The sequence below is a fragment of the Bradyrhizobium sp. AUGA SZCCT0283 genome (genome assembly GCF_018130385.1).
In the GTDB taxonomy this organism is placed as follows: Bacteria; Pseudomonadota; Alphaproteobacteria; order Rhizobiales; family Xanthobacteraceae; genus Bradyrhizobium.
Genome location: NZ_JAFCLU010000022.1, coordinates 56,286 through 113,781, shown reverse-complemented (window position 1 = coordinate 113,781; position 57,496 = coordinate 56,286). Strand labels below are relative to the sequence as shown.

Here is a 57,496-nt window from a genome sequence, read left to right as displayed (position 1 = left end):
TGCCGCCGATCGCCATCGCGACCGAGGCCACATCAGGGTCGGCCTGCACGATCTTGCCGAGTTCCTCCTGATGCCGCTTCATATCAGCAAAGGAAATGTCCTGGCTGGCCTCCGAGGTGGCCGTGATCAGGCCGTTGTCCTGCTGCGGAAAGAAGCCTTTTGGGATGATGACGAACAGATAGACTGACAACCCCAGGGTGGCAAAGAAGATCATCAGTGTCGTGAGTTTCCAGCGCAATGCGAGGTCGAGGCCGCGCTCGTAGGCGCGCAGCATCGCATCGAAAGCGCTTTCGCTCCATCGGTAGAATCGGCCATGCCGGGTCTCGCCATGCGCGCGCAGAAAACGCGAGGCCATCATCGGCGTCAGCGTCAGCGATACGATCATGGAGACGAAAATGGTCATCGCCAGCGTCACCGCGAATTCGCGGAACAGCCGCCCGATGATGCCGCCCATCAGCAATAGCGGGATCAGCACGGCGACCAGCGAAATACTGATCGACACGATGGTGAAGCCGATCTCGCTGGCGCCCTTGAAGGCCGCGGCCATCGGCCTCTCGCCTTCCTCGATATAGCGTGTGATGTTTTCCAGCATCACGATGGCGTCGTCAACCACGAAACCGACGGCGATGGTGAGCGCCATCAGCGAGAGATTGTCGAGCGTATAGCCGAACACCCACATCAGCGCGCAGGCGCCGAGCAGCGCCAGCGGCACCGTGATGGTCGGGATCACGGTTGCCCAGAAGCTGCGCAGGAAGATGAAGATCACCATGACGACCAGCGCAATCGTCAGGAGCAGGGTGAATTGCACGTCCTCGACTGCCGCTCGGATGGTCTGGGTGCGGTCGCTGATCACCTCGATCTTGATCGCCGGTGGAATCGCCGCGACCAGCCGCGGCAGCGTCGCCTTGATCTTGTCGACGGTCTCGATGACGTTGGCGCCGGGCTGCTTGAATATCACGAGGAACACGCCGCGCTTGCCATTGGCCCAGGCCGCCTGCTTGGCGTCCTCGGGCCCGGTGACGGCCTGGCCGATATCGCGGATTCGCAACGGGCCGCCGTTGCGGTAGGCAATGATGACGTCGTTCCAGTCCTTTGAGTTCGGCAACTGGTCGTTGGCGTAAATGGTGTAGGCGCGGCGCTCGCCATCGATATTGCCCTTCGGGCTGTCGACGGTCGTGATCGCGATCTGACTCCGCACATCTTCAAGCGACAGGCCCTTGGCGACGAGTTTCGCCGGGTCGATCTGGATGCGGATAGCGGGTTTCTGCTGGCCGCCGATGATGACCTGGGCGACGCCGGAAATCTGGCTGATCTGCTGCGCGAGCTGGGCGTCGACGGCGTCGCTCACGGTCGTCAGCGGCAGCGTGTCCGAGGTCGCCGACAACAGCAGGATCGGCGAGTCCGCCGGGTTGACCTTGCGATAGGTCGGCGGCGAGGGGAGGCTCTTCGGCAACTGGCCGCTGGCGGCATTGATCGCGGCCTGCACGTCGTTGGCCGCAGCATCAATCGGACGGTTCAGATCGAACTGGATCGTGATCGCGGCCGTGCCGAGGTAGCTGGTCGAGGTCATCTGCGCGACGCCGGGAATCTGCGCAAGCTGGCGCTCCAGCGGCTGGGCCACCGACGAGGCCATGGTTTCCGGGCTGCCGCCGGGCAGCGAGGCGGAGACCTGGATGGTCGGGAAGTCGACCTGCGGCAGGGGGGCGACCGGCAGCAGCGGATAGGCGACGAGGCCGACGAACAGGATGCCGGCCATCATCAGCGAGGTGCCGATCGGATAGCGAATGAAGGGTGCGGAGATTCCTTCGCTCATTCGCTGGTGACCTTGGCCAGAGTTTGATCCGAACTGGCGACCGCGGTCGTCACCAGCGTGCCCGGCTGAACCTTGAACTGGCCCGCCGTGATCACCTGCTCGCCGGGCGACAACCCTTCGTCGACCACGGAGCGGCCATCGATCGCGCGCGTCACCCTGATCCTGCGGAGTTCGGCCTTGCTCTCCTTGTTGACCGTGTAGGCGTAAAGGCCATTGGGGCCATGCTGAACGGCGTCGTCGGGAACAACGGTGGCGTCCTTCAGCGTCGCAATCAGCAGCCGGGTTGAAACCGACTGGCCCGGCCACAGCGCATGATCCTTGTTATCGAACACGGCCTTGAGCCTGACGGTGCCGCTCGACGTGTCGACCTGGTTGTTGATCAGCGAAAGCGTGCCGGTCGAAAGCACCCGCTTGCCGTCGGTGGAGAGCGCGATCGTCTTGGGAGAACCGGCGGCCAGCGCGGCCTTGATATCCGGCAGCCGGTCTTCCGGCGCGGTGAAGATCACCGCGATCGGCTCGATCTGGGCGATGGTCACGATCCCGGTCTGCGTCACGGCGTTGACGATATTGCCGACATCGACCTGGCGGAGCCCGACGATACCGGAGATCGGCGCCTTGACGGTGGCGTAATCGAGCTGGGTCTGGGCGTTTTCGATCAGCGCCGTATCAGCCTGAATTTGTGCCGTCAGTTGCGCGACGGTCGAGCGTTGCGTATCGGTCTGTTGCCGGGTCGCGAATTCGCCGAGCTTGGTAAAGCGCTGCAGGTCGAGGCTGGCGTTGGCAAGGTTGGCTTCGTCCTGGGCTTTCTTGGCCTTGGCTTGATCGAGGGCTGCCTGGAACGGCCGAGGATCAATCTCGACCAGCGTGTCGCCTTCGCGAACGAACTGGCCCTCCTGAAACGCGATCCGGTTGATCTGACCGTCGACGCGGGTGCGGACTACGACGGTGTTGAAGCCTTGCACGGTGCCGAGGCCGGTCAGGAAGACAGGAAAATCAGCCTTTTCGACCACGGTGGTCCGCACCGGGACGGCGGCGCGGGCAGGCACGCGCTTTTGGGCTTCAGCTTGCGCCTGATGATCCTCGCCCTGGAATCGCTGCCAGCCCAAATAGCCCAGCGCAGCGATCGCTACGGTGAGCAAAACCCAACGGATGGCGCGCGATCTCGACATGGCAGCTCATGAATTGAAGGAAGTCCCCAGCATTGCCGATATAATGTCGGCGCGCTTGCGCTGTACAAACACTAAGGCTTGAGAATCCTAAACAATTGGAAAGGTTTGACGCCGCGGTGGGCACGGTTCGGCGCCAGCGCCAATGGCGCGCGATCGGCGGCGAAACTTTCAAGCAGGGTTGAATGCGGGATCGATGTCGTCCATATCGCGCGCGTCGAGCGGCAAACGATCGGGGGCGCAGGATGGATGAACTGAACGGACGCATGATGGCGTGCCAGATTCTGATCACGGGACTGATTGCGCGTGTCGCGAACGATTCGCCCGACCCCTTGCGATTCCTCACCGACTTCCGCGATGAGATCAAAGCTGTCGTGAAGGGCGTCAACATCGCGGGCATGGACAACACCGATCGCGTTCGTCAGATCGCGCAATCGACCGTCGATGAATTGTTTTCACTGATGAAGCCGCCGAGCACCGATTGATTGTCGAAGGCGATGATGCAGCTAATGCTTAATTTTGTAGCGTTTCCTGCATCTCTTTAGAACGCTTACAAAGTAGCTTTAGAATCATTCAAACAGCAATTTAGAATCGTTGTGATTTAGAATCGCTGTGATCTGGATCGATTCAACCGAACTGTTGCCCCGATCGCGTTGACCCCAAAATTTCCGCTCGGTACCTACCGTGCGGGACCATTCGCTGCATGTCGATTTGCCGCGAATTGAAATTGATCAGGGGCACGTAATGAATCTTCAGAAGGCACCGAGGTCGCTTCGGTTTGAAGCGGCAGTCAACTCGCTCGGTCAGACGGTTGAAAACAATTCCGGCAAGAAGGTTTCCGCGGTCGCGGGCCTCATGGCGGTGGCGTCGTTTTCCGGCGCCGAAGCGCAGCAATCCAACCTCCCGCCGGTGACGGTCGATGCCCCGGTCGCTCGCCCGCGTCCTGCTGCGTCAAAACCTTCGCCGGACCAGCTTCGCGCCCGCAGCGCGCTACGCCGTGCCGCCCGTCGCGCGCAGCCGGCGCAAGTCGCCGCCGTGCCGTTCCCGAATGCGGGGGGACTCAACGCCGACCGCGATCCCTACGCAAACCCGTCGGCGCCCTATATGGCCACCCGGGTGCAGGCGTCAGGCAAATTTCCCGAGCCGATCCTCAACACGCCAAAATCGATCACAGTGCTGACAAAGGATGTCCTGGCGGACCAGAACTCGACCACCCTGAAGTCGGCCGTGCTGAACACAGCCGGTGTGACGCTCGGCACCGGCGAAGGCGGAAACGCCTTCGGCGACCGTTTCTTTATTCGCGGCTTCGATGCCCGCAACGACATTTTCCTCGATGGCATACGCGATGCTGGCGTCAGCGTTCGTGAGAACTTCTTTACCGAGCAGGTTGAGATTCTGCGTGGACCGGCCTCGTCCTTTGCCGGCCGCGGCACCACCGGCGGCGCGATCAACATCGTGACCAAGCAGGCGTCGACCGAGAAAAGCTTCTATAATATGGACACCACGTTCGGTACCGACCACACCAAACGGGTCGTGCTCGACGTCAACCAGGTGATCAGCCCGACGCTGGCAGTTCGCGCGGGCGGCTTGTTCCAGGATGCCGGCGTCGCCGGCCGCGACTATATCAAGGACGACCGCGACGGCGGTTTCGTTGCGGTGAAATGGACGCCGCTCGATACCGTCAAGCTGTACGCGAACTACATTCACACCAACCTGCACGGCTTGCCCGATTTCGGCGTGCCGTATTACCGTCCCGGCGCGCCCAAGACCCAGTACACCGCCACCGCGGGCGGCCCGTACCCGGACTTTGGAGTCAACCGCAACACTTTCTACGGTCTCGTCAATCGCGACTATTACAGCATCAAGCAGGACATCGGGTCGTTCGGCGGCGAGGTCGCGATTACCCCGGACCTGACGTTGAGCAACAGGAGCAGGGTTCAACGCTCGGTGCTCGACTACATCGGAACGCTTCCGGAAGGGCCGAACACCACCACAAATACGCTTAACGTCAATCCGCAAAGCCGCTATCAGGTTACCGAGAATATCGCCAACCAGACCGAGGCGACCTACAAGTTTGGTCTGGCCGGATGGAAGCATACGGCGCTCGGCGGCCTGGAAGTCTCCCGCGAAATCGCAAGTATCGACAGATATGCCGGCCTGAGCTCGGAACAGCTTCCGGGCGGCACCACGACTGGGGCAATAACCGGCGCAAGCATCTATGCGCCTCAGTACACTTTCGCAAACGTCGGCGCCAATCCGACCTGGGCCGGACTGCCGACCAAGATCGCGATCGATACCAAGAGCGTCTACCTGCTCGACACCGCCAACTACAACGATCTCGTCATCCTGAACGGCGGCATTCGCTACGACGATTACAACATCAAAGCCAGCGGGTTCGGCACGGTGAACGGCGTCGCGAACGTCTTCAACGCGCAGGAACAGCAGCATGGCTTGCCGAACTTCAACCTCGGCATGGTGCTCAAACCGCTGCCGATCGCGAGCGTCTACGCTGCTTATGCGACGTCTTCCAACCCTGTCGGCGCAGAGTTCGACGGCACCAGCTCCGCGTATGGCGGCTTGTCGCCCTCGCTCAACGGCAATCCGAATCAGATTTTCGGGCCGGAAAAAAACAAGGCCATCGAGGTCGGTACCAAGTGGGAGCTGTTCGACCGGCATCTACTGGTGACGGCGGCGCTGTTCCAGACCGAGAAGGAAAATGCGCGGGAGTCGCGCAATATCGCCAACGCTGCGGCCGCAGCCGCGGTTCCCGGATGTGTCTATCCTGCCGGAACGACCGGCAATGTATCCTGCATCACCGCGGGCGCGGCCTATCGCATCCAAGGCATCGATCTTGGCGTCGGCGGCAAGATCACCGACAAGTGGAGCGTGTTCGGCGGGCTCGTGCTGATGAAGTCGGAAGTGACGAAGTCGCTCGCTCCATCGGCGCAACCGCTGCTCTTTCCCACCAATGTCGGGCTTAAGCTGGCCAACGTTGCGCACCAGTCGTTCAGCCTGCTCACGAAATACCAGCTCACGGATGTCTGGGAGATCGGTGGCCAGGCAGTGTACCGCTCGAAAATGTACGGCGGCACGTTGCTCGCCGCCAACCAGGGCACCGAACTGCCGAGCTACTGGCGCTTCGATACGTTCGTTGAAGCGAAGCTCAACGAAAACTGGAAGGCAAAGCTGTTCGTCGCCAACCTCACCAACAAGCTCTACTACGATGCGCTGTATCAGAGCGCGACCCCGTTCGTGTTCGTGGCGCCGGGACGTAGTGTGAGCATGGTGCTTTCGGCACGCTTCTAGGGGTACAGGTGGAATGCTGATTTGCGTCCCCGAGGTGCTGAGCAAGGATGATGTGGCGGATTTCCGCCGCATCATGGACGCCTCCGCCTGGGAGGACGGCCGCTCCACCGCCGGGGCGCAATCGGCGATGGTCAAGCGCAACGAACAGCTGCCGCCGGACAGCGAGGCCGCGCGCGCGCTCGGCAATCGCGTGCTGTCGGCGCTGACCGCCAGTCCGAGATTCATCTCGGCGGCGATCCCGCTGCAGATCTTTCCGCCGCTATTTAATCGCTACGCGGCCTCCGGCGGGCACCATTTCGGTCTCCATGTCGACAACGCAGTGAGGGGAGATCGTCTCACCGGCCAGCGGATCCGGACCGACCTGTCGGTGACGCTGTTTCTGTCGGAGCCGGAGGAGTATGACGGGGGCGAGCTGGTGGTCGAGGATCTCTATGGTTCCCACGAAATCAAGCTCGCGGCCGGGGACCTCGTGCTTTATCCTGCGTCTAGTTTGCATCTGGTCACGCCCGTCACACGAGGTATGCGGGTGGCGTCTTTTTTCTGGCTGCAGAGCATGGTACGGGATGCCCACGCCCGCAGCCTGATCTTCGATCTCGATACGTCGATCCAGGCCCTGGTGGGGCGGCTTGGGCGAGACGACCCTGAAACGGTCAAATTGACCGGTATCTATCACAACCTGATCCGCTGCTGGGCCGAAGTATGAAGAACATGTCTCTTTCTCGCGTCACGACATTTGCGGTGATTTCGGCGCTGGCGATGCTGTCGCTGGCGGCACCGTCGTCGGCCCAGCAGGGCGCGGCTCCCACAGCACCAGCCGTGGTCCAGCAGGCGCCCGCCGTTTCGCAAGCCCCAGCCGCGCCCGCCCAGGCAGCGCAGCCGGCCCAGCCGACGGCGACCGCTGCGCCTGCGGATACGACCGCGGCACCGCCCGAGCGCGAGGGCAAATTGCTGAAGGTGGCAGCCGCCGAGCTGCGCGAATTGTCGCCGTGGTCGATGTTCAAATCGGCCGACGTGCTGGTCAAGGCTGTCATGATCGGACTCGCCTTTGCCTCGCTGGTGACCTGGACCATCTTCATCGCCAAGATGATCGAGTTGACCGTGGTTCAGCGGAAGCTGCGTTCGGCGCTGGCCAAGATCGCCGACGCGCGGTCGCTGGCGGAAGCGCAATTCGCGCTCGGCGCCAAGGGCAGCGTGCTGGCGTCCCTTCTTGCGGCGGCGATGCGCGAAGCGCGGCTGTCGGCGGGCATTTCCAGCGACGCCGGCATCAAGGAGCGCGCCGCTTCGAGTTTTGCCGAAATCGTGCGCGCCGAGGCACGGCGGATCCGGCTCGGCATGGGCCTCTTGGCGACCATCGGCGCGACATCGCCCTTCGTCGGACTGTTCGGCACGGTCTGGGGCATCATGAACAGCTTCATCGGCATTTCGAAATCGCAGACCACGAACCTCGCCGTGGTGGCGCCCGGCATCGCCGAAGCGCTGCTGGCCACCGCGTTCGGCCTGGTCGCGGCCATCCCCGCCGTCATCATCTACAATCACTTCGCGCGGGTTACGAAAGGCTACCTGGAACTGGTCGGTCGTGCGTCAGGCGCTGCAGGGCGGTTATTGTCGCGCGATCTCGACCGCACGCACGTCAGCGGCGGGCAGCGCGCCCGTGGGGCAGCGGAGTAGGCCATGGGTGCGTCGATCGCAGAGCACGACCTCGATGACGACAGCGATTTTGCGGAATCGCACGAGATCAACGTCACGCCCTTCATCGACGTCATTCTCGTCCTCCTGATCATCTTCATGGTGGCGGCGCCGCTGTCGACCGTCGACCTGCCGATTGATCTGCCGACCTCGACCGCGACCCCGCAGAAGAAGCCGGACAAGCCCACTTATGTGAGCATCAAACCGGATCTCTCGGTTGCGATCGGGGAAAACATGGTCAAGCGCGTCGACCTCGTGCGCTCGCTCGATGCGATGGCCGATGCCAGCAAGGAACGCCATATCTTCCTGCGCGCCGACCGCGCCGTGCCCTACGGCGAATTGATGGACGTTCTCGAAATCCTGCGCGCCGGCGGTTATTCGAAGATCAAGCTGGTGGCGCTCGAAGGCGTTCCGGATGCGGCGGCGCAAGCGGCGCCGGCAAAGCCTTGATCGGCCTCGACGAGCAAAAGCCCTCCCGGCGGCTCTGGATCTTTGCCGCGGTGACCGCGCTCGTGCTTCACGTCGGCGGCGCGGCGCTGGCGATTGCGCATTTGCAGACCGAAGAAGCCGACGATGCGCTTGGCGCGTCGGCGATCGAGGTTGGCCTCGAACTGGCGTCGGTGCGCCGTGAAGTGACCGACCTGCCGCCGGGCCCGGACACCGATGCTTCCGCGGCTTCGCCTCAGCTCTCCGAACAGAAGGCCGAGGTCAAGGAAACCGAACTGCCGCAGGACAGGCCGACCGAGACCGAAGAAGCCGACCGGGTGGTGACGGAGAACGAGTCGAAGAAGCCGAAAGAAGACGATCCGAAGATCGCGGCGGTGCAGACCGCGGCTTCGACCGAGTCGGTTGCCGCCGAAGCCACCGCGACGCCGAGTTCGGAGGCGATTCCGGAAGGGCAGCGTTCCGTCGCGCCGGTGATCGGCACCGGCGAGAGCGCGCGGCGTGCACGCGCAACCTGGCAGAAGGAGCTGGTCGCGCATCTCGACAAGCACAAGCGGTACCCGAAGGAACGGCAGCAAAAATCCGCCGAGATCCAGGTTCGCTTCACGCTCGACCGCATGGGCCACGTACTCTCGACCGATATCGAAAAAGGCTCGGGCGATACGGCCTTCGACGAGGCGGCGCTGGCGATGGTGCGGCGCTCCGATCCGGTGCCGGTGCCACCGCCATTGATCGCGGACGAAGGCCTGACTTTCACCTTGCCGGTGATCTTCCGCGTCAAGAACAAGAGCTGACGCCGGCGCCTTGCTGGGAAGCCGTAGCCCGGAGCGCAGCGACATCCGGGGGGCGCTGCTAGCTAGGGGCTCGAGTGAGGGCGCCCCGGCTTCACGTCGTGTCTTTCTTCCAGAAGTCGCGCGGCGATCTGATCGATGCGTGTCCCGAAGTCGCGTACGTTCCTGAACGCGCTACGTCGCTCGGTGCCCGGAGGCAGGCGGACCGCCACCTCGACCAGGGCAAAGAACTGCTCGAACAAGTTGTCTAGCTCGCCGAAGCCCACCTTCGATCCTTTCTTGAGCTATGGGAACGGCGAGAGGTGCGGACGATTTCTGCACCTCACATTTTGGCAGCTTACAAGAAGCCGATGGAAATCCATGGCACTGCGGCTACGACAAGTGTGCCGAGGAGCAAGGCCACTATGTACGCGACGATCGGACCCATACCTTCGTCAGGGTGAATGCGACTGATGGCGCATGCTGCGTAGTAACCGACCCCAAAGGGTGGAGCGAAAAGACCAATTCCCATCGCCAGAACGACGACCATTGCGTAGTGGACCTCATGCACGCCAACTTGGCGCGCTATGGGGAAAAGGAGGGGGCCGAAGAGCACGATAGCGGGAATGCCTTCGAGTACGCTCCCTAGGATAACGAATGCGATGATGGTGACGATCAGAAATACTGGCACGCCACCCGGCAAGGAAGTCATGAACTTTGCAAGCGATGCCGAGAAACCTGACTGAGTCAGCGCCCAGGCCATTCCTGTAGCCGCACCAATAATGAAGAGAATCGCGCCGGACAAAGCCGCGGTCTCAACCAACATCGGATAAAGGCGACGCCAGTCAAATTGGCGATAGATGAGGAGTCCAGCCAGTATCGAATAGACGATGCCTATCGTTGAGACCTCGGTAGCGGTCGCAACCCCTTCGACAACCGCGGCGCGGATCACAAAAGGAAGGGCAATGGCAGGAATCGCAATCAGGAACGCACGACCAATTTCTCGGCCCGTCGCTCGCTGAACGTGCGATAGGTCCTCCCTACGGTATCGCCACCACACGACCGCACACAGCCCGATTGCGAGCACGATGGCTGGTAGTAACCCGCCGGTGAACAGAGCCGCGATCGACACGCCGGTCACGGATCCGATCGTGATCAACACCAAGGACGGCGGGATTGTCTCGGTCTGAGCGCCAGTAGCCGCCAAGAGTGCGACGAGGTCACCGCGCTTTGCGCCGCGCTTGGTCATTTCGGGGAAAAGCACAGGCGCTACCGCCGCCATGTCGGCCGCCTTGGATCCCGAAATACCTGAGACCAGGTACATCGCACCGACCAGCACATACTGGAGACCGCCGCGGACGTGACCAAGCAGACTGGCAAGGAATCCGACCATGGCCCGAGCCATGCCGGTCATTTCAATCAGTAAGCCCAGGAACACGAACAGAGGTACCGCGAGCAAGATGAGGTGGCTCATGCCTTCATCCATTCGGCCGATGATAACCACGTCGGGTGTGCTGGTTGTCAGCGTGATATAGCCGAGGGTCGCAAGTCCAAACGCGAAGGCAATCGGTACCGCCGCAAAGACCATCGCGCCGACGATGAACACAAAGAAGATCAGCAAATTGAGGTTGCCGAGCGGTTTGAGTACTGGCGCTAGTGCCGCCAGAACCGCGACCAGCGCTCCCACGGTAACGACGGCCGCCACGAGTTGTTTGACGTCGGCCGTGGCTACCAACCTCAGGGTTGCGACGATCAGCATCAACCCAATGCCGACGGGAAGGGCCGCGGCGCGCCAAGTGTTTACTATTCCCAGTGCGGGAGTCGTCACGAAAACTTCGTCGGCCGCGAATTCGTACGCTGGATGAATGACCAAGAGCAGGAATGCGAACGACGCGGCCGTAGCGAAGACGTCAAGGAACAATCTGGCTTCCGGACGGATCATACCGACGATCGCCGTCATCCGCATATGTTCAGCTCGCTGGAAAGCCACCACAGACCCCAGCATCGCGAGCCAAAGGAACAAAATGCCGGCGAGTTCGTCGGACCAGACGATCGGCGCGTGGAGAACGTAGCGGGACACGATACCAACGAAAAGGACGATCACCTCCGCGACGACCAATAGCGCGGCAGGAATGGCAACAACGGGCTTTAGCGCTCTGTTTAGGTCAACGATAACTTTGCGCCACCCGGACGTTGGGCGTGGAAGGACGAGTTCAGTGCCATTTATGTGTGCGTGTTCCATGGCGGTCACCCCAGCTTTCCGGCAGCTTTTTCGAGCTGCACCCAGGCTTCTTCACCGAATTTGGCTTTCCAGTCGGAATAGAAGGTCGTCTTCGTCAGCGCCTGGCGGAAGATCGACCGGTCTACTTCGAGGAATTGCATCCCTTTGGCGGTCAGATCGGTGCGCAGCGAATCGCTCAGCTTCGCGATGTCATTCCGCTCGTCATTGGCCGAACGGTCGAACTCGCGCGTGACGATTGCCTGCACGTTTTGCGGAAGCTTCTGGAACGCGCGCTTGTTCCCGAGGATCCAGTAGTTGTCCCAGACGTGACCCGTCAGGCTGCAGGTCTTCTGCACCTCATACAGGCGCGCCGTCGCGATAATCGGAAGGGGATTTTCCTGGCCATCGACCACCTTGGTCTGTAGTGCGGAATAGACTTCGTTGAAGTTGATCGGAGCCGGTCCTGCTCCGAGAGCAAGGAACAGCGAGGTCAGATTGGGCGCGGCAGGTACCCTGAGCTTGAAACCCTTGAGGTCCTCCGGCGTCTTGATCTCTCGACCAGACGACGTGATGTGGCGGAAGCCGTTGTCCCAGGGCTTGGAGACCGTCATGATCGGCGTCTTGGCGATCTGCGCGCGGATATACGTGCCAAGATCGCCGTCCATCGCCTTCCACACGGCATCGTAGTTGGGGAAGAGGAAGCCCAGATTCACGATACCGGCGACCGGCACGAGGGTGGCGAGGATCAGAGAGGACAGGTTGAAGAACTCAACGCTACCGTTGCGGACCTGCGTCAGGAGATCGGTATCCGAGCCGAGCTGATTGGCCGGAAAGAGATTGATCTCAAAGCGCCCGCTTGTCGCTTCCTTGATGCGATCGGCAGCCTCTTTGGCTCGAACATTCACCGGATGCGTGGGGTCCTGCCCGGTTGCGAGCTTGTAAGTAAACTCGGCCGCCGCAGCGGGTCGGCTGAGTACGGCGCATAACGGAACGGCCGCGCCGGCCAGGAGCAACTTGCGACGAGTTATGGCAGTCGGTTTACGTTGGGTCATTGCATCCTCCTTGTTGAGACGAATCGGTTCATCGGCAGCGGCTCTTGTCTGCAGCTCCGGCCGGTTCTCGGGCGCCGGCCGTGAGGCAGCAGCCATCGTTCCCCGCGGCGATGCCGCGTAAGCGATGTTTCCTCAGTCGAACTTGACGATTGGCGCTGCGCGCTTAGCGCAGCCACCCCTTGATCTGCCGTGCAACTTCGGCAGTGGAAATACCGTAGCGATCATGCAGCGTGGGAAGCGCACCAGCGGCAAGAAACTCGTCGGGCAACGCGATCTGGCGGAAGGCCGGATGGACGCCGGAGCGCATCAGCAATGCCGCAACCGCCTCTCCAAGGCCGCCGATGACGGTATGGTTCTCTGCGACGACGACGAGACGGCCGGGCTTGCCGGCTTCGCGCAAGATCGCTTCGTTGTCGAGCGGCTTGATCGTCGGTACGTGCAGTACGGCCGCATCCACGCCGTCGCCGGCGAGTTCCTTTGCGGCTTCCAGCGCCCGCATGGTCATGATCCCAGAGGAGATGATCAGGACTTCCCGACCGTCGCGAATGAGCGATGCCTTGCCGAGCTTGAATTGGTAGTTGTACTCGTCCAGTACAAGCGGCACCTGACCACGCAACAGCCGCATGTATACCGGCCCATGGTGGGCCGCGATGGCCGGAACGATCTGCTCGATTTCATGAGCGTCGCAGGGATCGATCACGGTCATGTTTGGCATTGCGCGGAACAGGGCGAGATCTTCCGCCGCCTGGTGGCTTGGGCCGTAGCCGGAGGTGAGACCGGGCAGGGCGCAGACGATTTTAACATTGCGGTCTTCTTCCGCGATCGTCTGATGGATGAAATCGTACGCGCGGCGCGAAGCGAACACCGCATAGGTCGTAGCAAAGGGCATAAATCCTTCAACCGCCATGCCCGAAGCCGCACCGTAAAGCAGCTGCTCCGCCATACCCATCTGATAGTAGCGTTCGGGGAACTCCCTCGCAAAAATATGCAGATCAGTGTACTTACCGAGGTCGGCGGTGAGTCCCACGACCTCGGGGCGGCTTCGGGCCAGCTCGACGAGTGCATGACCGAACGGTGCCGGCTTCGTCTTTTGGCCCTCGGCAGCGATCGACGCGATCATCGCAGAGGTGGTGAGCTTCGGTTTCCCGGGCATAGTTGAGATTGCCGACTTCATGACCTGTCTCCCGCATCAAGTTCTGCCAGCGCCAGTTTCCACTCGTGCGCCTCGACCCGAATGAAATGATTCTTCTCTCGCTGCTCCAGGAAGGGAACTCCCTTTCCCATGAGGGTGTCAGCGACAATCACGCGCGGTTGCGGTTCGGTATGCAAACTCGCTGCGTCAAAGGCGGCCACGACGGCGTCGATGTCATTACCGTCTACCCGGCGTACGAACCAGCCAAAAGCCTCTAGCTTGTCGACCAACGGCTCGAACCCCATCATCTGCTTCGAGGGGCCGTCAGCCTGCTGGTTGTTTACGTCGATGATCGCGACCAGATTGTCGAGCTTGTGGTGGGCAGCCGACATCATCGCTTCCCACTTTGAACCCTCGTCGAGTTCTCCGTCAGAGAACAACGTGAAGACGCGGCTTTTGGAGCCCTTCTGCTTCAACCCGAGGCCCATGCCGACCGCGATACTCAGCCCAAGTCCCAAGGACCCGCCGGACATTTCCATGCCGGGCGTGTACGAGGCCATGCCGGACATCGGAAGACGGCTTTCGTCGAAGCCGTACGTCTCGAGTTCGGCTTCGGGGATAATGCCAGCCTCGATAAGTGCGGCATAAAGGGCGATAGCGTAATGGCCGTTAGAAAGAAGGAATCGGTCGCGATCTTCCCAAGTGGGCTCCTCCGGCCGGTAGCGCATCGCGTGAAAGTATGCGACCGCCAGCACGTCGGAGATATCGAGCGCCTGCGCGATGTAACCCTGGCCTTGAACCTCGCCCATGCGCAGGGCGTTACGGCGAATGTTTCGGGCGCGCTGCGCGAGGGTCGGCGTGTTAACAAGCGTATTCGTGGACATCCTTCTCTCCATCGCTCCCTTAGTGAATGAGCATCCCGCCATTGACGTCGATCACGGCGCCGGTGACGTAGGCCGAAAGGTCCGAAGCGAGGAACGTGTAAATTCCGGCGACATCCTTCGCTTCCCCGAGCCTTCCGAGCGGAATGCCTTCCAGGATCTTTGTCCTCATTTCGTCTGTAAGCTTGCCGGACGTGATGTCGGTGCCGATCAATCCCGGCGTGACGCAGTTGACGCGAATTCCATCGGCGCCAAATTCCCGCGCCATTGCCTTGGCAAGTCCAAGGACGCCTGCCTTCGCTGCCGAGTAGTGTGGTCCGCCGAAAATGCCACCACCGCGCTGGGCTGATACCGACGACATGCACGCGATCGATCCGGCCTTGCGCTTCTGCATGTGCGGAATCACCGCCTGGGACAGGAACAATATGCCCTTGAGATTGACGTCCTGGATCCGGTCCCAGTCGCCCGGCGTGATGTCGAGGAATTTCACCGGCTGGGTAATGCCGGCGTTGTTGATCAAGATGTCGATCTGACCGAAGGCGCCGGCGACGGTTTCGACCGCCTTCAGGCAAGACGCCTGGTCGGCGACGTTGCAAGCAACTCCGATATGATTGTCGCCAAGGCCTTGCGCGGCGGCTTGGGCGGCGGGCCCATCGATATCGAGGATGGCTACCCGAGCGCCTTCTTCGACAAACCGCCTGGCCGTTGCGAGGCCAATCCCGCGGGGCGAAGCTGCACCTGTAATAATCGCTGTTTTGCCGCGAAGCAGCATTCGATCCTCCCTGTGTCTAGTTTTCCGGGCGCGGCGGTAGGCAGCCGGCCCTCTTGACCCCATTCCTAGGTCCGGGGCGCTTCCGGGACAAACGCGCTGTTGTCTTGGATATGTGAATCTGGTTCACTTATGGGCATGCTGCTGTCGAGTATCCCGATCTCGGCTATCCGGGCCTTCGAAGCGGCTGCGCGCACCGGCTCCTTCAGCGACGCGGCCGACGAATTGCATTTGACTCCGAGCGCAGTCAGCCACGCCATCCGCAAGCTCGAAACCACGATGAGCACCACTTTGTTCGAGCGGAGTGCTCGTTCGGTCCGTCTAACGCCAGCGGGCGAAAACCTGATGCGTCACGCCGGCGCGGCATTTGACAATCTGCGGCGTGGTATCGAAGAGGTAGCCGGTCGCGGGCCGCAACTCCTGAGGGTGCACTGTGCACCAAGTTTCGCAGCGCAATGGTTGGCCCCGCGCCTGACCAGGTTTCTCGTTGCCGAACCGAAACTGGAGGTCCGGCTCGCCGCCAACACCGAGTACGCCCGCTTCACCAACGACGATTTTGATCTGGACATCGTTTACGGTTCACCCCGTGGCGAAGGTCTCGAAGTGATCCCACTTGGTGAGGAGACCGTCACCCCGCTGTGTGTTCCTCAGATTGCGAAGAGAATTCGCCAGCCAAAGGACCTTTTGAGCCAGGTGCTAATCCGCTCGGACGTGAAGCAGGTTCAGTGGCATCAATGGTTCACTGCGAACGGACTAGAGGCTCCAGCGATCCACGGAATGCGGTTTGACCGCAGCTTCCTCGCAATAGCCATGGCGTGCGGCGGCGTTGGCGTGACCTTGGAATCAACTCGTTTGGCCGAACGCGAAATAGAATCGCGGCGCCTGATCGCGCCGCTGGCTGGTCGCTCCACCGACATCCGCTATGTCGGCCATCATCTCGTCTTTCCTCGCGCGAGCCGTCAGCGCCGCGCCCTGCGAACCTTTGTGGAATGGATCACGTCCGAACTCGCGCAGACCGATAAGAAAACCTAGGCGTGCACGGAGACTCGTTGGTCAGGCGGCGGCAAAAAGTGCTGCGAATTCAAGCTCTCTCTACTTTGCATGGGGTTGTTTTCGATATTTTGTATGCGGGCCTGCAGTGAAGGGCATCCGCACAGGGGCCGGCACCCCCATGCAAAAGCCCTCTCCCGGACGGGAGAGGGCTTCGTGACGTCATCCGATGATCGCGACCCTCAGGTCTTCTTCAGCATCGGGCAGACGCTCTTCTCCAGCGGGATGAAGGCTTCGTTCGCCGGGATGGTGGCAATGAGGTTGTAGTAGTCCCACGGATACTTCGAATCCTGTGGCTTCTTCACCTCGAACAGATAGGCCGGGTGGATCTTGCGGCCGTCGGCGCGGACCGAGCCCTTGCCGAACAGCGGGTCGTCGGTCGGCATTTCCTTCATCTTGGCAACGACGGCGCGTCCGTCATGCGGATTGCCGCCGAGCGCTTCCAGCGCCTTGAAATAGTGGATCAGCGAGGAGTAGACGCCGGCCTGGACCATGGTCGGCGGGTTCTTCTTGTACTTTTCGTTGAAGCGCTTGGTGAAGGCGCGGGTCTGGTCGTTCATGTCCCAGTAGAAGGTCTCGGTGAAGTTCAGGCCCTGCGCGACCTTCAATCCAAGCGAATGGAGCCATTATGTCCGGCCTTGTTTTAACCGCCTAGCCGTTGCGATCAAACGTCATCATTCGCGAATATTCCGCTGCGCTGCGAATTCGCGAGAGGCAGGCTCAGCAATGTGAGGAGGGCGTCAGCGCCAGTAGTAGCGGATGCCGACATAGACCACGGCGAGGCACGCAAAGATCAGCGCCACCGGGAGCCTTGGTTTTGTCGCCGGGCCGGATGCGGCTGGCTTCGGCCGCGGGGGCGGCCGTCGGAACGCGGTAACGTTGCCGGTATCGGTGGCGGGCTCGCTCGCGCGCGAGGGAATCTCGGGGGGCGTACCGGAGCCGCCCATCTCGGCATAATAGCTCTTGTACATGAGCTGGATGGTGGCCTCGGAGGCGTCCGCCTCGGTCATCCTCGCCAGCAACTGCCGGTAGCTTTCCAGAAAGTTCTGCGCCTCGGCGGGCAGGGCGGAGAAGCCGTTGAGCTTGGCCAGCATTTTCCAGGTTGCAAAATCTGCCCTCGCACGGGTATCGGCGCGGCGTGCAATCAACATATCGGCAGCTTTTATCGCCATGGCCCGGGTCGATTCTTCCCTGTCCTCTGTTTTCTGTTTGAAGTTTAGGCGTTGCCGGTGATGAAGAGAAGCGCGCTCATCACATATCCGGTCAGTGTCCGCAGTATCGTCGAAATAACATCAAGATTTAGGCCGAGCTGCGCGCCGATGACGGGAAGCAGGATCAAAAGGCCGAGCAAAATCAGCATCCCGTAGGGTTCCAGCCGCGACAGCGGGTAAGCCAGCACCCGCGGCAGCAGCCCGACGGCGACCCGGCCGCCGTCCAGCGGCGGGATCGGCATCATGTTGAAGATCGCCAGCACGATATTGATCAGGAAAGCATTTTTGAGGTTGTCCGCCGTCCATTTGGCGGCGTCTGCCGGCACCAAAGGCAGGGCATGGAAGGCAAACGCCACGATCGTCGCCAGGACGATGTTGATGGCGGGACCGGCCAGCGCCACCCAGACCATGTCGAGCCGGGGATGGTTCAGGTTCCGGAAATTCACCGGGACCGGCTTGGCGTAGCCGAACAGGAACGGCGAATGCGACAGCAGCAGCAGACCCGGAAGAATCACGGTCCCGAACGGATCGATATGCTTGAGAGGGTTGAAGCTGACTCGGCCGAGTTGCCAGGCGGTATTGTCGCCGAGCTTGTATGCCACAAAGGCGTGCGCGGCCTCGTGGAAGGTGATGGCGATGAGGAGAGGGAGAACCCAGACCGAGATGCTGTAGAGTGAGATGTTCAAGCGGTCTGCCCTGGTTTGCGCATCGAGGCCGGCAACCTAGCACGCCCGCGTCACTGGGGAACCGTCTCCTGATATTGCGGTAAACCGTCGTCGAGCCGCACCCAGGCCATCTTTTCCGAGACCCAGATGTGCTCGGTCGGCGCAAAGGCGTTGCGGTCGTCGAAGGCGGCGAGCGCGACGCCGACCGCGGTGCCGTTGGTCCGCCGCGAAAACAGCCGCGTCCCGCATACCCTGCAGAACACCCGGTCGAGCGCCTCCGATGACGGATAGCACGCCGTTTCACCCTCGACGATAAGCGCCCGCTGGTCGAACAGCGCGCGGGCAAAGAACGGCGAGCCCATCGCCTTCTGGCAGTTGCGGCAGTGGCAGATGCGGATATTGAGGGGCTCGCCCTCGGTCTTGAACCGGACCGCGCCGCAGAAACATCCGCCTTCCCGGATCGTGCCCATCTCAATAGGTCGCCCGGCCGCCGGAAATGTCGAACACCGCACCGGTCGAGAACGCGCAATCTTCTGAGGCCAGCCATGCCACCATTGCCGCGAGTTCTTCCACCAGCACAAAGCGACCCTTCGGAATTTTCGACAGCATGAAGTCGATGTGCTGCTGCGTCAGCTGGTCGAAGATTGCGGTTTTCGCCGCCGCTGGTGTCACCGCGTTGACGAGGATGTCGTGCTGGGCGAGTTCCTTGCCGAGCGACTTGGTCAGGGCGATCAGGCCGGCCTTCGAGGCCGAATAATGCGCGGCGTTGGGGTTGCCTTCCTTGCCGGCGATGGACGCAATGTTGACGATGCGGCCGTATTTCTGCTGCAGCATCGCCGGCACCACCGCCTTGCAGCAGATGAACGGACCGTCGAGATTGATGCGCAGCACCTTGCGCCATTCGTCGAGGTCGGTTTCCCACACCGTCTTGTTGACGCCGGCGATGCCGGCATTGTTGACGAGGATGTCGATCTTGCCGAGCACCTTCAGTGTCTCGTCGCGGGTGTTCTCGACCGCGGCGAGGTCGGAGACGTCGACCTTGAACGCCGAGACGGCCGGGCCGATTTCCCTGGCGGTCTTTTCCGCAAACGGCAGGTCATGATCCCAGATCGCGACTTTCGCCCCGGAAGCCACGAAGCGCTCGGCGATCGCACGCCCGAAGCCCTGGGCGCCACCGGTGACGACGGCACAACGGCCGTTCAGGTCGATCTTGTTCATGAAGGTGGTCCTTTCCCTCGATGTTCCTCATGGTGAGGAGCGCTCTTGCGCGTCTCGTACCATGAGGCCCGTGGCCCATCCTTCGAGACGCCGCTTCGCGGCTCCTCAGGATGAGGATTGCGTTTACAGCGTCCAGCCGCCGTCGATGACGTGCGCGACGCCCGTGGTGAACGCGCTTTCGTCACTGGCGAGATAGACAGCGAGCGAGGCGATCTCCTCGGCGGTGCCGAGCCGTCCCATCGGTTGCCGCGCGATGAACATCTCGCGTCCGTTGGGGCCGGCGGCGGCGGCGCGATCCAGCATCGAAGGGGTTTCAATGGTGCCGGGGCAGATGCAATTGCACCGCACGCCCTTGCTGATGAAGTCGACGGCAACCGAACGCGTCAGCGCGGCGACGGCGGCCTTGGTTGCGCCGTAGACGTAGCGGTTCGGCGCGGCCTTGAAGACACCCGCAGCCGACGAGATGTTCACGATCGCGCCGCGGCCACTTTCCAGCATGCCCGGCAGGAACGCGCGGATCGTGCGGTGCATCGATTTGACGTTGAGGTCGAAGGAAAAATCCCAGTCCTCGTCGGAGCAATCCAGCACAGTGCCATGATGCACGAAGCCTGCGGCGTTGAGCAGGATGTCGGTCTTGCCGGCGCGCTTGGCCATGGCGGCGACGGCCGCGCTGTCCCGTACGTCGAGCCTTGCCACTTCGGCGATGCCTTCGCTCTTGAGCACGGCGAGCTTGGCCTCGTCGATGTCGGTGGCGAACACCGTTGCCCCTTCACGCGCAAAGGCCACCGCGCAGGCGCGACCAATTCCGACGGCGGCAGCGGTGACGAAGGCGCGCTTGCCCTTCAGGCGGTCTGACATTTTTTCTTCTCCTTGTTTCCTCTTTCGTCATTGCGAGGAGCCAACGGGTCCGGCCTCCGGCCGGCCCGATGATAAACTCCGCGACAAAGCAATCCAGACTTCTTCCACGGGTGGAATTTTCTGGATTGCTTCGCTGCGCTCGCAATGACGGTGGCTGCTTGATGAGCGGTTGCCTAATGATTATCCCGCGCCACGCCGACTGTGCCCGCAATATTTTGATAGCGTGTGGCGAGCTCCATGCAGGCGCCGGTGGCCTGCTGCCCGACGGTCGAACGATAGACCTCCTGCCACGGCGTCTGGTTGGCCGGGTAGGGGAAGCCGCCCTTGTCCTTGAGCTCAGCGCGACGCCTCTTCAACTCGTCGCTCGTGATCAGGATGTTGGCGTCGCCCTTGTTGAGGTCGATGCGGACCTTGTCGCCGGTCCGCAGGATCGCGAGCCCGCCGTCGGCGGCAGCCTCCGGCGAGGCGTTGAGGATCGACGGCGAGCCCGAAGTGCCGGACTGCCTTCCGTCGCCGATGCAGGGCAGCGACAGGATACCGCGTTTGATCAGCGCCGCCGGCGGCTGCATGTTGACGACCTCGGCGCCGCCGGGATAGCCGATCGGCCCGGCGCCGCGGATGAACAGCACGCAGTGCTCGTCGATGTTGAGCGAGGGATCGTCGATACGGTGATGATAATCCTCAGGCCCCTCGAACACGATGGCGCGGCCTTCGAACGCATTCGGGTCTTTGGGATTGATCAAATAGCGGTCGCGGAATTCCTTCGAGATCACGCTGGTCTTCATGATCGCTGAATCGAACAGGTTGCCGCGCAGCACCAGGAAGCCCGCATCCTTCACCAGCGGCTTGTCGTAGCTCCAGATCACGTCGCCGTCGGGCTTGGCCGCGTCGCGGCAGTTCTCGCCCATGGTGCGGCCGTTGACCGTCACGGCGTCCTCATGGATGCGCTTGTGCGCCATCAATTCGCGCACCACCGCCGGCACGCCGCCGGCGCGATGATACTCCTCGCCGAGATAGAAGCCGGCCGGCTGCATGTTCACCAAGAGCGGGATGTCATGGCCGTGTTTCTGCCAGTCGTCGATCGAGAGCTCGACGCCGATATGCCGCGCCAGCGCGTTGATATGGATCGGCGCATTGGTCGAGCCGCCGATCGCCGAATTCACCACGATGCAGTTCTCGAACGCCTTGCGGGTCAGGATGTCAGAAGGCTTGAGGTCCTCCCAGACCATCTCAACGATCCGTTTTCCGGTCTCATAGGCGATCTGGCCGCGTTCGCGGTAGGGCGCGGGGATCGCCGCACATCCGGGCAACGACATGCCGAGCGCTTCCGCAAGCGAGTTCATGGTCGAGGCGGTGCCCATGGTGTTGCAGTGGCCGACCGACGGCGCCGAGGACGCCACGATTTCGATAAATTCGTTGTAGTCGATCTCGCCGGCGGCAAGCCGTTCGCGTTGCTTCCAGACGATGGTGCCGGATCCGGTGCGCTCTCCGTTGAACCAGCCGTTCAGCATCGGACCACCCGAAAGCACGATCGCGGGCAGATTGACGGTCGCCGCCGCCATCAGGCAGGCCGGCGTGGTCTTGTCGCAGCCGGTGGTCAGCACCACGCCGTCGAGCGGATAGCCGAACAGGATCTCGACCAGGCCGAGATAGGCGAGGTTGCGGTCGAGCGCCGCGGTCGGCCGCTTGCCGGTTTCCTGGATCGGATGCGTCGGAAATTCCATCGCGATGCCGCCGGCCGCCCGGATGCCCTCGCGCACCCGGTGCGCCAGTTCGAGATGGTGCCGGTTGCATGGCGACAGGTCATTGCCGGTCTGGGCGATGCCGATGATCGGCTTGCCGGACTGCAATTCCTCGCGGGTCAGGCCGTAGTTGAGGTAACGCTCGAGATAGAGCGCGGTCATTCCCGGGTTATGCGGGTTGTCGAACCACTCGAGGGAACGTAGTCTTCGGCCCTTGCCATTGGCAGCTTTGTTGTCGTTGTTTTTCATTGGTTCCTCCCGCACTGCAAACTCGTGGACGGCTTAAGTCACGGCAGCGATGCACCATGCCAAGAATTTCATCCGCTGCAACGCGCTTGCCTTCTCCCGTCTGAGCCATTCGATCTTAATTCGGCTCAAAAGATAGCGCTACCATTTTCTGTCCACGCGTAACCGCTTCCGGAGATGGCCATCATCACGCGGATTGCGGCATCGAGCTTTCGCGGACCATCAACTGGAAACCAAGGTCGAGAACCGGCTCTTGCGGTCGACGGCCCTCGATCGCGTCGATCACCATTGTGACGGCGTGCCGACCCATTTCATAGCGATTGGTGCGCACGCTGGTGAGCGAGGGGACGGCGGAAGCCATGAACTCCAGGTCGTTGAAGCCGACAATGGACAGGTCACCGGGAACCGATATCTGGCGGCGCTGGCATTCAAACAGAACGCCGAGAGCAAGGTCATCGTTGACGCAGAAGACCGCGTCGATGTCGGGGGCTTGGGCGAGAAGATCGGCGAACAGTGTGCCGCCAAGCGTGACGGTGGTTGGTACGGAGGTGGTGACAACGAGGTTCGGATCGAACAGGGAGGCCGCTTTCATGGCATCACGATACCCTTCGAACCGCCGCTGTACGCGAGGATCCATTCGTGCACCGAGAAATCCGATGCGCCGGCACCCTTGCTCGAGAATGTGAGAGATGGCCGCAAAACCTGCATCGTAGTGCGAGAAACCAACCATCATGTCGACCGGACTGTCGCCAATCTCCATGATCTGAGTGACCGGGCAATTCATGGACTCCAGAATCGCGCGCGATTCCGCGGTCTGGTTGATGCCGGTCACGATCAGTCCCGCCGGCTTCTGCGCGCGGAACAGACGCAGGAGTTTCTCTTCCTGCAATATACTGTAGCGGGTGTTGGCAAGCTGGATGCTGTAGCGGCTGCCTTCGGAAGAATCGTAGACGCCGCGCAATACATCTGCGAACACGTTGTTGGTGAGGGAAGGGATCACGACGCCGATGACTTCGGTGCGATGCGAGGCCAGCGCACGCGCGGCGAGATTGGGTACATAACCCAGTTCCTTCACGGCGCTATCGACGCGTTCCCGCTTGCTCAACGACAGCGCCTCTGGATTCCTGAAGAAGCGCGATGCCGTGATCGGGCTGACGCCAGCAAGCTTGGCGACCTCGGTGAGGCGGATTTTGCCAGACTTTGTCTGTTTTCGTCCCATCTTGCGCTCATATCACAACAGATCAGACGTTTGAACAATTATTGACAGCGCTACCATCGGATTGCTAAAAACCGCCAAACTGCGGATGATGATGACGGTTGAATTCGGCTTCCGGCATCAGAGTCGAAAAGACAGCAGGGCGCCGCCGTCCACCCGCGGCGCCACAAAACAGAAATGAGGGGAGAGAGTTCGATGTCGTCGGTACAGATTCGCGACGTGCGAAAGTCGTTCGGCAATTTTGAAGTTTTGCACGGCGTGTCGATTCCGATCGAGGATGGCGAGTTCGTCGTGCTCGTCGGCCCCTCCGGCTGCGGCAAATCGACCTTGTTGCGGATGCTCGCCGGCCTCGAAAACATCACCTCAGGCACCATTTCGATCGGCGATCGCGTCGTCAACAATGTCCAGCCCAAAGAGCGCGACATTGCGATGGTGTTCCAGAACTACGCGCTCTATCCGCACATGACGGTCGCCGACAATATGGGCTTCTCGCTCAAGCTGCGCGGCGCGCGTGCCGATGAAATCTCGAACGGCGTCAAGCGCGCCGCGGAAATCCTGGCGCTGACGCCGCTGCTCGATCGCTATCCCCGGCAATTGTCCGGCGGTCAGCGCCAGCGTGTCGCCATGGGCCGCGCCATCGTGCGCGATCCGCAGGTGTTTTTGTTCGACGAGCCGCTTTCCAACCTCGACGCCAAGCTGCGCGTTGCGATGCGGACCGAGATAAAGGAACTGCACCAGCGCCTGCGCACCACGACGGTCTACGTTACCCACGACCAGATCGAGGCCATGACCATGGCCGACAAGATCGTGGTGATGCATGACGGCGTCGTCGAGCAGATGGGCACCCCGCTCGAACTCTACGATACCCCGGCCAACCAGTTCGTCGCGGGCTTCATCGGCTCGCCGGCGATGAATTTCCTCAAGGGCAAGGTGAAGTCGAACGGCAGCGCCGGGTTCGAAGGTCCGAACGGCGTCAAGCTGCCGCTGGCATCGGCGCCCGCCAATTCCGACGGCCAGCCGGCCGTCTACGGCGTGCGGCCCGAACATTTCACGATCGCCGACGACGGCGCCGAGGCCGAGATCGTGGTGGTCGAGCCGACCGGATCGGAAACCCAGGTCTTCGCCAAGCTCGGCGGTGAACAGGTAGTTGCCGTGTTCCGCGAGCGTCATCAATTCAACCCGGGCGACAAGATCCGGTTGAAGCCGGATCCGACGCTCGTGCATCTTTTCGACGAGACGACGGGGAAACGACTAAACGCCTAAAAAATATATAATCAAATTTCAAAGGGAGGATCGACTATGCAAGACTTTACTCGCCGCACTCTGCTTCAGGGCGGCACCGCGCTGGCGGCGGCCGGCGCGCTTACGGGGCCGGCACTACTCGACTTCGCCAAGGCCTGGGCGCAAGCGGCGCCGTGGAAGCCGGAGAAGGGCGCCAAGCTCACGGTGATGCGCTGGAAACGCTTCGTTCCTGCCGAGGACGACGCCTTCAACGCCATGGTCGCGGCGTTCAAGACCGCCACCGGCGTCGAGATGAACGTCTTCAGCGAATCCTTCGAGGACGTGCAGCCGAAGGCTTCGGTCGCCGCCAACACCGGCTCGGGCCTCGATGTCGTCTGGGGTCTGCATACGTTGCCGCAGCTTTTCCCGACCCAGGTGCTGCAGATGAACGACGTCGCCGATTACCTCGGCAAGAAGTATGGCGGGTGGACCGATGCGGCAGCCATCACATGCAAGCAGGGCAACAACTGGCTCGGCATTCCCGTCGCCACCATCGGCGGCTACATGACCTACCGCAAATCGGCCGTCGAAAAAGCCGGTTTCAATGAATTCCCGAAGGACTTCCCGGGCTTCCTCGAACTCTGCAAGGCGCTCAAGAAGAATAACACGCCGGCCGGCATGGCGCTCGGTCACGCCTCGGGCGACGCCAACGGTTGGCTGCACTGGATGCTGTGGGGCCACGGCGCCTACACGGTCGACAAGAGCGACAAGGTCATCATCAATTCGCCGGAGACCTTGAAGGCGCTGGAATACACCAAGGCGCTTACCGACACCTTCATTCCCGGTGTCGCTTCCTGGAACGACGGCTCCAACAACAAGGCATTCCTGTCGGGTGAACTCTATTGTACCGCCAACGGCATTTCGATCTATGTCGCGGCCAAGGACGATCCGACCAAGAAGGAACTCACCGAGGACACCTATCACGCGCTGTATCCAGTCGGTCCGATCGGCAAGCCGACCGAGCTGCAGCTCACGGTTCCGATCCTGGCGTTCAAGTTCACCAAATACCCGAACGCGGCGAAAGCCTTTATCGCCTTCATGCTGGAGAAGGAAAACTACGACAAGTGGCTGACGGGTGCGCGGGGCTATCTGACCCACACGCTCAACGCCTACGATAACTCGCCGGTCTGGACCGCCGACCCGAAGAACCAGGTGTTCAGCCAGGCCAGCAAGCGGGCGCTGCCTGCTTCCGGCATCGGTACGCCCGGCGAGAAGGCGGCGACCGCGATCGCCGACTTCCTGGTGGTCGACATGTTCGCCAACTACTGCACCGGCCGCGAAGACGCCAAGGGCGCGATCGCGATTGCCGAGCGGCAGTTGAAGCGCATCTATCGCTGACGACGACGGGGCGAGCCGCAGGCGACTGCGGCCCGCCTCTTCCAAACAGATACGGAAGAGGCGGCAGCGCCGCCGATGACATTTCGGGATTTCGCCAATGGTTGACATCGCACTCGAACCCAAGGCCGCCAGGCGGCCGATCCGCGAGGCCACCAGGTGGGATCTGCTCAGGGCTAATCGCAACTGGCTCGGCTTCTGGTTCATGCTTCCGGCGATGGCATTCCTGATCCTGTTCCTGGCTTATCCGTTGGGTTTGGGGGTCTGGATTTCGTTCACCGACGCGCGCATCGGGCGGCCGGGCCATTTCATCGGGACCGAGAATTACGAGTGGTTGTGGGACGACTCGATTTTCTGGTTGTCGGTGTTCAATACGCTGCTCTACACGACGATCGCGAGCGCCATCAAATTTGCGATCGGTCTCTATCTAGCGCTGCTGTTGAACGAGAACATGCCATTCAAGGCCATGCTGCGCGCACTGGTACTGATCCCGTTCATCGTGCCGACCGTGCTATCCGCGCTGGCGTTCTGGTGGATCTTCGATTCGCAATTCTCGATCATCTCGTGGTCGCTGAAGCAGATGGGATTGATCACCGAGAATATCAATTTCCTCGGCGATGTTACCTGGGCGCGGATCTGCGTGATCTTCGCCAATATCTGGCGCGGTGTTCCCTTCGTCGCGATCACGCTGCTGGCGGGCCTGCAGACGGTGTCGCCATCGCTTTACGAAGCCGCGACGCTCGATGGCGCGACCAGCTGGCAACGATTCCGCTTCATCACCTATCCGCTGCTGACGCCCATCATCGCTGTCGTGATGACGTTTTCGGTGCTGTTCACCTTCACCGACTTCCAGCTGATCTGGGCGATGACGCGCGGCGGCCCGGTCAATGCCACACATTTGATGGCGACGCTGTCCTATCAGCGCGCGATCATCGGCGGCACCCTTGGCGAGGGCGCGGCGATATCGAATGCGATGATTCCGTTCCTGCTGGCGGCGATCATGGTTTCCTGGTTCGGTCTGCAGCGCCGCAAGTGGCAGCAGGGAGAAAACAATGACTGAGCCCCGGCGCTGCGTTTTGTTTGCGCGAACCGGGCAAGCCCCGCGCGCGCTGCCGCAAGTGGCAGCAGGGAGAGAACAATGACTGATCTTCCCACCTCGCGGATCGATCTCAAAGCCGTGCTGTCCGGCTCGTCCGCGGCTGCGGCGAAGGACGATCACAGCGAGGGCATGAGCTACCTGGAGTCGGTGCCTCGCCGTCTGGTCACGCTCTATCTGCCGCTGTCGATCATCGTGATCGTGCTGCTGTTCCCGTTCTATTGGATGGCGCTCACCGCCATCAAACCGGACGAGCAGTTGCTCGATCTCAATACCTATAATCCGTTCTGGACCTGGAATCCGACGTTCAAGCACATCCACAAGCTGCTGTTCGAAAGCTACTATCCGCTGTGGCTGTGGAACACGATGTATGTGGCGGTTGCCTCGACCATATTGTCGATCATCGCCAGCGTGCTGGCGGCCTACGCCATCGTGCGGCTGCGCTATCGCGGCGCGCAGTGGGTCGGCGGGCTGATCTTTCTGTCCTATCTGGTCCCGCCGTCGATCCTTTTCATTCCGCTCGCCACCGTGGTGTTTCAGTACGGTCTCTTCGACACCCCGTTCGCGCTGATCCTGACCTATCCGACCATATTGATCCCGTTCTCCACCTGGCTGCTGATGGGCTATTTCAAGACCATCCCGTTCGAGCTGGAAGAGTGCGCGCTGATCGACGGCGCCAGCCGTTGGCAGATCCTGACAAAGATCGTGCTTCCGCTGGCAATCCCGGGGCTGATCTCGGCGTTCATCTTCTGCTTCACGCTGTGCTGGAACGAATTCATCTACGCGCTGACCTTCCTCACTTCGGTGCAGAACAAGACGGTGCCGGTCGCCATCGTCAACGAATTCGTCGATGGCGACGTCTACCGGTGGGGCTCGCTGATGGCGGGTGCGCTGTCGGGCTCGCTGCCGCTGGTCATCCTTTACGCCTTCTTCGTCGAGCATTATGTGTCGGCCATGACGGGAGCCGTGAAAGAGTGAGCGCTTGAGGCCCGTGTCGGACATTATCTCTTGACGCGTTTTCTTCACGCGAACCGATTCCCACTTCGCTTGAAAACGCTATAGAAGGGTTCAAAAAGGAGACGGGTCTTGCACATTCTGATTCTCGGCGCCGCCGGCATGGTCGGCCGCAAGCTGACCGAACGGCTTTTGCGCGACGGCCGCCTCGGCAAGCACGACATCACCCGCATGACGTTGCAGGACGTGGTGGCGCCCACCAAGCCCGCCAACGCCTCGATCCCGATAAGCGTCGTGGCTTCCGATTTTGCCGATCCCGGCGCGGCGGTACCGCTGATCGCCCATCGGCCGGACGTGATCTTCCATCTCGCTGCGATCGTCTCCGGCGAGGCCGAAGCCGAGTTCGACAAGGGCTACCGGATCAATCTCGACGGCACGCGATATCTGATCGACGCCATCCGCCATGCCGGCGGCGGCTACAAGCCGCGGCTGGTATTCACGTCCTCGATCGCGGTGTTCGGCGCGCCGTTCCCGGAAAAGATCGGCGACGAATTCTTCCATACGCCGTTGACGAGTTACGGCACGCAGAAATCGATCTGCGAACTCCTGATCAATGACTACACCCGCAAGGGCCTGCTCGACGGCATCTCGATCCGCCTGCCGACGATCTGCGTGCGGCCGGGCAAGCCGAACAAGGCCGCTTCCGGCTTCTTTTCCAACATCATCCGCGAGCCGCTGGCGGGCGAGGAGGCGGTGCTGCCGGTGTCCGAGGACGTGCGCCACTGGCACGCCTCGCCGAAATCGGCGGTGGGCTTTCTGGTCCATGCCGGCACCATGGACCTCAACGCGATGGGGCCGCGGCGCAACCTCAGCATGCCCGGCATGTCGGTGACCGTCGGCGATCAGATCGCGGCGCTCGATCGCGTCGCCGGCAAGAACGTCACCGCGCGCATCAAGCGGGTGCCCGATCCGACCATCATCGGCATCGTCTCTGGCTGGCCGCGCGACTTCGTCACCGACCGCGCGCTCAAGCTCGGCTTCACCACCGCCGAGAAGACGTTCGACGACATCATCCGGATCCACATCGAGGATGAGCTGGGCGGCAAGTTCGCTGCCTAGCGTGACTTCACGTAGCTTCACGCGGATGCGGTCATGACCAGGGTAGCCTGCATCGGCGAATGCATGGTCGAGCTGAAGCAGGCTGACGGGGGCCTGTTTTCGCGTGGCTATGGCGGCGACACGCTCAACACCGCCGTCTACCTCGCCCGGCTCGGCGTCAGCGCCGACTATGTCACCGCGCTTGGCGACGACCCCCTCAGCGATGAGATGATGGCGGGTTGGGCGGCGGAGGGGGTTGGGACCAGGCTGGTGGCGCGGCTGCCGGGCAAGCTTCCGGGCCTCTACATGATCCAGACCGATGATCAGGGGGAGCGCCGGTTCTTTCACTGGCGCGACAGCGCCGCCGCGCGCAGCCTGATGGACTTGCCGCAGACGCCGGAGATCCTGAATTCGCTGGCCAGCTATGACGTCGTCTATCTCTCGGCGATCACGCTCTCGCTGTATGGCGCGGAGGGAAGGGGGCGGCTGTTCGCGGCTCTGAAACGCGCCCGTGAAAAGGGGGCACGTTTCGCTTTCGACACCAATTTCCGCGCCCGCGGCTGGCCCGATCTCGATGTCGCGCGCGCCGTTTTTCAGGACGCCTTTGCCGCAGCCGATATCGTGCTGGCTTCCACGGAGGATTTGCTGCCGCTCTATCCGGGCATAACCAACGAAGCCTTGCTGGCGCGAATTCCCGGGACCGAGGTGGTGTTGAAGCTTTCGGAACCGGCGAGCATCGTGCGCCTGGAAGGCGTTCCTTATCCGATCAAGGCGAAGCCGGTCGAGGCGCCCGTCGTCGATACGACAGCGGCCGGCGACAGTTTTGCGGCCGCCTACCTCGCCGCGCGCCTCGTGGCCGCGGATCCAATTGAGGCCGCCCGTGCCGGGCATCGTCTGGCAGGCGTTGTGGTATGTCATCCCGGCGCCATCATCCCGCGCGCGGAGATGCCGCCCGGCCTCATCCCGAACCACGCCAATTCTCGCAAGGCATCGCCATGACCGCAGCCACAAGGCAGGAACAACTCGCCGCCATCTTCAAGTCCGCCATTGTCATCCCCGTGCTCACCATCGAACGGCCGGAAGATGCGGTGCCGCTGGCGCGCGCGCTGGTGGCAGGCGGGGTCCGTGTGCTGGAGGTTACGCTGCGAACGCCGGTCGCCGTCGAGGCCGCCAAGGCCATGATTGCGGAGGTGCCGGAAGCCATTGTCGGCATCGGCACGATTCTGAACGGCGACGATCTGGCTCGAGCCCGCGCGCTCGGGGCCAAATTCGGCATCAGCCCCGGCGCGACGCCGGAGCTTTTGAAGGCCGCCGCCGCAAGCGACCTGCCGTTCGCCCCGGGGATCGCGACGGCTTCCGAGCTGATGCAGGCGCTGGCGGCCGGCTTCGATCTCGTCAAATTCTTTCCCGCCGAGCAGGCCGGCGGTATCAAGGCACTTCGGGCGCTCGCCGGGCCGTTTCCGAATATCCTGATATGCCCGACCGGCGGCGTCGGCGAGGCCAATGCGGCGAGCTGGCTGGCGGAGCCGAATGTGGTGGCGGTGGGTGGTTCCTGGCTGTGCCCGGCGGCCGATATCCGGGGCGGCAACTGGGCCGGCATAACCGCCATGTGCGCGCGGACGATGAAATCGCTGAAACCGGCGTGAAGTCCTTTTCCCGATAGGCTACAAAGGCTTCAGAACCGAAACAGGGAGAACGACCATGACAGCCAGCATCGTCGGATGGGCGCACACGCCGTTCGGCAAGTTCGACGCCGAAACCGTCGAAAGCCTCGTGGTGAAGGTTGCGACCGATGCACTGGCCGACGCCGGCATTTCCGCCGAGGACGTCGACGAGATCGTGCTTGGCCATTTCAACGCCGGTTTCTCGCCGCAGGATTTTACGGCCTCGCTGGTGCTGCAGGCCGACCCGAAGTTGCGCTTCAAGCCGGCCACGCGCGTCGAGAACGCCTGCGCCACCGGCTCGGCGGCGGTGCATCAGGGCATCCGGGCGATCGAAGCGGGGCATGCGAAGATCGTGCTGGTGGTCGGCGTCGAGCAGATGACGCGGACGCCCCCGGCCGATATCGGACGTTACCTCCTGAAGGCGTCCTATCTGCCTGAGGACGGCGACACCGTCGGCGGCTTTGCCGGCGTGTTCGGCAAGATCGCGCAGGGCTATTTCCAGAAATATGGCGACCAGTCGGACGCGCTGGCGATGATCGCGGCCAAGAACCACAAGAACGGCGTCGCCAACCCCTATGCGCAGATGCGCAAGGATTTCGGCTTCGAGTTCTGCCGCTCCGAGAGCGAGAAAAACCCGTACGTCGCAGGCCCCCTGAAGCGCACGGATTGTTCGCTGGTGTCGGACGGCGCCGCGGCGCTGGTGCTGACGGATTCGGAAACCGCGAAGACGATGGGCAAGGCGGTGAACTTCCGCGCCACCGCGCATGCGCAGGACTTCCTGCCGATGTCCAAGCGCGACATCCTGCAGTTCGAAGGCTGCACGGTGGCTTGGCAGCGCGCGCTGGCGCAGGCCGGCATACAGCTCTCCGATCTGTCCTTTGTCGAAACCCATGACTGCTTCACAGTCGCCGAACTGATCGAATATGAAGCAATGGGCCTGACGCCGCGCGGGCAGGGCGCCCGCGCCATCAAGGAAGGCTGGACCCAGAAGGACGGCAAGTTGCCGGTTAATCCGTCCGGCGGCCTGAAGGCCAAGGGCCACCCGATCGGCGCTACCGGCGTCTCCATGCACGTGATGAGCGCGATGCAGCTCGTCGGCCAGGCGCCCGAGGGCATGCAGCTCAAGAACGCCAGGCTCGCCGGCATCTTCAACATGGGCGGCGCGGCGGTGGCGAACTATGTCTCCGTGCTGGAGCCTGCGAAGTAGCCGCGAACGTGCTATCGTAGGGTGGGCAAAGCGCAGCGTGCCCACTACCAAGGATGTCGCTGTCGATGGTGGGCACGGCGCAATCTCGCCTTTGCCCACCCTACATATCGGGCCTGCCTGCGGCAGCCACTTCCGGAGCGTGCATCATGAGCAACGAAAGTTCGTTGTCACTGGCAGAACTCAACGATCGGATCAGGATTCTGGAAGACAACATCCGGCAGCTGATCGAACAGGCTGCCGCCGCTTCCGGCGAACGGAACGAAGCCCGTATCGCCGACCGGCTCAGCCAGCAGAACGAGGAACTGGAAAGGCTGACCCAGGAACGCGACGCAAGGTCGAAGAAGTAGCGGCTATCGGGCGCGCATACGCCCATACCCCGGGCGCGCCTTGATCTTGGCAGGCGCCTGCCGCTACTAGGGTCCCCAGAATAACGCGGGCTAAGGATGGCCGCATATCGGGGAGCAGGCTGATCCATGGGACCATTGGCGGGCATTAAGGTCATCGACATGACGACCGTGCTGATGGGGCCCTATGCCACCCAGATGCTCGGCGATTACGGCGCTGACGTCATCAAGGTGGAATCGCTCGATGGCGACGTGACGCGGCAGATCGGGCCGACCCGCCATCCCGGCATGGGGCCGGTGTTCCTCAACACCAACCGCAGCAAGCGCTCGATCTGCCTCGATTTGAAGAATCCTGCCGGGCGTGACGCCGTGCTGCGGCTGATCAAATCCGCCGACGTGCTGGTCTATAATGTGCGCCCGCAGGCAATGGCGCGGCTGAACCTCGGCTATGACGTGGTGTCGGAAATCAACCCGCGGCTGATCTATGCCGGCGTGTTCGGCTTCGGCCAGGACGGGCCCTATGCGGCAAAGCCCGCCTATGACGATTTGATCCAGGGCGCGACGGCGTTGCCGGCGCTGATGGCGCAGACCGCCGACGGCGTGCCGCGCTATGTGCCGAATGCGCTGGTCGACCGTATCGTCGGGCTCACGGCGGTGGGGGCGATCTGCGCCAGCTTGGTCGATCGCAACCGTACCGGCCGCGGCCAGCGCGTCGATATCCCGATGTTCGAGACCATGGCCGGTTTCGTGATGGGCGATCACATGGGCGGTCTCACCTATGAGCCGCCGCTCGACAAGGGCGGCTATGCCCGCCACCTGTCGCCGGACCGGCGGCCGTACAAGACCTCGGACGGCTATATCTGCGTGATCGTCTACAACGACAAGCAGTGGCAGAATTTCTTCGATGCCACCGGCCGTGACGACCTTCGCGTCCACCCGAAATTCGCGACCTTCGCCGGCCGCGCCACCAATATCGACGTGGTCTACGCCGAACTGGCGCGCATCCTCGAAACCAAGACCACCGCGGAGTGGACTGCTATCCTCGAGAAGGCGGACGTACCGGTCATGCCGATGCATGATCTCGAAAGCCTGCTTGGCGATCCCCACATCGTCGCGACCGATTTCTTCCCCGTCGTCGATCATCCGACCGAGGGCCGCATCCGCAACATGCGGCCTTCGGCGCGGTTTTCGGAAACGCCGGTGGAAACGAAGCGGCTGGCGCCGCGCCTGAGCGAGCACAGCGCGGAAATTCTTCGCGAAGCCGGCTTTTCGCCGCACGAGATTGCGGCGCTGGTGCGCGATGGCGTCACCAAGGCCGCGTCAAACACGTAAGGACGAGATAGATGGATTTTGCGCTGTCGGCCAACCAGGAATCGATCCGCGACGCGGTCGGAAAAATCTGTTCGCGTTTCGACGATGCTTATTGGCTCAAGAAAGACAAGGAGGGTGGTTACCCCGCTGACTTCCACCGCGCACTGGCGGACGCCGGCTGGCTCGGCATCTGTATCCCCGAGGAATATGGCGGGTCGGGGCTCGGCATCACCGACGCCGCAATCATGATGCGGACGATTGCGGAATCGGGCGCCGGCATGTCCGGCGCGTCCGCCGTACATATGAATGTGTTCGGGCTCAATCCCGTGGTCGTTTTCGGTACCAAGGAGCAATGCACGCGCATGCTGCCGCCGATCATCGACGGCCGGGATAAGTCGTGTTTTGCGGTGACCGAACCCAACACCGGGCTGAACACCACGCAGCTAAAGACCCGCGCGGTGCGCAAGGGCGACAAGTACGTCGTCAACGGCCAGAAGGTCTGGATTTCCACCGCACAGGTCGCCAACAAGATCCTGCTGCTGGCGCGCACCACGCCGCTGGAGGAAGTGAAGAATCCGACACACGGCCTCAGCCTGTTCTACACGGACTTCGACAAGCAGCGCGTCACCGTGCACGAGATCGAAAAGATGGGCCGCAAGCCTGTCGATTCCAACGAACTGTTCTTCGAGAACTTTGAGATCCCGGTCGAGGACCGCCTGGGCGAGGAAGGCCGCGGCTTCGAATATATCCTGCACGGGATGAATCCCGAGCGCATCCTGATCGCGGCGGAGGCGGTCGGTCTCGGCCAGATCGCGCTGTCGCGCGCTGCGGCCTACGCCAAGAACCGCATCGTGTTCAACCGCCCGATCGGCATGAATCAGGGCATCCAGCATCCGCTGGCCAAGAACTGGATCGAGCTGGAAGCCGCGTGGCTGATGGTGCTCTCGGCCGGCTGGCAATACGATCAGGGCATGCCATGCGGCCCGGCCGCCAATGCCGCGAAATATCTCGCAGCCGAAGCCGGTTTCCACGCCTGCGAGCAGGCTGTCATGACACATGGCGGATTTGGATACGCCAAGGAGTATCACGTCGAGCGGTATTTGCGGGAGTCCCTGATTCCGCGCATCGCGCCGATCAGCCCGCAGCTCATTCTCAGCTTTATCGCCGAGAAGGTGCTCGGTCTGCCCAAGTCGTATTGAGAAACAAACGGCCATGAGCTTCATCACCGGCGTCGGGCTGACGTCCTATGGCAAGCATGAAGGATCGTCCTCGCTCGATCTCATGAGTAAGGCGGCCGAGCTTGCCATTGCCGATGCCGCGCTGAAGCGATCCGAGATCGACGGCATTCTCTGCGGCTACAGTACAGTGTCGCCGCACATCATGCTGGCGACCGTGTTCGCCGAGCATTTCGGCATTCAGCCATCCTATGCACACGCCGTCCAGGTCGGCGGCGCCACAGGTCTCGCCATGACCATGCTGGCGCATCATCTGGTCGACGCCGGCGTCGCACAACATGTGCTGGTGGTCGGCGGCGAAAATCGCCTCACCGGGCAGAGCCGCGACGCCTCGATCCAGGCGCTGGCGCAGGTCGGCCATCCCGATTACGAGGTGACGCTGGGACCGACGATTCCCGCCTATTACGGCCTCGTCGCGTCGCGCTACATGCACGAATATGGCGTGACCCAGCAGGACCTCGCCGAATTCGCGGTGCTGATGCGCGCTCACGCCGCGACCCATCCCGGCGCGCAGTTCCACGAACCGATTACGGTTGCCGACGTGATGGCCTCAAAGCCGGTGGCCATGCCGCTCAAACTGCTGGATTGCTGCCCGGTGTCTGACGGCGGCGCGGCGTTCGTGGTCAGCCGCGAGCCGACCGGCCCGGCCGGCATTCGCGTGCGCGGTGCTGCGCAGGCGCATACCCATCAGCACGTCACGGCCGCGCCCGCGTTGAGCGAACTCGGCGCCGAGATCGCGATCGCCAAGGCGAAGGCCGCGTCCGGCGTCGCGATATCGGATGTACGTTACGCCGCCGTCTACGACAGCTTCACCATTACGCTGGCGATGCTCTTGGAAGACCTCGGCCTTGCCGGGCGCGGCGAGGCGGCCGCGCGGGTGCGGGCAGGGTATTTCGGCCGCGACGGCGCCATGCCGCTCAACACCCATGGCGGGCTCCTGAGCTACGGCCATTGCGGCGTCGGCGGCGCGATGGCGCATCTGGTCGAGACACATTTGCAGATGACGGAGCGCGCCGGCCCTCGCCAAGTCCGCGATGCGTCGGTCGCGCTGCTGCACGGTGACGGCGGCGTATTGTCGTCGCATGTCAGCATGTTCCTGGAGCGGGTGCGATGACCGACAAACTCGCCGACTGGACCAAGGGGGCCGAGGCCATCGTCTATCAATCCTGCGGCTCTTGCGGGAACGTGCAGTATTTTCACCGCAGCTTCTGCGCCATCTGTGGCGCGCCCGATCCGGTGGAGAAGCGCGCCAGCGGGGCAGCGACGGTCTATGCGACGTCGCTGGTGTGCCGCGCCGCGACGCCGGAGACGCGCGCGCATGTTCCCTACAATATCGTGCTGGTCGATGCGGCCGAGGGGTTTCGCATGATGGCCCACGGCGACAACGATCTTGCGATCGGTGACAAGGTCATCGCAAGCTATCGGCCGTTTGCGGGAAGGCTGGTCCCGTATTTCGAGAGGATAAAGTGAGCTTTGGACATCAAATGCTCACGCAGCGAAGCAAACCCAGATTACGCGGAACGGTGAAAAATCCGAGTTGCTTCGACGCGTCAACATTCAGTGCCAGTAGAACACAACGCTGGCGATGACGAGCATCGCTGTTACCGCCAGCATCTGCGCAAGTGCTTCCGAGGCCGCCTTCCTGGTGGCTTCCTTCATGCCTAACTCCCTAGACTTGGGCATGAGTCATCCTTGCCCGTGAAGGCCTGATGAACTCAGTTTGGTTTTACTCGGAACACCCCGCGACGAGTATTCGCTCCTTTGAGTCCCCACTCAGCGAATATCGACAGTCCTGAGAATCGACCAGCAATGAGGCGGCAATTTGGCTCGCTCGTAGCCGGTTTGTGCACGAGAGAGGGAGTTTTTTGGCGCGACCGGAACGGCTTGGACGCAGGCCCGAGCCTGTGCCGGTAGCATTTCGGCGGTTGATCAGCCTCCTGCTGCAGTGCATGATCCCGCTGTCAACAAATCAGAAAATCCCCAAACCCCAAGGTGATGAATGGCCCGCGTCGAATACAGCGATCCCGCCAAACACAACGACCGCACCCGCGAATTGCTGGGTAAAAACCGCAATGCCAACATCTTCCGGATGATGGCGCATTCGCCGAGCTACCTTGAACAATACTGCCGGCTGGGCGGGGCCATCCGGCACAAGGGCGAGCTGGACCCGATCGTGCGCGAGCTCGCCATCACTCGCACCGGCATCCTGTGCGAGGCGCCCTATGAAATCGTCGCCCACAAGCGGATCGGCAAGAACGTTGGCGTCACCGACGAGCAGAACGAGGCGCTGGAGAACTGGGAGGCGGCGTCATGCTTCAACGAAGTGCAGCGGGCTGCGCTCGCCTTCACCGATGAAATCGTCAGGCGTCACAAGCCGACGGACGCGACCTTCAACGCGATTGCCTCGAAACTGACGCCGGCTGCATTGGTCGAACTGCAGCTCTCGGTCGGCTTCTACATCATGACGTCCAAGTTTCTGGAAACGTTTGCCATCGATCTGCAGCCGGTGACGGAAGTCGTAGGCTGAACTGCGGCGTTCTCAGCTCGCAGGCCCGTATCGTCGTAGCGCCTCCAGTGTCAATCCTTTGCCGACGGCGCCGAAGATGTCACCTTCGACGACTCGCGCCGACGGCACGGCCTTGGTGATCGCCTTATGGACATGAGCGAGTTTCACCGAGCCACCGGTCAGGAACACGGCGTCGATGTTACCGGGAGCTAATCCCGCCTGAACGAGGCAGTTGTTGATTCGCGCCGCGATGCGATCGGCCAGCTGCTTTGTATGGCTGACCAGATCGGGGCGGCTGATATCAGCGCCAAGACCGGGGGTAACCCACTCCAGCGGGATGTCCGCCCGACGCTTCTCGGACAGGGCGATCTTGGCGTCTTCGACTTCCATCGCCAGCGTATGGCCGCGCTGTTCGTGCACCACGCGTATCAGCCGGTCGAGGAGTTCCGGCTCGCTGGCCTCCTGCCGCACCTGGCGGATATCGGCCATCACGCGCGGCTCATACATGCGGTTGATGCTCGACCAGGTCGCGAGGTCGTGGAAGTAGCTCGACGGCACGTCAAGCCCGGGACGCTTCATGGCGCTGCGGAATCCGAACAGCGGCATGACCACGCCGAGGCTGAGCTGACGGTCGAAATCGGTCCCGCCGATGCGTACGCCGTCATTGGCGAGAATATCGGCCGCGCGATCGGCCTTGCCGTGACGGTCGGGCCCCAGCCGCACGATCGAGAAGTCGGAGGTGCCGCCGCCGATATCGGCGATCAGTGCCACTTCCTCCGATGTGATCTGTCGCTCATAGTCCAGGGCCGCGGCGATCGGTTCGAACTGAAACGTGACCTCGTCAAAACCGATCCCCCGCGCAATTGTCAGCAGGATGTCCTCCGCCTTGCGATCGGCGTCCGGCGCATTGTCGACGAAGTGAACCGGCCGGCCGTGGACAACATTGCGCAGTTCATGGCCGGTGGTCTGTTCCGCGCGGCGTTTGACCGCACCGAGGTAATAGGCGATCACGTCGCGAAAGCTCACGCGTTCGCGTCCGAGCCGGGTGGTTTCGTCGATCAGCGAGGTTCCAAGCACCGACTTGAGGCTCCGCATCAGGCGGCCGGGCGCACCTTCGACATAGGCTTCCACAGCCCTGCGGCCGATCAGAGCACCACCGTCGACCTCATAGAAGATTGCGCTGGGAATCGTGGTCTGGGCCGCCTCCAGCGCCACCAGAACCGGCGCCTGGCCCTCGATGGTGCCAAGCGTCGTGTTCGACGTTCCGAAATCAAGGCCGCAGATCGACATGGGCACTCCGGGAGGGAGCGTCCGTTTACACATAACAACGCCATCGATCCACCTTTATCTCGCCTTTTCATCCCGACGGGTGCTTCATATCTGTTGCGTTGCCCGGTGAGCGCCCATCCACAGATCAATTTGTTTCCGCGGACGCCTTGATGAAATAATCCGCGATGGTCCATAAGCGACCTCCCGGCGGCGGCCGGCGATTCACCAGCCCTGATGGTTTTGAGGAAGATTTGGCGTGGCAAATATCAATCGACAGATCGCGCAAGAGCTTGGTGTTCGCGAAGAGCAGATCTCGGCGACAGTCGAATTGCTCGACGGCGGCGCCACCGTGCCGTTCGTGGCGCGCTATCGCAAGGAAGTCACCGGCGGGCTCGATGACGCGCAATTGCGCACTCTGGAAGAGCGGCTGACTTATTTGCGCGAACTCGAGGAGCGCCGGGTCGCTATCCTCAATTCGGTCCGCGAGCAGGGCAAACTCGACGCCGCATTGGAGGCCGCCATTATGGCGGCCGACAGCAAGGGGCGTCTGGAAGACATCTATTTGCCGTTCAAGCCGAAGCGCCGCACCAAGGCCGAGATCGCCAAGGAAGCCGGGCTCGAGCCGTTGTCCGAACTGTTGCTGACGCAACCGCAGAACGATCCGCAGGTGGTGGCCGCGACCTTCGTCGACGCCGAGAAGCAGGTGGCGGACGTCGCCGCGGCGCTCGAAGGCGCGCGTGCGATCCTGGTGGAGCGCTTTGCCGAGGATGCCGATCTGATTGGGCGCTTGCGCGAGGAGATGTGGTCGAACGGGGTGATGACATCCACCGTGCGCAAGGGCAAGAAGACCGAAGGTGAGAAGTTCAAGGACTATTTCGACTACAACGGAGCCCTCCACAAGCTGCCGTCGCACCGCATTCTCGCGCTGTTTCGGGGCGAGAAGGAAGAAATCCTCGAGTTGCAGATATTGCCCGATGCGCAAGTCCCGGTCGCCAACGTGCCGAGCGCGTATGAACTGAAGATCATGCAGCGCTTTCTCATTTCCGATCAGGGCCGCCCGGGCGACCGCTGGCTGATCGAGACCGCACGCTGGGCCTGGCGCACCAAGATCCAGGTGCATCTCAACATCGACCTGCGGATGCGGCTGTGGACGGCGGCGGAGACCGAGGGCGTGCGGGTGTTCGCCTCGAATTTGCGCGACCTGCTGCTGGCGGCGCCGGCCGGCGCGCGCGTGACCATGGGGCTCGATCCCGGCTATCGCTCCGGCGTCAAGGTCGCCGTCGTCGACGCCACCGGCAAGGTGGTTGCGACCACCGCGGTCTATCCGCACGAGCCACAAAGACAATGGGATGCGGCGCTGGCGACGCTGGGCAAGCTCGCGGTCGCGCACCGCGTCGACCTGATTGCGATCGGCAACGGCACCGCCTCGCGCGAGACCGACAAGCTGGCGACCGAACTGGTCAAGCTTTTGCCGGACCTGAAGATGTCGAAGATCGTGGTGTCGGAGGCGGGCGCTTCGGTCTACTCCGCCTCGGCCTTTGCGTCCGAGGAATTGCCGGAACTCGACGTCACCTTGCGCGGCGCGGTGTCGATCGCACGGCGCCTGCAGGATCCGCTGGCCGAACTGGTCAAGATCGATCCGAAGGCGATCGGCGTCGGGCAGTATCAGCATGACCTCGGCGAAACCAAATTGGCGCGCTCGCTCGATGCCGTGGTCGAAGACTGCGTCAACGCCGTCGGCGTCGATGCCAACACGGCTTCCGCGCCGCTGCTGGCGCGGGTGTCGGGCATCGGCGCCGGGCTCGCGCAAAGCATCGTGCAGCATCGCGATGCCAACGGGCCGTTCAAATCGCGCAAGGCGCTGAAGGAGGTGCCGCGGCTGGGACCAAAAGCGTTCGAGCAATGCGCGGGCTTCCTGCGGATCAATGATGGCGAGGATCCCCTCGATGCGTCCGGCGTGCACCCCGAGGCCTATCCCGTGGTGCGGCGGATTCTGGCGGCATCCAAGAGCGACATCAAGGCGCTGATCGGCAATGCCGAGATCGTACGCCAGTTGAAGCCGCAGGCCTTTGTCGACGAAACGTTTGGTCTGCCCACGGTCACCGATATCCTGCGCGAGCTCGAAAAACCTGGCCGCGACCCGCGTCCGGCCTTCAAGGCCGCGGTGTTCAAGGAGGGGGTCGAAGAGATCAAGGATCTCAAGCGCGGCATGATCCTGGAAGGCACCGTCACCAACGTCGCCGCCTTCGGCGCCTTCGTCGATATCGGCGTGCACCAGGACGGTCTGGTCCACATCTCGGCGATGTCGAAGAACTTCATCAAGGACCCGCGCGAGGTCGTGAAGCCGGGCGACATCGTCAAGGTCAAGGTGCTGGAGGTCGAGGTCGCCCGCAAGCGCATCGCGCTGACGCTGCGGCTCGACGACGAAGTCGGCGCCAAGGGCCCCAAGCTGTCGGAAAGCAAGATGCGCGAGTATTCCAAGGCGTCGATGACGTCGTCGTCACCGGGCAAGGCGCAGGAGCAGGGCGGCGCACTGGCCGAAGCCCTGCGGCGGGCGGCTGAGAAGAACGGGCGGGGCAAGGCGGGGACGTAGAGCAGGCGTTCGGGCTTTATCCTTCGAGACGCATCGCTTTCGCGATGCTCCTCAGGATGAGGTCCTACAGTTCGCAGGATGAAGTCTTTGACCCTCATGGTGAGGAGCACGGCAACGCCGTGCGTCTCGAACCATGTGGCCCGGAGATTAGCTCGGCGTCAGCAGGTTCAGCTTGGCGTTGGCGAGGATCAGGCGATCGGCCAGCAGTTGCGCGAGGTTGCGCATGATCCGTTCGCCGGCGCGCGGATGCTGCTTTCGGAATCGCTCGAAATCGCGCAGCGGGATTTGGTAGGCGGTCGCGGCCATGTCGGCGAAGACGTCGGCCGAGCGGCGCGGCTCCAATAGCGCCATCTCGCCGAACGGCATTCCGGCCGTCAGCGTCGCCAGGCGGATGCCGTCGGGCAGGGTGACATGCACCACGCCGCTCCTGAGAAAGAACATTGAATCGGCGGGATCGCCGGCGGCGATGATCTTTTCGCTGGCCTGATAGGTCCGGATCGAAGCGAGCGAGGCGAGATCGGTCAGTTCCTCGTCCGTCAGCCCCGCCAGCAGCGCCTGTTCGGAGAGTTCGGTCGTCTCGAAGAAATCGATCGCGCCGCCGTAACGATAGACCACCTGATCTTCCGCCCATTCGATCGCGGCATCGAGCAGGTAGTAGTTGCGGATGTTACCGAGGCCTTCTGTCCATTCCCCGATCATCTTCCATTCCGGCGACGACCGCCTGATGCCGGACAGGATCACGGTGACATGATAGGCCGCGAGCTCGCGGAATTCCTCGGCGAGCAGGCGGGTGCCGGCGCGGGTCATGGCCGTGACGCGGCGCAGGTCGAAGATGACGAGCTGCGGCCGCGGCTTGGCCGCCAGCTGGCGCGAGACGTAATCGACATTGGAGAACGACAGCGTGCCCACCAGTTCGATGACGCGAACGTCCTGGCGGTGCGCGGCCAGGATGTTCTGTTCATGTGCGCGCCGCACGCGCCGCGACGGGCTGTTGCCGATGTCGTAATCGGCGATGATGCTGTTGCGCGCATCGTCGCTGCGATTCAGCATATGCAGGTCGTAATGCGATGACAGCGCCTCGCAGACCTTGATGCCGCGCACGCTGTTGCCGTGCTTGTCGAGTTTCGGCGAATAGCTGCCGAGCCCGAGCCGCGCCGGCAGCGCCGCGAGGATGCCGCCGCCGACGCCGCTCTTGGCGGGGATGCCGATCCGGTAGATCCATTCCCCGGCGTAATCGTACATGCCGGAGCTCGTCATGACGGAGAGCGTCCGCGAGATGGCATAAGCGCTCAACACCTGTTCGCCGGTCACGGGATTGATGCCGCGGTTGGCGAGGGTGGCCGCCATGACAGCAATATCGCGCGCCGTCACCAGGATGGCGCATTGCCGGAAATACACTTCCAGCACGGCAGCCACGTTGTCCCGGATCACGGCATTGGTACGCAGCAAATAGCCGATCGCGCGGTTGCGGTCACCGGTGGCGCTTTCGGAAGCATAGACGGCGTCGTCGACGTCGAGATCGCGCCCGGCAAACCGGCCCAGCGCCTGACGGATATATTCGAACGCGGCGTCGCCCTTGGCCTCGTGGATCAGGCCGGAGCAGGCGATCGCGCCGGCATTGACCATCGGATTGAAGGGGTGGTTTTCGCCATTGAGGCGAATCGAGTTGAAGGGATCGCCGGACGGTTCGACGCCGATCGCGCTCTCGACCCGCGCCGCACCCAGCGTGTCCAGCGCCAGCGCGAACACGAAGGGCTTTGACATCGACTGGATGGTGAAGGGAATCTGGGTGTCGCCGACCTCGTAGACATGGCCGTCGAGGGTGGCGAGGCTGATGCCGAAATGGGCCGGATCGGCCTTGCCGAGTTCAGGGATGTAATTGGCGACCGCGCCGCTGGTCTCAGTTGCGAATTCGGTGTGGCACGCATTCAGGAACCGCAGCAAGGGCGGTTTCGAACTGGTCCAGGCAGCGGGGCTGGCGTTAAGCGGAGGAGGCGATTGTTTCATCGCCTCCTCTTGTGCAACGCAATCAGGGCGCGCGCAACTGGTCCGGCACCAGGGTCTGGCGCCGTATCAGGACGAGTGCGACCAGCACGGTCGGGATCAGGATCGCCAATCCGAGGGACGTGATCTGCCATTGCGACAGCGGCATGATGCCACCGCCGGGCGTCGCCACCACGAAACCCCCGATCACGAGCAATACGCGCAGCGGCCATTCCAGCGCGCCTGCGCCTCTGAGGTCGCCGACAAAAGCCTGATAGCCCTGGATGCCACCGCAGATGAACAGCGTGCCGAAGCCAGCCAGCGCCATCAGCCCGAGCCCTTCCAGATACGGGTTTGGTCCCTGCAGCACCAGCGCCGGGTTCAGCACGAAGAAGAACGGAATGAAATAGATGATGCTGCCGACCCACATCGATTCCCATCCCGTCTTCATCGCCGGCGAGCCGGCAATGCCGGCCGCGGCAAAGGAGGCGATCGCCACCGGCGGCGTGATCGAGGACAGCATGCCCCAGTAGAAGATGAACATGTGCACGGCCATGCGGTTGAGACCGAGCTTTTCCAGCGCGGGCGCCACCAGGATGGCGAGGAAGATGTAGCAGGCCGTGGTCGTCAGTCCGAGCCCGAGAATGAGGCTGGTGATGGCGCACATGCCGAGCAAGAGCAACGCATTGTCGCCGGCGATCCGCAACAGATCGTTGGCGAGGCTGGAGACCACACCGGTCATCGAGAACGCGCCGATCAGAAGCCCGCAGCCCGCCAGGATGCCGACCAGCTCGACGAAGGTGCGTCCGTTGACCTCGAGGAACTTGTTGATGGTCGCGAGCGTCCAGCGCGTGTCCTTGGAGAAAAGCTGGTTCAAGACCAGCAGCAGCGCGGTCGCGTAGAACGGCGCGTGGCTCTCGCGCTTGAAATACAGCAGCATCACGATCAGGAGCGCGATGACGAAAATGTAGTACCAGCCGGCCTTGATCGTGTCCCACACTTTCGGCAGCTCGGCGCGCGGAATGCCTTTCAGCCCGTGGCGCGCGGCGTAGGAATCCACCTGCATGAACAGGCCGATGTAGTACAGCGCCGCAGGAATGATCGCGGCGAGAGCGACGTCGGCATAGCTGACGTTGAGGAACTGGGCGATCACGAACGCGGTCGCACCCATCACCGGCGGCGCCAGCACCGCGCCGGTCGACGCGCAGGCCTCGATCGCGCCGGCATAGGAGGCGCGGAAACCGCTCTTCTTCATGACCGGAATGGTCATGGTGCCGGCGGTCAGCACGTTGGAAATGATCGAGCCGGACATCATGCCGAGCAGCCCGGAGGCCAAGATGCAGACCTTTGCAGCGCCGCCCCGGAAGGTGCCGCACAGCGCAAAGGCGATGTTGATGAAGAATTTTCCGGCGCCCGTCATCATCAGCGCGGTGCCGAACACCAGAAAGCCGATCACGGTGTCGGCGAAGGCCTGGATCGGAATGCCGAGCAGGCTTTCGCCCGACAGCACGTGATAGGACGTTGCCTGTTCGAGCGTTGATTCGGTACCGCGGAACGGTCCCAGCCATTTCGCGTCGGCGAACAGGGGATAGGCCGTAAACGGCAGCACGCTCAGCAGCAGGCTCCAGCCTCCCGTGCGCCGCAACGCCTCCATCAGCACCACCCACATGATGACGCCGGCGACGATGACGGTCGTCGGCGCACCGCCGAATTCCCAGCCGGCTTCCGCCGCCTTGCGGACGCTGCGCATCAGGAGAATGGCGCAGGCGAAAGTGGCGACAAAAAGCAGGATGTCATACCAGGGAATTCGATCGAGCGGCGCGCTCTCGGTTCCTGGAAAGATCAGGAACGTGAACGGCAGCATCAGCGCGATCAGGAGATAGAAATACTCGGTGTTGAGCTGCGTGTAGCCGAGGAAGAAGCGCAGCGAGAATTGCTGGTTGATGCACAAAAGGATGGTGACCGCGGTCGCGACCACCAGTGCCCAGCGCCACGCCCCGTGCAACGTTCGCACCCGCGTGACTTCGGCTTCCTGCATGTTGGCATGCGGGTCGTCGAATACAATTCGCGTTGCAGGCGCGGCTGCGCTATTGCTCGCAGAAGGTGACATCATTTCTCCCGAGACGGTGTTCGCCTTCGACTTGAGCGAATAGGGCTTTCTATTGTTCAAAGCCGTTCGGCATGCTGGCTTTGGTCAGCGCCGCGGCGCGCGCCTTCATCCAGCCTTCGAGAAAGGCCTTGTCGTCGGATGGCGGATTGGACTTGCCGTAGTCCGCCCATGCAGCCGCCAAAACCTGCTGACGCTTGAGCAATCCCTTGTTGTGGGCTTCCTGTTCGTCGGTCCATTGCCCGGCTTCCTTCAGCGCCCTCGCGGCGCCTGGATGCACCGGGACCACCCAGTTCTTGGTCTGGCGGTCGGCCGCAAGGCCGCTCGCGCCCGGCGCGGAATCCTTATACGCGTCGTAGCCCGTGATCATCGCCTTGGTGATGGCATAGACATCGTCGGCGGCCAGCGATCCATAAGACACGAAGATCGGGTAGGGGTAGTTGCCGAGCTCGATTGGCTTGTCCTTGCTGATGCCGGCACCGCAGGTGGCGACGTGCGGGAAGAAGAACGAGCCAACCTTTCTCACGCGCTCCCAGCCGGCCTTGTCGCCGGGGGGCAGGGGCGGCCAGATGATGCCGCGCGGCGATGTCTCGAGTTCCTTCGCCGGGCCGGTGATGGTGGTGGCGAAGGCGGCATCGACGTCGTTGTTGATCATGCCCTTCCACATCGCGCCATAGCTCGAGAATTCGACAATCTTGACGTCGCTTTGCTTGAGGTCGCCGAACGCCAGGATCGCGAGTGCGTTCTGGTTCAGCGCGGGCGAACCGACCACGAAGCCGACGCGCTTGCCCTTGAGCTGCTTGATCTCGGTCACGCCGGTATCGCGGGCGACCCCGAGGGTTGCGGCGTTGCAGTCGACGGTAGACAGCACCAATTGCAGGGCCTGCGGACCCCATTCCTTGGTGCCGAATTCGAACACGCCTTCCTGAGCGAAATAGGAGCCGGAACCCATCGCGGACATCGCCGCGCGCTTGGCGCGCAACGGCGCCAGTCGCGCCACGTCGTTGCCGGCGGGCAGCACGCGGACATCGGTGCCGTATTTGTCTTTCATCATCTTGCCGATGCCGACGGCGATGTTGAAGCCCGCGGTGCCGGTGTCATAGGCGGTGACCACCATGGTCGGCGGCAGTTTTACATCTTCGGCGTATGCCGCGGGTATGGCCAGCAGCGAGATGCTTGCAAGGGCGATTGGCGCGAACGCCTTCAAGCGATGAATCATAGTTTTCCCCTCAGATGGTTTCGCGATGCGAAATTCTCTCGTTAGCATTGATCATGTCATCGGCTGCTTGTGATGGCAACGTTAGGTACGCATACGACAACATCTGAGTTGGACAGATTGTCGCGGAGCTCGTTCGAGGAAAGCTTATGCCGTGATCTGGTTAAGCTTCGATGATCGCAACGACCTGTCCTTCGGCGATGACGTCGTCGAGTTCGACCAGGATAGCCTTGATTCTTCCTGCCGTCGTCGACGTGACCGGAATTTCCATCTTCATGGCTTCGACGAAAGCAATCTCGTCACCGTCGCCGACATTGCCGCCGGTTGTGACGGGAAGCGCGCACACGCGGCCGGCGACTTCGGTGACGATCTTGATCTCTGGCATTTCCGTTCTCCGGGGGACCGTCTGACGGACAGGTGTCCTCGCGAACGGCTTTTTGTTGTGGCCGCAGATTGCCTGAGGTAGTTTGTTCTGCAAGTGGAATTTTATTCCGCAGGGCGGAATGGAGCCGTAAAACATGGGAAGACGCTCGGAACGGCTTAGCAAGCAGGGAATGCTCGCCAGCGATCTCGCAGGCGAGGGTGATGTGATCCAGGTGGTGTCGCGGGCGTTCGACGTCCTGCGCTGCTTCGAGGGTCATGAAGCGAGACTGGGCAATCTGGAAATTTCCAGCCGCTGTGGTCTGCCGCGGTCGACGGTATCGCGGCTCACGCACACGCTGACGCGGATGGGCCAGCTCGTTTATCTGCCGCGCGACCAGAAATACCGGATCGGTCCAAGCGCGGTGGCGATGAGCACCTCGATGATGAAGGGGTTGCAGCTTCGCAATCTGATCCGGCTGCGACTGCAGGACGTTGCCGATCAATTGCCGGGCACCGTCGGCTTCGTGATTCCCGATCGCTATCATCTGGTCTATCTCGAATTCGCGCGTGCGGCGAACGCGCTCGGCCTGCACGAAGGCACCGGCAGCCGCATCTCGATGACGAGCACCGCGGCCGGCTTTGCCTACACCGCCGCGCTCGATACCGACGTCGGCGACGCCTTGATCGCCGAAATGGAGCGCGAGATCCCGGGAAATTCGGGATTGTTGAAGTCGCGCATCGAAGACAACCGCCGCCATTTGCGCGAACACGGCTACGTCGTGGGCTGTGGCACCTGGAGCCCGCATATCAACGGTTGCGCGGTGCCGGTGTGGTCGCCGCAATATCAAACCTTCGTCGTCGCGACGATCGGCCTGCTCTCCGCGATGTTTGATGAGAAGCGGTTGCACAGGGAAGTGGCGCCGCAGATGCTTCAGCTCGGTGTTGCGCTCGGCAGCCTGCTCGAAGGCGCCGAGGGCGACATCTTCGCCAACCGTATCGAAAGAAAGCCGCTTCCGGTACCGACCCATAATAATAACAAGATCATCAAGACGGAGGATACGAATGAACTGGAAGCCGGAGCTCGACGACCTCGCTCGGCGCGAAGCGTTCGCGCGCGAGATGGGAGGCGTTGACAAGGTCAAGCGCCAGCATGACCAGGGCCGGCTCACGGTTCGTGAGCGCATCGACGGACTGATCGACAAGAATTCCTTCCACGAGATCGGCGCGATTTCCGGCATCGCCGAATATGATGAAAACAGCGAACTCAAGCACCTGACGCCGGCCAACTGCGTGTTCGGCCGCGGCAAGATCGACGGCCGCACCGTGGTCGTGGTCGGCGACGATTTCACGGTGCGCGGTGGGTCGGCGGATGCCTCGATCTCGGCCAAACCGCTGATGGCCGAGGAAATGGCGCACGATTTTCGCCTGCCGATCATTCGCGTGATCGAAGGCTCAGGTGGTGGCGGCTCGGTAAAGACGATTGAAACGCGCGGGGCGGCCAATCTGCCCGGCGGGGTCGGCGGCACACGCTGGTACTGGTTCACGATCGCGAACATGGCGCGCGTGCCCGTGGTGGCCCTCGGGCTCGGTTCGGTCGCGGGCCTTGGCGCGGCGCGGCTTGCGGCGAGCCATTATTCGGTCATGACCAGGAATTCCGCGATGTTCGTCGCAGGTCCGCCGGTCGTGAAACGCCTCGGCCAAGATCTGACCAAGACGGAACTTGGCGGTGCCGATATCCAGACCCGCGCGGGCGGCGTCGATGATGCCGTCGATACCGAGGAGGAGGCGTTCGAACGCGCGAGGCGTTTTCTGTCCTATCTGCCGTCATCGGTGTACGACCTGCCGCCGACGACACCCTGCACGGACGATCCGGAGCGCGCAGAGGAATCGCTGTTGAAGGCGGTGCCGCGCAACCGCCGCCAGGTCTACAAGATGCGTCCGATCATCGACGCCGTCGTCGACAAGGGCTCGTTCTTCGAGGTCAACGCCAATTTCGGCCGGCCGGTCATCACCGGGCTTGCCCGGCTCGAAGGCCGCGCGGTGCTGCTGCTGGCCAGCGATCCCTTCCACTATGGCGGGTCGTGGACGGCGGAGGCGTGCCAGAAGGTGGTGCGCTGGGTCGACTTCGCCGAGACCTTCCATCTGCCGGTCGTGTATCTCATGGATTGCCCCGGCTTCATGATCGGGCTCGAGGCCGAGAAGTCGGCGACCATCCGTCACGGCGTGCGCGCGATGGCGGCGGTCAACCAGAGCACGGTGCCCTGGTGCACCATCATCGTGCGCAACGCGTTCGGCGTGGCTGGAGTCGTGCACCAGCCGGCCAACCGCTATTCGATGCGCTATGCCTGGCCGTCGGCCTATTGGGGCTCGCTGCCGCTGGAAGGCGGCATCGAGGCGGCCTACCGCGCCGACATCGATGCTTCGGATGATCCGGCTGCGAAGCTGAAGGAGATCGAGAATCGCCTGAACAAGCTGCGTTCGCCGTTCCGCTCGGCCGAGAAATTCTGGGTCGAAGAGGTCATCGATCCCCGCAAGACGCGCGCGCTATTGTGCGAATTCGCGCGGCTGGCGGAACCGATCCGCAACGTGGGTCCGCCATCCAACATGTCGACGCGGCCGTGAAGATGCGAGTAGCGAGTAGAGAGTCGTAGAGTGGGCAAAGCGAAGCGTGCCCACCATTCTGTGCCGACGAGGAAAGATGGTGGGCACGGCGCAAGTGCGCCTTTGCGCACCCTACGATCGCATCACGCCGCCGCCGCTTTGGCCGTCGGCCGCGAGATCGCCAGCACGATCAGCGCCGCGACCACACAGAGCGCACCGGCGACGAAGAAGGCCGGTAGATAGGTTGCCAGTACTGTTCGCGACAGGCCGGCGCCGAAGGCCGCGACACCCGCGCCCAGTTGATGGCCGGCAAAGATCCAGCCGAATACGAGGTTGGCGCGTTCGGGACCGAAGCGCTGGGCGGTGAGCCGCACCGTCGGCGGCACCGTTGCGATCCAGTCGAGCCCGTAGAACATCGCGAACACGGACAGGCCGTAGAACGAGAAGTCGGTGAACGGCAGGAACAGCAGGGACAGGCCGCGCAGCCCGTAATACCAGAACAGGAGCCAGCGGTTGTCGTAGCGGTCGGACAGCCAGCCGGAGGCGATGGTGCCGACGAAATCGAAGATGCCCATCGCCGCGAGCAGGCTTGCCGCCTGCACTTGCGGAATGCCGAAATCGAGGCACATCGGAATCAGGTGAACCTGGATCAGGCCATTGGTGCTGGCGCCGCAGATGAAGAAGGTGGCGAACAGGATCCAGAACACGCCCGACTTCGAGGCATCGCGGAGGGTGCCGAGCGCCGCCGCCATGATCGGCGTGTTGTTGGGGGGAGGCGCCGGCAGCGGCTCGGTGCCTTCGTCGCCGAATGGCCGCAGGCCGACGTCGCTCGGCCGGTCGCGCATGACCATCAGCACGGCGAAGGCGGCGACGCCCAGCATGACGCAGACCAGCGCCAGCGCGATCCGCCAGCCGTATCGATCGGTGAGACTTGCCAATAGCGGCAGGAAGGCGAGCTGTCCGGTGGCGACGCTCGCGGTGAGGATGCCGACCACGAGGCCGCGCCGCGCCACGAACCAGCGTGCGGCGATCGTGGCGCCCAGCACCAGCGCGGTCATGCCGGTGCCGAGCCCGATCACCACGCCCCACAGCAGCATCAGCTGCCAGACCTGCGTCATCGCCAGCGACGCGACGAGGCCGGATACGACGATCAGCAGCGCCAACAGCGTGATGTTGCGCAGCCCGTAGCGGTTCATCAGCGCAGCGGCGAAAGGCGCCATCAGGCCGAACAGGATGAAGCGGATCGACAGCGCCGAGGAAATCTCCGCCGTGGTCCAGCCGAATTCCTTCTGCAGGGGCACGATGAAAACGCCGGGCGCGCCGACGGTGCCCGCTGATATCAGGGCGGTGAGGAAGGTCACGCCGACCATCACCCAGCCGTAATGGATGTTGTGGCGGGCGAGGGTGGCTGACAGCCAGTTCGAGATCATTGGGCCTCGGGGGATTTCAGAGGGAAGATTTGCTTGGTTTGGCTTACGTATTCTGACGTGATGGTCGTCTGACGTGAATGTCGTACTTCCCTCATTTCAGGACGTGACGAGACAGTGCTGGCGCCATGATCGATCCGCGCGAGCGTCAGTCTCATCATTGGATTATGTCTATAATATTATATGCGGCGGGAATCGCAACGGATCATCCCATGAAAAATCTCGCCGCTCGCATGAGAGAAATTGATCGATCGGCGCTCTGAGAGCGGGGATTGCCGCGGACAGTCGCTATTCCAGCCCGTCGAGCGCGGTTTCGATGGCCTTCCGGAAGACCGCGATGTCGCCGAGCTCATGGCCGAGCACCAGTGCAAGCCGGGTCAGGAACAGCGCTTCGCGCGCAGGCCCGGCCTGATCGATTGCGGTTGCCAGCGCCTCATAGGCGGTTTCGAAGTCCTCGAACGGCATCGCGCTCATGGCATCTCGCTTCCCAGGCAAAGGCCTGCGGTTTTCAGGATCTCGCCGGGAACGACGGCCTTCCATCGCCCGGCAATGTGCAGGTCGGGCCGCAGCAGATAGAGCGTGCCGGGCGCTGCGGCGAACACGCGGGCGATTTCGCCGTCATTATCCGTAATGGTTTTCGCTTCGGAGGCAGAGCCACGTGACGTGACCAGCACCGGAACGAAGCGCTTGTCGATCCGGCCGAGTTGCGCGAGCAGCGCCACCTGTTCGGCGGTCGGCTGCCCCTCGCAGAACAGGATCGCCGTCATGCCGTTGCCAGCGCGATCCAGCAGATAGCTTCCATCGGCGAGCCCAGCGTTCGGCGCGACGCTGCCGCAAGGAGGGCCGCCGGCAAATTCGGCGTCGCGCCCGGCATAGGGCGTCAGCAGGCTTTCCGAATAGCTATAGGGCTGCATCTGGCGCGGATTGGCGAGCCCTCGCGGAAACGCGTGCTTCAAACTGAGCGACAAAGCCGCTTCGCGCGCCAATCGCCAGCCGCGTGTCGGCGGCGTCATGAAGCGCGTGCTCTTGGTGGCATTGGCGAAGACATCGAGCGTGGCGCCGCGCCGCTCCGGCGAATAGCTGTCGAGCAGCCGCTCGTCCGCCTCGCCATGGAGCACGAGCGCGAGTTTCCAGCCGATATTTTCGGCATCCGCGAGGCCGTTGTTCAGTCCGCGCACCCCGAAGATCGGCACAATATGCGCGGCATCGCCGATGAAGAAGACGCGGCCGTGGCGATAATCGTCAAGGCAGAGCGTGTTGGCGGAATAGACGCTCCACCATTCCAGTTCCCACGGTTTGGCGTGGCCGATGTCGGCAAGGATCGCGCCGACGCGGGCGCGGATGCTTTCTTCTTTCAGGGCATCTGCCTCGCTCTCGCCTTCGCGAAGCTGGTAATCCACGCGCCAGATATCATCCGGCTGCTTGTGGATCAGCACCGTGCCGCCGGGATTGCCGGCCGATTCGAAAAAGGCGCGGCGCTCGGTCGGAAAATCGTGATCCATGCGGATATCCGCGATTACATACCGGCCTTCGTAATTGTCGCCCTTGAGCCGCAGGCCAAGCATCGATCGGACAGGCGAACGCGCGCCGTCGGCGGCAAGCACATAATCGGCATCGAGCCGATAATCGCCCGCTGGCGACGAAATCCGGACTGATACGCCATCATTGTGAGGCTCGATGGCCGATAATTCGCTCTGCCAGCGCATGTCGATCAGGTCGCTCGTCGCGACCGCATCGTGCAGGAATTTTTCGATGTATTGCTGCTGCAGATTGTACATCGGCAGATATTTTTCGCCCGGCGGTTGCGGCATCTCCAGCCGGAAAATCTGCTCGCCGCGATAGTAGCTGCGGCCGAACCGCCAGCCGAGCGCCTTTTCGACAAACGGCGCGACCGCGCCGATCCGTTCCAGGATATGCATGCTCGGCCGCGCGATGCAGATCGCGCGGCTGCCGTCATTAAAGGTGTCCTTGCGTTCGATCAGCACGCTCCTGATGCCGTAGCGCGCCAGCACCAGCGCGGCCGTCATGCCGATCGGGCCGGCGCCAACGATCAATACCGGGTGCCTTGGCGTGGCGCCGTCAAGTTCAGGAACGCGCCGCGCCGCAAACCTCGGATAGTCGAAGTAGAGCGACTCCAGCGCTCCCTTGCCGGCAGGTCTCATGCGTCCCTCCGTCTATTTCTTGCGGTCGAGAAATCCCTGCATCAGCCGCTGCGGCTCGCCGGTCACGAAGGACTTTCCGAATACGCCGACGCTGAGATTGACCGACTCCGTCAGCGGCAGCTCTTCCCACTGGCGCAGCAGCGCCTTCTGCGCGCGCAGTGCTTCGGGTCCGCATTCGAGCAGCGCTTTCACCGTATGCTCCACCGCAGCTTCGAGGCCGCCTTGCTTGGCGACCATGTCGACCAGGCCCCAGGCGAGCGCGGTCGGCGCGTCGATGTTCTCCGCCGTCATGACCAGCCAGCGGGCGCGGCCCCAGCCAATCAGCCGCGGCAACAGGGCGGCATGGATCACCGAGGGGATGCCGACACGCACCTCCGGCATGCCGAATTTGGCGTCATGGGCGGCAATGCGGAAATCGCAGGCGGCGGCGACCTCGAGGCCGCCACCGAGGCACCAGCCGGGAAGCCGCGCGATCACGGGTGCAGGAAAGTTGCGCACGGCCTCGCAGAGGTCGCGCAGCCGCGTGATGAAGGCTTCGGCGGATTTCTGGTCGAGCCGCGCCATCTCCTCGATGTCGGCGCCGCCGATCATGCTCTTCTCGCTCTGGCCGGCGAGGATGACCGCGCGGATGTCCTTGTCGCCGGCGAGCCTCTCAAACCCTTCGCGCACGGCATCGGTCACGGCGGACGAGAGGATGTTGAGAGAGCCTGCGTTGCAGATCGACAGGCGAACGACGCCTCGATCGTCGCGGTCGACCCCACAATGCGGATTGAGCATTTCCATTTTGTTTTTCCGGACGTGTTCGGGACGGTTACGCCACTTCCAAGGACATTGCGCCGGCTTGTCAAGGGCAGGCGGGCGAGGGGCGTTGCGCGGCGGCACACGCCGATATAGAATGATGATCATAATTTAAAAGGAGCCGTCATGACCACGACCGACACCGTCGATCTGTTTTCGCTCGATACCCGCAGGCACCGGGTAGTGGACTGGCAGGCGCCGGGGCCTGTGGCCAGGGCGGCCTCCGGGATGTCCGGGCTGGAGACGATGTGCGCGATCCGCGACGGCATCCTGCCACCGCCGCCGATGGCCCGATTGATCGGCTTTGAGATGCGCGTCGCTGAACCCGGCCGGATCGTGATGGAACTGGATCCGGATGAAAGCCTCGAAAATACCATCGGACTGCTCCATGGCGCGACGGCCGCGGCGCTGCTGGATACCGCCATGGGTTGCGCCATTGCCACCATGCAGCCGGCGGGGCAGACCTCGGTCACGCTGGACCTCAAGCTGACCTATCTGCGGCCGTTGTCGGTACGGTCAGGCGCGGTCTCGGCGGAAGGCAAAGTGGTAAAACTCGGCCGCCAGACCAGCTATGCCGAAGGCTTCGTCCGCGACGGCGCGGGCAATCTTGCAGTGCACGCGACCGCCACATTCACGATGATCGGCGGTGAAAAGGCGAAATAGATGCAGCTTTTCGCCCGCGCAACTGCTATTATATGACTGCAGACATTTCATGGGACGCCTCGATGCGCTATTCGAAAGAGCACAAGCAGGAGACCCACGCGCGGATCGTGAAGAAGGCCTCGGTGCGGCTTCGCGAAAAGGGCGCGCATGGCATCGGCGTCGCCGACCTGATGAAGGAGGCCGGCCTGACCCATGGCGGCTTCTACGCGCATTTCGATTCCCGCGAGGCGCTGGTGATCGAGGCCTTCGCCTATGCAATGGACCGCTCCGTCGAGCATTGGCGCGCGATCGCTGCTGAAACGCCGCTGGAGAAGCGGCTCTCGACGATCGTCGATTCCTATGTCTCGACGGTGCATCGCGACGATCCCGGCCGCGGCTGCGCGGTCCCCACGCTCGGCGCCGAGATCGCCCGCGAAAGCGCAAAGACCCGCAAGGCCTTCAGCGCCAAGCTCGAACAGTTGATCGATGTGATGGCCGAACAGATTCTGGATGTGCCGCGAAAGACGGCGCGCAAGCAGGCCATGGGCACGCTGGCGACCATGATGGGCGCCCTGGTGATGTCCCGCGTCGCGGGCAGCGGTGAATTATCGGACGAAATCCTCGCCGCCGGCCGCGAGGCGGCGCTGGCCCGTGCCGAGGCGACCAAGCCAGCCGTGAAGAAGGCGCGGGCGAAGGCGAATTGATTGTAGGGTGGGCAAAGGCGCTCTTGCGCCGTGCCCACCATCTTTCCGCGATCGTCGTCTGGAATGGTGGGCACGCTGCGCTTTGCCCACCCTACAAATTCACCGCCCGCCAAACAGCGCGCGTTCACCCTCCACCGTCTCGTGGATGTAATCGGCGACCGCGCGAATGCGCGCCAGATCCTTGCTGTCGGCGTGCATCAGCATCCAGAAGCTGCGCAAAATCCTGATCTCGTCAGGCAATACCGGGCGCAATTCCGGATGCGTCGTCGCCATGAAGTGGGGCAGCACCGCGATGCCGAAGCCCGCGATGGTGGCGTTGAGCTGCGCGATCAGATTGGCGCTGCGGAATTTGGCGGAAATTTTTGGCGAGACCTGGGGCAGATAGTCCAGTTCCGGCGTGAACAGCAATTCCTCGATGTAGCCGACGAAGCGATGCCCGGGCAGGTCGCCACGCGATACGATCTTCGGCGCGCGGTCGAGATAGGCGGGCGCGGCATAGAGCCCGAGGCTGTAGTCGAGCAGCTTGCGCCCGACGATGCGGCCTTCCTTGGGCATCGTCAGGCTGATCGCAATATCGGCCTCGCGCTTCGACAGGCTGAACAGCCGCGCGGTGGCGACGAGCTGCAAATCGAGATCGGGATACCGCTCGGTGAACTTCACCAGCCGCGAGGCCAGGAAGTGGCTGCCGAACCCGTCGGGGGCGCCGATCCGGACCGTGCCGGTGAGCTGGGCGCGCGAGCCGCCGACCGCCTCCTGGTTGGCGACGATGGTCGATTCCATCGCTTCCGCGCTGTCGGCAACACGCTGGCCGGCTTCGGTCAGGAGATATCCGGTCTTGCGGCGATCGAACAGTTTTGCCGAGAGATGCCGTTCCAGGCGGTCGACACGCCGGATCACTGTGGCATGATCGACCGCAAGCTGCTTGGCGGCAGCGGAAACCGATCCGCCGCGGACGATCGCCAGCACGAAACGGAAGTCATCCCAATCGATCGTCTTGGTGCCTTGATCCAGCATTTCCGCACATCTATGGTGCAATATATCGGACTTGTATCCTAAGAAATGCAGGTCAAAAAGGGCTCCAAAGCGAACCATCCGGACCCTTAGGGAGATTATTCATGCGCTCAATCGGACATTTCATCGGCGGCAAAGAGGTCAAGGGCACGTCCGGGCGGACGGCCGACGTTTTCGAGCCGATGACCGGGGACGTCCAGGCCAAGGTCGCGCTGGCCTCCAAGGCCGAGGTTCGCGCCGCCGTCGAGAACGCCAGGGACGCCCAGGTCGAATGGGCCAACACCAATCCGCAGCGCCGCGCGCGCGTCATGATGAAGTTCCTCGAACTGGCGCAGCGCGATTACGACAAGCTTGCCGACGTGCTGGCACGCGAACACGGCAAGACCGTTCCCGACGCCAAGGGCGACATCCAGCGCGGCCTGGAGGTCGTCGAGTTCGCCTGCGGCATTCCGCATCTGATGAAGGGCGAATACACCGAAGGCGCCGGCCCCGGCATCGACATCTATTCGATGCGGCAGCCGTTGGGCGTGGTCGCCGGCATCACCCCGTTCAATTTCCCGGCGATGATTCCGATGTGGAAGTTCGCACCCGCGATCGCCTGCGGCAACGCCTTCATCCTGAAGCCGTCCGAGCGCGATCCCGGCGTGCCGATGATGCTGGCGGCACTGATGATCGAGGCTGGGCTGCCGCCCGGCGTGCTCAACGTCGTCAACGGCGACAAGGAGGCGGTCGATGCCATTCTCGACGATCCCGACATCAAGGCGGTCGGCTTCGTCGGCTCCTCGCCGATCGCGCAATATATCTACGAGCGTGCCGCCGCCACCGGCAAGCGTGCGCAGTGTTTTGGCGGCGCCAAGAACCACGCCATCGTCATGCCCGATGCCGACATGGATCAGACCGTCGATGCCTTGATCGGCGCGGGCTACGGTTCGGCCGGTGAGCGCTGCATGGCGATTTCGGTGGCGGTGCCCGTCGGCAAGCCCACCGCCGACCGGCTGATGGAAAAGCTGATCCCGCGAGTCGAGAGCCTGAAGATCGGCACTTCGATCGATCCCTCTGCCGATTACGGTCCGCTGGTGACGAAAGAGGCGCTCAATCGCGTCAGGAACTATGTCGAGATCGGCATCAAGGAGGGCGCGACGC

Annotated in this window: 51 protein-coding genes and 1 pseudogene (2 of these 52 only partly in view); 27 read left to right on the top strand and 25 right to left on the bottom strand. The window is 62.6% G+C overall.

What is annotated here, in order from left to right; all coding sequences use genetic code 11:
* A protein-coding gene (locus JQ624_RS26700) for a multidrug efflux RND transporter permease subunit (protein WP_212421890.1) crosses the window boundary here: on the bottom strand, positions 1-1,813 show its 5' portion. 1,334 nt of this gene lie to the left of the window's left edge; only the first 1,813 of its 3,147 coding nucleotides appear in the window; the start codon lies at positions 1,811-1,813; the stop codon falls past the left edge of the window.
* Entirely contained in the window at positions 1,810-2,982 is a 1,173-nt protein-coding gene (locus JQ624_RS26695) for an efflux RND transporter periplasmic adaptor subunit (protein WP_212421889.1), read from the bottom strand. The genes JQ624_RS26700 and JQ624_RS26695 overlap by 4 nt, the downstream gene beginning before the upstream one ends.
* 242 nt (positions 2,983-3,224) lie before the next feature.
* Here JQ624_RS26695 and JQ624_RS26690 point away from each other — a divergent pair, with 242 nt between their 5' ends.
* From JQ624_RS26690 to JQ624_RS26665, 6 genes are all read left to right on the top strand, one after another.
* Positions 3,225-3,464, top strand: coding sequence for a hypothetical protein (locus tag JQ624_RS26690; RefSeq protein WP_212421888.1), 240 nt, complete (start codon positions 3,225-3,227; stop codon positions 3,462-3,464).
* Between the two features lie 259 nt (positions 3,465-3,723).
* The gene (locus JQ624_RS26685) at positions 3,724-6,285 is read left to right on the top strand and encodes a TonB-dependent siderophore receptor (protein WP_212421887.1); all 2,562 of its coding nucleotides are present in this window, start codon (positions 3,724-3,726) and stop codon (positions 6,283-6,285) included.
* A 13-nt stretch (positions 6,286-6,298) separates the two neighbouring features.
* On the top strand, positions 6,299-6,988 hold the full coding sequence (locus JQ624_RS26680; protein ID WP_212421886.1) for a Fe2+-dependent dioxygenase: 690 nt from the start codon (positions 6,299-6,301) through the stop codon (positions 6,986-6,988).
* Positions 6,985-7,953, top strand: coding sequence for a tonB-system energizer ExbB (exbB, locus tag JQ624_RS26675; RefSeq protein ID WP_409334375.1), 969 nt, complete (start codon positions 6,985-6,987; stop codon positions 7,951-7,953). The genes JQ624_RS26680 and exbB overlap by 4 nt, the downstream gene beginning before the upstream one ends.
* 3 nt (positions 7,954-7,956) lie before the next feature.
* Positions 7,957-8,421: a TonB system transport protein ExbD gene (gene exbD, locus JQ624_RS26670; protein WP_212421884.1), complete on the top strand. Its 465-nt coding sequence runs from the start codon at positions 7,957-7,959 to the stop codon at positions 8,419-8,421.
* Complete coding sequence (locus tag JQ624_RS26665) at positions 8,418-9,209, top strand: TonB family protein (RefSeq protein WP_212421883.1); 792 nt, start codon at positions 8,418-8,420, stop codon at positions 9,207-9,209. Before exbD ends, JQ624_RS26665 begins: the two co-directional genes overlap by 4 nt.
* Positions 9,210-9,543: 334 nt before the next feature.
* On the opposite strand, the gene JQ624_RS26660 is transcribed toward JQ624_RS26665, so the two are convergent.
* From JQ624_RS26660 to JQ624_RS26640, 5 genes are all read right to left on the bottom strand, one after another.
* Positions 9,544-11,427 carry a TRAP transporter large permease subunit gene (locus JQ624_RS26660; protein WP_212421903.1) on the bottom strand — a complete coding sequence of 628 codons (1,884 nt, stop codon included), beginning with the start codon at positions 11,425-11,427 and terminating at the stop codon, positions 9,544-9,546.
* Between the two features lie 5 nt (positions 11,428-11,432).
* Entirely contained in the window at positions 11,433-12,458 is a 1,026-nt protein-coding gene (locus JQ624_RS26655) for a TRAP transporter substrate-binding protein (RefSeq protein ID WP_212421902.1), read from the bottom strand.
* 163 nt (positions 12,459-12,621) lie between these two features.
* Complete coding sequence (locus JQ624_RS26650) at positions 12,622-13,632, bottom strand: transketolase family protein (RefSeq protein WP_212421882.1); 1,011 nt, start codon at positions 13,630-13,632, stop codon at positions 12,622-12,624.
* A complete protein-coding gene (locus JQ624_RS26645) occupies positions 13,629-14,474 on the bottom strand; it encodes a transketolase (protein ID WP_212421881.1) in 846 nt (281 codons plus the stop codon). Before JQ624_RS26645 ends, JQ624_RS26650 begins: the two co-directional genes overlap by 4 nt.
* A 19-nt stretch (positions 14,475-14,493) precedes the next feature.
* Positions 14,494-15,243, bottom strand: a complete 750-nt coding sequence (locus JQ624_RS26640; protein WP_212421880.1) for an SDR family NAD(P)-dependent oxidoreductase — start codon at positions 15,241-15,243, stop codon at positions 14,494-14,496.
* Between the two features lie 138 nt (positions 15,244-15,381).
* Between JQ624_RS26640 and JQ624_RS26635 the strand changes: the two genes are divergently transcribed.
* On the top strand, positions 15,382-16,272 hold the full coding sequence (locus JQ624_RS26635; RefSeq protein WP_212421901.1) for a LysR substrate-binding domain-containing protein: 891 nt from the start codon (positions 15,382-15,384) through the stop codon (positions 16,270-16,272).
* A 200-nt stretch (positions 16,273-16,472) separates the two neighbouring features.
* Here the strand turns inward: JQ624_RS26635 and JQ624_RS26630 are convergent.
* From JQ624_RS26630 to JQ624_RS26595, 8 genes and pseudogenes are all read right to left on the bottom strand, one after another.
* A pseudogene (locus JQ624_RS26630) lies at positions 16,473-16,913 on the bottom strand (ABC transporter substrate-binding protein); the annotation flags it as partial.
* Between the two features lie 117 nt (positions 16,914-17,030).
* The gene (locus tag JQ624_RS26625; RefSeq protein WP_212421900.1) at positions 17,031-17,441 is read right to left on the bottom strand and encodes a hypothetical protein; all 411 of its coding nucleotides are present in this window, start codon (positions 17,439-17,441) and stop codon (positions 17,031-17,033) included.
* 65 nt (positions 17,442-17,506) lie between these two features.
* Positions 17,507-18,187 (bottom strand): site-2 protease family protein, encoded by a 681-nt coding sequence (locus JQ624_RS26620; RefSeq protein ID WP_212421879.1) that lies wholly within the window; start codon positions 18,185-18,187, stop codon positions 17,507-17,509.
* Between the two features lie 50 nt (positions 18,188-18,237).
* A complete protein-coding gene (locus tag JQ624_RS26615; protein WP_212421878.1) occupies positions 18,238-18,636 on the bottom strand; it encodes a GFA family protein in 399 nt (132 codons plus the stop codon).
* 1 nt (position 18,637) lies between these two features.
* Positions 18,638-19,384: an SDR family NAD(P)-dependent oxidoreductase gene (locus JQ624_RS26610; protein ID WP_212421877.1), complete on the bottom strand. Its 747-nt coding sequence runs from the start codon at positions 19,382-19,384 to the stop codon at positions 18,638-18,640.
* Positions 19,385-19,507: 123 nt separating this feature from the next.
* Positions 19,508-20,242 carry an SDR family oxidoreductase gene (locus JQ624_RS26605; RefSeq protein WP_212421876.1) on the bottom strand — a complete coding sequence of 245 codons (735 nt, stop codon included), beginning with the start codon at positions 20,240-20,242 and terminating at the stop codon, positions 19,508-19,510.
* Positions 20,243-20,415: 173 nt separating this feature from the next.
* Entirely contained in the window at positions 20,416-22,233 is a 1,818-nt protein-coding gene (locus tag JQ624_RS26600; RefSeq protein WP_212421875.1) for an IlvD/Edd family dehydratase, read from the bottom strand.
* A 184-nt stretch (positions 22,234-22,417) separates the two neighbouring features.
* A complete protein-coding gene (locus tag JQ624_RS26595) occupies positions 22,418-23,449 on the bottom strand; it encodes a LacI family DNA-binding transcriptional regulator (protein ID WP_212421874.1) in 1,032 nt (343 codons plus the stop codon).
* Positions 23,450-23,641: 192 nt separating this feature from the next.
* Here JQ624_RS26595 and JQ624_RS26590 point away from each other — a divergent pair, with 192 nt between their 5' ends.
* From JQ624_RS26590 to JQ624_RS26525, 14 genes are all read left to right on the top strand, one after another.
* Complete coding sequence (locus tag JQ624_RS26590; protein WP_212421873.1) at positions 23,642-24,709, top strand: ABC transporter ATP-binding protein; 1,068 nt, start codon at positions 23,642-23,644, stop codon at positions 24,707-24,709.
* Between the two features lie 36 nt (positions 24,710-24,745).
* A complete protein-coding gene (locus tag JQ624_RS26585; RefSeq protein ID WP_212421872.1) occupies positions 24,746-26,065 on the top strand; it encodes an ABC transporter substrate-binding protein in 1,320 nt (439 codons plus the stop codon).
* Positions 26,066-26,162: 97 nt separating this feature from the next.
* Complete coding sequence (locus JQ624_RS26580) at positions 26,163-27,122, top strand: carbohydrate ABC transporter permease (protein WP_212421871.1); 960 nt, start codon at positions 26,163-26,165, stop codon at positions 27,120-27,122.
* A 78-nt stretch (positions 27,123-27,200) separates the two neighbouring features.
* The gene (locus JQ624_RS26575) at positions 27,201-28,136 is read left to right on the top strand and encodes a carbohydrate ABC transporter permease (protein WP_212421870.1); all 936 of its coding nucleotides are present in this window, start codon (positions 27,201-27,203) and stop codon (positions 28,134-28,136) included.
* 108 nt (positions 28,137-28,244) lie between these two features.
* Positions 28,245-29,231, top strand: coding sequence for a D-erythronate dehydrogenase (denD, locus tag JQ624_RS26570; RefSeq protein WP_212421869.1), 987 nt, complete (start codon positions 28,245-28,247; stop codon positions 29,229-29,231).
* 33 nt (positions 29,232-29,264) lie between these two features.
* A complete protein-coding gene (locus tag JQ624_RS26565; RefSeq protein ID WP_212421868.1) occupies positions 29,265-30,209 on the top strand; it encodes a sugar kinase in 945 nt (314 codons plus the stop codon).
* Entirely contained in the window at positions 30,206-30,856 is a 651-nt protein-coding gene (gene eda, locus JQ624_RS26560; RefSeq protein ID WP_212421867.1) for a bifunctional 4-hydroxy-2-oxoglutarate aldolase/2-dehydro-3-deoxy-phosphogluconate aldolase, read from the top strand. The genes JQ624_RS26565 and eda overlap by 4 nt, the downstream gene beginning before the upstream one ends.
* A 55-nt stretch (positions 30,857-30,911) precedes the next feature.
* Positions 30,912-32,081 carry an acetyl-CoA acetyltransferase gene (locus JQ624_RS26555; protein ID WP_212421866.1) on the top strand — a complete coding sequence of 390 codons (1,170 nt, stop codon included), beginning with the start codon at positions 30,912-30,914 and terminating at the stop codon, positions 32,079-32,081.
* A 146-nt stretch (positions 32,082-32,227) separates the two neighbouring features.
* Positions 32,228-32,428 (top strand): hypothetical protein, encoded by a 201-nt coding sequence (locus tag JQ624_RS26550; protein WP_212421865.1) that lies wholly within the window; start codon positions 32,228-32,230, stop codon positions 32,426-32,428.
* Between the two features lie 126 nt (positions 32,429-32,554).
* Positions 32,555-33,757 (top strand): CaiB/BaiF CoA-transferase family protein, encoded by a 1,203-nt coding sequence (locus tag JQ624_RS26545; RefSeq protein WP_212421864.1) that lies wholly within the window; start codon positions 32,555-32,557, stop codon positions 33,755-33,757.
* 11 nt (positions 33,758-33,768) lie between these two features.
* Entirely contained in the window at positions 33,769-34,935 is a 1,167-nt protein-coding gene (locus JQ624_RS26540; protein ID WP_212421863.1) for an acyl-CoA dehydrogenase family protein, read from the top strand.
* 13 nt (positions 34,936-34,948) lie between these two features.
* Entirely contained in the window at positions 34,949-36,085 is a 1,137-nt protein-coding gene (locus JQ624_RS26535) for a thiolase family protein (RefSeq protein ID WP_212421862.1), read from the top strand.
* Entirely contained in the window at positions 36,082-36,441 is a 360-nt protein-coding gene (locus JQ624_RS26530; RefSeq protein WP_212421861.1) for a Zn-ribbon domain-containing OB-fold protein, read from the top strand. The genes JQ624_RS26535 and JQ624_RS26530 overlap by 4 nt, the downstream gene beginning before the upstream one ends.
* A 529-nt stretch (positions 36,442-36,970) precedes the next feature.
* Complete coding sequence (locus JQ624_RS26525; RefSeq protein WP_212421860.1) at positions 36,971-37,498, top strand: carboxymuconolactone decarboxylase family protein; 528 nt, start codon at positions 36,971-36,973, stop codon at positions 37,496-37,498.
* 12 nt (positions 37,499-37,510) lie between these two features.
* Here the strand turns inward: JQ624_RS26525 and JQ624_RS26520 are convergent, their stop codons facing one another.
* Entirely contained in the window at positions 37,511-38,767 is a 1,257-nt protein-coding gene (locus JQ624_RS26520; RefSeq protein WP_212421859.1) for an Hsp70 family protein, read from the bottom strand.
* Between the two features lie 235 nt (positions 38,768-39,002).
* Here JQ624_RS26520 and JQ624_RS26515 point away from each other — a divergent pair, with 235 nt between their 5' ends.
* On the top strand, positions 39,003-41,339 hold the full coding sequence (locus tag JQ624_RS26515; protein ID WP_212421858.1) for a Tex family protein: 2,337 nt from the start codon (positions 39,003-39,005) through the stop codon (positions 41,337-41,339).
* A gap of 147 nt (positions 41,340-41,486) precedes the next feature.
* Here JQ624_RS26515 and glsA read toward each other — a convergent pair whose 3' ends face one another.
* The 4 genes from glsA to JQ624_RS26495 all read right to left on the bottom strand — a co-directional run bounded on the left by glsA (position 41,487) and on the right by JQ624_RS26495 (position 47,030).
* Complete coding sequence (gene glsA / locus JQ624_RS26510; RefSeq protein ID WP_212421857.1) at positions 41,487-43,346, bottom strand: glutaminase A; 1,860 nt, start codon at positions 43,344-43,346, stop codon at positions 41,487-41,489.
* Between the two features lie 22 nt (positions 43,347-43,368).
* Positions 43,369-45,432 (bottom strand): TRAP transporter permease, encoded by a 2,064-nt coding sequence (locus JQ624_RS26505; RefSeq protein ID WP_212421856.1) that lies wholly within the window; start codon positions 45,430-45,432, stop codon positions 43,369-43,371.
* Positions 45,433-45,481: 49 nt separating this feature from the next.
* Complete coding sequence (locus JQ624_RS26500) at positions 45,482-46,648, bottom strand: TAXI family TRAP transporter solute-binding subunit (RefSeq protein ID WP_212421855.1); 1,167 nt, start codon at positions 46,646-46,648, stop codon at positions 45,482-45,484.
* A gap of 160 nt (positions 46,649-46,808) precedes the next feature.
* Complete coding sequence (locus JQ624_RS26495; protein ID WP_212421854.1) at positions 46,809-47,030, bottom strand: acetyl-CoA carboxylase biotin carboxyl carrier protein subunit; 222 nt, start codon at positions 47,028-47,030, stop codon at positions 46,809-46,811.
* A 133-nt stretch (positions 47,031-47,163) separates the two neighbouring features.
* On the opposite strand from JQ624_RS26495, the gene JQ624_RS26490 reads away from it, so the two are divergent.
* Positions 47,164-48,141 (top strand): IclR family transcriptional regulator, encoded by a 978-nt coding sequence (locus JQ624_RS26490; RefSeq protein ID WP_212421853.1) that lies wholly within the window; start codon positions 47,164-47,166, stop codon positions 48,139-48,141.
* Positions 48,071-49,630, top strand: a complete 1,560-nt coding sequence (locus JQ624_RS26485) for an acyl-CoA carboxylase subunit beta (RefSeq protein WP_212421852.1) — start codon at positions 48,071-48,073, stop codon at positions 49,628-49,630. Before JQ624_RS26490 ends, JQ624_RS26485 begins: the two co-directional genes overlap by 71 nt.
* 122 nt (positions 49,631-49,752) lie before the next feature.
* Here the strand turns inward: JQ624_RS26485 and JQ624_RS26480 are convergent, their stop codons facing one another.
* The 4 genes from JQ624_RS26480 to JQ624_RS26465 form a co-directional block, all read right to left on the bottom strand.
* Positions 49,753-51,039, bottom strand: coding sequence for an MFS transporter (locus tag JQ624_RS26480; RefSeq protein WP_212421851.1), 1,287 nt, complete (start codon positions 51,037-51,039; stop codon positions 49,753-49,755).
* A gap of 285 nt (positions 51,040-51,324) precedes the next feature.
* Complete coding sequence (locus JQ624_RS26475) at positions 51,325-51,510, bottom strand: DUF2783 domain-containing protein (protein ID WP_212421850.1); 186 nt, start codon at positions 51,508-51,510, stop codon at positions 51,325-51,327.
* The gene (locus tag JQ624_RS26470) at positions 51,507-53,198 is read right to left on the bottom strand and encodes an FAD-dependent monooxygenase (protein ID WP_212421849.1); all 1,692 of its coding nucleotides are present in this window, start codon (positions 53,196-53,198) and stop codon (positions 51,507-51,509) included. Before JQ624_RS26470 ends, JQ624_RS26475 begins: the two co-directional genes overlap by 4 nt.
* A gap of 12 nt (positions 53,199-53,210) precedes the next feature.
* Positions 53,211-53,981 (bottom strand): enoyl-CoA hydratase, encoded by a 771-nt coding sequence (locus JQ624_RS26465; RefSeq protein ID WP_212421848.1) that lies wholly within the window; start codon positions 53,979-53,981, stop codon positions 53,211-53,213.
* Positions 53,982-54,122: 141 nt separating this feature from the next.
* On the opposite strand from JQ624_RS26465, the gene JQ624_RS26460 reads away from it, so the two are divergent.
* Both JQ624_RS26460 and JQ624_RS26455 read left to right on the top strand, forming a co-directional pair.
* Positions 54,123-54,659, top strand: coding sequence for a PaaI family thioesterase (locus JQ624_RS26460; protein ID WP_212421847.1), 537 nt, complete (start codon positions 54,123-54,125; stop codon positions 54,657-54,659).
* A gap of 62 nt (positions 54,660-54,721) precedes the next feature.
* Complete coding sequence (locus JQ624_RS26455) at positions 54,722-55,342, top strand: TetR/AcrR family transcriptional regulator (protein ID WP_212421846.1); 621 nt, start codon at positions 54,722-54,724, stop codon at positions 55,340-55,342.
* Between the two features lie 99 nt (positions 55,343-55,441).
* Here JQ624_RS26455 and JQ624_RS26450 read toward each other — a convergent pair whose 3' ends face one another.
* Positions 55,442-56,356 carry a LysR family transcriptional regulator gene (locus JQ624_RS26450; protein WP_212421845.1) on the bottom strand — a complete coding sequence of 305 codons (915 nt, stop codon included), beginning with the start codon at positions 56,354-56,356 and terminating at the stop codon, positions 55,442-55,444.
* Between the two features lie 101 nt (positions 56,357-56,457).
* On the opposite strand from JQ624_RS26450, the gene JQ624_RS26445 reads away from it, so the two are divergent.
* On the top strand, positions 56,458-57,496 hold the 5' portion of the coding sequence (locus JQ624_RS26445; RefSeq protein ID WP_212421844.1) for a CoA-acylating methylmalonate-semialdehyde dehydrogenase. Its footprint extends 458 nt past the window's final position; the window shows 1,039 of its 1,497 coding nt (coding positions 1-1,039); the start codon lies at positions 56,458-56,460; its stop codon lies beyond the right edge, outside the window.

Bases quoted from the DNA above. Each gene is read 5' to 3' on its own strand.
- JQ624_RS26650 (WP_212421882.1), bottom strand. From the start codon at position 13,632: ATGAAGTCGGCAATCTCAACTATGCCCGGGAAACCGAAGCTCACCACC.
- JQ624_RS26555 (WP_212421866.1), top strand. From the start codon at position 30,912: ATGACAGCCAGCATCGTCGGATGGGCGCACACGCCGTTCGGCAAGTTC.
- JQ624_RS26465 (WP_212421848.1), bottom strand. From the start codon at position 53,981: ATGGAAATGCTCAATCCGCATTGTGGGGTCGACCGCGACGATCGAGGC.
- glsA (WP_212421857.1), bottom strand. From the start codon at position 43,346: ATGAAACAATCGCCTCCTCCGCTTAACGCCAGCCCCGCTGCCTGGACC.
- JQ624_RS26530 (WP_212421861.1), top strand. From the start codon at position 36,082: ATGACCGACAAACTCGCCGACTGGACCAAGGGGGCCGAGGCCATCGTC.
- JQ624_RS26655 (WP_212421902.1), bottom strand. From the start codon at position 12,458: ATGACCCAACGTAAACCGACTGCCATAACTCGTCGCAAGTTGCTCCTG.
- JQ624_RS26590 (WP_212421873.1), top strand. From the start codon at position 23,642: ATGTCGTCGGTACAGATTCGCGACGTGCGAAAGTCGTTCGGCAATTTT.
- JQ624_RS26625 (WP_212421900.1), bottom strand. From the start codon at position 17,441: ATGTTGATTGCACGCCGCGCCGATACCCGTGCGAGGGCAGATTTTGCA.
- JQ624_RS26690 (WP_212421888.1), top strand. From the start codon at position 3,225: ATGGATGAACTGAACGGACGCATGATGGCGTGCCAGATTCTGATCACG.
- JQ624_RS26600 (WP_212421875.1), bottom strand. From the start codon at position 22,233: ATGAAAAACAACGACAACAAAGCTGCCAATGGCAAGGGCCGAAGACTA.
- JQ624_RS26610 (WP_212421877.1), bottom strand. From the start codon at position 19,384: ATGAACAAGATCGACCTGAACGGCCGTTGTGCCGTCGTCACCGGTGGC.
- JQ624_RS26520 (WP_212421859.1), bottom strand. From the start codon at position 38,767: ATGTCGATCTGCGGCCTTGATTTCGGAACGTCGAACACGACGCTTGGC.
- JQ624_RS26460 (WP_212421847.1), top strand. From the start codon at position 54,123: ATGACCACGACCGACACCGTCGATCTGTTTTCGCTCGATACCCGCAGG.
- JQ624_RS26450 (WP_212421845.1), bottom strand. From the start codon at position 56,356: ATGCTGGATCAAGGCACCAAGACGATCGATTGGGATGACTTCCGTTTC.
- JQ624_RS26480 (WP_212421851.1), bottom strand. From the start codon at position 51,039: ATGATCTCGAACTGGCTGTCAGCCACCCTCGCCCGCCACAACATCCAT.
- JQ624_RS26685 (WP_212421887.1), top strand. From the start codon at position 3,724: ATGAATCTTCAGAAGGCACCGAGGTCGCTTCGGTTTGAAGCGGCAGTC.
- JQ624_RS26525 (WP_212421860.1), top strand. From the start codon at position 36,971: ATGGCCCGCGTCGAATACAGCGATCCCGCCAAACACAACGACCGCACC.
- JQ624_RS26645 (WP_212421881.1), bottom strand. From the start codon at position 14,474: ATGTCCACGAATACGCTTGTTAACACGCCGACCCTCGCGCAGCGCGCC.
- exbB (WP_409334375.1), top strand. From the start codon at position 6,985: ATGAAGAACATGTCTCTTTCTCGCGTCACGACATTTGCGGTGATTTCG.
- JQ624_RS26575 (WP_212421870.1), top strand. From the start codon at position 27,201: ATGACTGATCTTCCCACCTCGCGGATCGATCTCAAAGCCGTGCTGTCC.
- JQ624_RS26660 (WP_212421903.1), bottom strand. From the start codon at position 11,427: ATGGAACACGCACACATAAATGGCACTGAACTCGTCCTTCCACGCCCA.
- JQ624_RS26640 (WP_212421880.1), bottom strand. From the start codon at position 15,243: ATGCTGCTTCGCGGCAAAACAGCGATTATTACAGGTGCAGCTTCGCCC.
- JQ624_RS26695 (WP_212421889.1), bottom strand. From the start codon at position 2,982: ATGTCGAGATCGCGCGCCATCCGTTGGGTTTTGCTCACCGTAGCGATC.
- JQ624_RS26490 (WP_212421853.1), top strand. From the start codon at position 47,164: ATGGGAAGACGCTCGGAACGGCTTAGCAAGCAGGGAATGCTCGCCAGC.
- JQ624_RS26605 (WP_212421876.1), bottom strand. From the start codon at position 20,242: ATGTCAGACCGCCTGAAGGGCAAGCGCGCCTTCGTCACCGCTGCCGCC.
- JQ624_RS26500 (WP_212421855.1), bottom strand. From the start codon at position 46,648: ATGATTCATCGCTTGAAGGCGTTCGCGCCAATCGCCCTTGCAAGCATC.
- JQ624_RS26595 (WP_212421874.1), bottom strand. From the start codon at position 23,449: ATGGGACGAAAACAGACAAAGTCTGGCAAAATCCGCCTCACCGAGGTC.
- JQ624_RS26475 (WP_212421850.1), bottom strand. From the start codon at position 51,510: ATGAGCGCGATGCCGTTCGAGGACTTCGAAACCGCCTATGAGGCGCTG.
- JQ624_RS26540 (WP_212421863.1), top strand. From the start codon at position 33,769: ATGGATTTTGCGCTGTCGGCCAACCAGGAATCGATCCGCGACGCGGTC.
- JQ624_RS26545 (WP_212421864.1), top strand. From the start codon at position 32,555: ATGGGACCATTGGCGGGCATTAAGGTCATCGACATGACGACCGTGCTG.
- JQ624_RS26580 (WP_212421871.1), top strand. From the start codon at position 26,163: ATGGTTGACATCGCACTCGAACCCAAGGCCGCCAGGCGGCCGATCCGC.
- JQ624_RS26615 (WP_212421878.1), bottom strand. From the start codon at position 18,636: ATGGGCACGATCCGGGAAGGCGGATGTTTCTGCGGCGCGGTCCGGTTC.
- JQ624_RS26535 (WP_212421862.1), top strand. From the start codon at position 34,949: ATGAGCTTCATCACCGGCGTCGGGCTGACGTCCTATGGCAAGCATGAA.
- eda (WP_212421867.1), top strand. From the start codon at position 30,206: ATGACCGCAGCCACAAGGCAGGAACAACTCGCCGCCATCTTCAAGTCC.
- JQ624_RS26470 (WP_212421849.1), bottom strand. From the start codon at position 53,198: ATGAGACCTGCCGGCAAGGGAGCGCTGGAGTCGCTCTACTTCGACTAT.
- JQ624_RS26680 (WP_212421886.1), top strand. From the start codon at position 6,299: ATGCTGATTTGCGTCCCCGAGGTGCTGAGCAAGGATGATGTGGCGGAT.
- exbD (WP_212421884.1), top strand. From the start codon at position 7,957: ATGGGTGCGTCGATCGCAGAGCACGACCTCGATGACGACAGCGATTTT.
- JQ624_RS26455 (WP_212421846.1), top strand. From the start codon at position 54,722: ATGCGCTATTCGAAAGAGCACAAGCAGGAGACCCACGCGCGGATCGTG.
- JQ624_RS26565 (WP_212421868.1), top strand. From the start codon at position 29,265: ATGACCAGGGTAGCCTGCATCGGCGAATGCATGGTCGAGCTGAAGCAG.
- JQ624_RS26550 (WP_212421865.1), top strand. From the start codon at position 32,228: ATGAGCAACGAAAGTTCGTTGTCACTGGCAGAACTCAACGATCGGATC.
- JQ624_RS26585 (WP_212421872.1), top strand. From the start codon at position 24,746: ATGCAAGACTTTACTCGCCGCACTCTGCTTCAGGGCGGCACCGCGCTG.
- JQ624_RS26485 (WP_212421852.1), top strand. From the start codon at position 48,071: ATGAACTGGAAGCCGGAGCTCGACGACCTCGCTCGGCGCGAAGCGTTC.
- JQ624_RS26505 (WP_212421856.1), bottom strand. From the start codon at position 45,432: ATGTCACCTTCTGCGAGCAATAGCGCAGCCGCGCCTGCAACGCGAATT.
- JQ624_RS26495 (WP_212421854.1), bottom strand. From the start codon at position 47,030: ATGCCAGAGATCAAGATCGTCACCGAAGTCGCCGGCCGCGTGTGCGCG.